Source organism: Nonomuraea solani (assembly GCF_900108335.1).
GTDB lineage: Bacteria > Actinomycetota > Actinomycetes > Streptosporangiales > Streptosporangiaceae > Nonomuraea > Nonomuraea solani.
The window spans coordinates 55143-111195 of the sequence record NZ_FNVT01000018.1 but is presented as its reverse complement, the minus strand read 5'-3'; the positions used below and the strand labels follow the sequence as shown (position 1 = coordinate 111195).

53 protein-coding genes and 2 pseudogenes (1 of these 55 running past the window's edge) are annotated in these 56053 nt (G+C 68.8%); 24 read left to right on the top strand and 31 right to left on the bottom strand.

The window, feature by feature from the left end:
- Positions 1–175: 175 nt before the first annotated feature.
- Positions 176–1483 carry a retropepsin-like aspartic protease gene (locus tag C4V41_RS44330; protein WP_103962050.1) on the top strand — a complete coding sequence of 436 codons (1308 nt, stop codon included), beginning with the start codon at positions 176–178 and terminating at the stop codon, positions 1481–1483.
- A 261-nt stretch (positions 1484–1744) separates the two neighbouring features.
- Here the strand turns inward: C4V41_RS44330 and C4V41_RS44325 are convergent, their stop codons facing one another.
- Together C4V41_RS44325 and C4V41_RS62320 are read right to left on the bottom strand one after the other, a co-directional pair.
- Positions 1745–1969, bottom strand: a complete 225-nt coding sequence (locus C4V41_RS44325) for a hypothetical protein (protein WP_103962049.1) — start codon at positions 1967–1969, stop codon at positions 1745–1747.
- 194 nt (positions 1970–2163) lie between these two features.
- Complete coding sequence (locus tag C4V41_RS62320) at positions 2164–2322, bottom strand: hypothetical protein (protein ID WP_160150597.1); 159 nt, start codon at positions 2320–2322, stop codon at positions 2164–2166.
- On the opposite strand from C4V41_RS62320, the gene C4V41_RS44320 reads away from it, so the two are divergent.
- Positions 2321–2668 carry a hypothetical protein gene (locus C4V41_RS44320; protein ID WP_146104015.1) on the top strand — a complete coding sequence of 116 codons (348 nt, stop codon included), beginning with the start codon at positions 2321–2323 and terminating at the stop codon, positions 2666–2668. The two genes, C4V41_RS62320 and C4V41_RS44320, sit on opposite strands and share 2 nt — an antisense overlap.
- Entirely contained in the window at positions 2665–3099 is a 435-nt protein-coding gene (locus C4V41_RS44315) for a VOC family protein (RefSeq protein WP_103962047.1), read from the top strand. The genes C4V41_RS44320 and C4V41_RS44315 overlap by 4 nt, the downstream gene beginning before the upstream one ends.
- Before the next feature lie 493 nt (positions 3100–3592).
- On the opposite strand, the gene C4V41_RS44310 is transcribed toward C4V41_RS44315, so the two are convergent.
- Entirely contained in the window at positions 3593–4714 is a 1122-nt protein-coding gene (locus tag C4V41_RS44310; protein WP_146104014.1) for a helix-turn-helix transcriptional regulator, read from the bottom strand.
- Between the two features lie 133 nt (positions 4715–4847).
- Between C4V41_RS44310 and C4V41_RS44305 the strand changes: the two genes are divergently transcribed.
- From C4V41_RS44305 to C4V41_RS44295, 3 genes are read left to right on the top strand one after another with little or no spacing between them, the layout of a single operon-like run.
- The gene (locus C4V41_RS44305; protein ID WP_103962045.1) at positions 4848–5402 is read left to right on the top strand and encodes a YceI family protein; all 555 of its coding nucleotides are present in this window, start codon (positions 4848–4850) and stop codon (positions 5400–5402) included.
- A 44-nt stretch (positions 5403–5446) separates the two neighbouring features.
- Positions 5447–6049, top strand: a complete 603-nt coding sequence (locus C4V41_RS44300) for a dihydrofolate reductase family protein (RefSeq protein ID WP_103962044.1) — start codon at positions 5447–5449, stop codon at positions 6047–6049.
- 25 nt (positions 6050–6074) lie between these two features.
- Positions 6075–6641: a dihydrofolate reductase family protein gene (locus C4V41_RS44295; protein ID WP_235030766.1), complete on the top strand. Its 567-nt coding sequence runs from the start codon at positions 6075–6077 to the stop codon at positions 6639–6641.
- 185 nt (positions 6642–6826) lie between these two features.
- Here the strand turns inward: C4V41_RS44295 and C4V41_RS44290 are convergent, their stop codons facing one another.
- Positions 6827–7294 carry a hypothetical protein gene (locus C4V41_RS44290; protein WP_103962042.1) on the bottom strand — a complete coding sequence of 156 codons (468 nt, stop codon included), beginning with the start codon at positions 7292–7294 and terminating at the stop codon, positions 6827–6829.
- A 519-nt stretch (positions 7295–7813) separates the two neighbouring features.
- Between C4V41_RS44290 and C4V41_RS66265 the strand changes: the two are divergent.
- Both C4V41_RS66265 and C4V41_RS66260 read left to right on the top strand, forming a co-directional pair.
- A pseudogene (locus C4V41_RS66265) lies at positions 7814–8137 on the top strand (DUF4158 domain-containing protein); the annotation flags it as partial.
- A 540-nt stretch (positions 8138–8677) separates the two neighbouring features.
- A pseudogene (locus C4V41_RS66260) lies at positions 8678–9982 on the top strand (transposase); the annotation flags it as partial.
- A 38-nt stretch (positions 9983–10020) separates the two neighbouring features.
- On the opposite strand, the gene C4V41_RS44280 reads toward C4V41_RS66260, so the two are convergent.
- Together C4V41_RS44280 and C4V41_RS44275 are read right to left on the bottom strand one after the other, a co-directional pair.
- Positions 10021–10806, bottom strand: a complete 786-nt coding sequence (locus tag C4V41_RS44280) for a MerR family transcriptional regulator (protein WP_103962192.1) — start codon at positions 10804–10806, stop codon at positions 10021–10023.
- 131 nt (positions 10807–10937) lie between these two features.
- A complete protein-coding gene (locus tag C4V41_RS44275; protein ID WP_103962041.1) occupies positions 10938–12110 on the bottom strand; it encodes a serine hydrolase domain-containing protein in 1173 nt (390 codons plus the stop codon).
- Between the two features lie 546 nt (positions 12111–12656).
- Here C4V41_RS44275 and C4V41_RS63420 point away from each other — a divergent pair.
- Both C4V41_RS63420 and C4V41_RS44265 read left to right on the top strand, forming a co-directional pair.
- Positions 12657–13049 (top strand): recombinase family protein, encoded by a 393-nt coding sequence (locus C4V41_RS63420; protein WP_200824643.1) that lies wholly within the window; start codon positions 12657–12659, stop codon positions 13047–13049.
- A gap of 38 nt (positions 13050–13087) precedes the next feature.
- A complete protein-coding gene (locus tag C4V41_RS44265; RefSeq protein WP_103962040.1) occupies positions 13088–13405 on the top strand; it encodes a hypothetical protein in 318 nt (105 codons plus the stop codon).
- Between the two features lie 195 nt (positions 13406–13600).
- Here the strand turns inward: C4V41_RS44265 and C4V41_RS44260 are convergent, their stop codons facing one another.
- The 6 genes from C4V41_RS44260 to C4V41_RS44235 all read right to left on the bottom strand — a co-directional run bounded on the left by C4V41_RS44260 (position 13601) and on the right by C4V41_RS44235 (position 19262).
- Positions 13601–15025: an ankyrin repeat domain-containing protein gene (locus C4V41_RS44260; protein WP_103962039.1), complete on the bottom strand. Its 1425-nt coding sequence runs from the start codon at positions 15023–15025 to the stop codon at positions 13601–13603.
- A gap of 223 nt (positions 15026–15248) precedes the next feature.
- Positions 15249–15557: an ABC transporter permease family protein gene (locus tag C4V41_RS44255; RefSeq protein ID WP_146104013.1), complete on the bottom strand. Its 309-nt coding sequence runs from the start codon at positions 15555–15557 to the stop codon at positions 15249–15251.
- Between the two features lie 259 nt (positions 15558–15816).
- On the bottom strand, positions 15817–16698 hold the full coding sequence (locus tag C4V41_RS44250; protein WP_103962037.1) for an alpha/beta hydrolase: 882 nt from the start codon (positions 16696–16698) through the stop codon (positions 15817–15819).
- Positions 16699–16716: 18 nt separating this feature from the next.
- Positions 16717–18000, bottom strand: a complete 1284-nt coding sequence (locus tag C4V41_RS44245; RefSeq protein WP_103962036.1) for an MBL fold metallo-hydrolase — start codon at positions 17998–18000, stop codon at positions 16717–16719.
- 141 nt (positions 18001–18141) lie between these two features.
- Positions 18142–18822 carry an SDR family oxidoreductase gene (locus C4V41_RS44240; RefSeq protein ID WP_103962035.1) on the bottom strand — a complete coding sequence of 227 codons (681 nt, stop codon included), beginning with the start codon at positions 18820–18822 and terminating at the stop codon, positions 18142–18144.
- Positions 18819–19262 (bottom strand): nuclear transport factor 2 family protein, encoded by a 444-nt coding sequence (locus C4V41_RS44235; RefSeq protein WP_103962034.1) that lies wholly within the window; start codon positions 19260–19262, stop codon positions 18819–18821. Before C4V41_RS44235 ends, C4V41_RS44240 begins: the two co-directional genes overlap by 4 nt.
- An 82-nt stretch (positions 19263–19344) precedes the next feature.
- Here C4V41_RS44235 and C4V41_RS44230 point away from each other — a divergent pair, with 82 nt between their 5' ends.
- Positions 19345–20217 carry a LysR family transcriptional regulator gene (locus C4V41_RS44230; RefSeq protein WP_200824641.1) on the top strand — a complete coding sequence of 291 codons (873 nt, stop codon included), beginning with the start codon at positions 19345–19347 and terminating at the stop codon, positions 20215–20217.
- A 9-nt stretch (positions 20218–20226) separates the two neighbouring features.
- Here the strand turns inward: C4V41_RS44230 and C4V41_RS44225 are convergent, their stop codons facing one another.
- Together C4V41_RS44225 and C4V41_RS44220 are read right to left on the bottom strand one after the other, a co-directional pair.
- Positions 20227–20781, bottom strand: a complete 555-nt coding sequence (locus tag C4V41_RS44225) for a DoxX family protein (RefSeq protein WP_103962032.1) — start codon at positions 20779–20781, stop codon at positions 20227–20229.
- A gap of 36 nt (positions 20782–20817) precedes the next feature.
- Positions 20818–21153, bottom strand: coding sequence for a VOC family protein (locus tag C4V41_RS44220; RefSeq protein ID WP_103962031.1), 336 nt, complete (start codon positions 21151–21153; stop codon positions 20818–20820).
- Positions 21154–21303: 150 nt separating this feature from the next.
- Here C4V41_RS44220 and C4V41_RS44215 point away from each other — a divergent pair, with 150 nt between their 5' ends.
- The 3 genes from C4V41_RS44215 to C4V41_RS44205 all read left to right on the top strand — a co-directional run bounded on the left by C4V41_RS44215 (position 21304) and on the right by C4V41_RS44205 (position 26279).
- Positions 21304–24066, top strand: coding sequence for a LuxR C-terminal-related transcriptional regulator (locus tag C4V41_RS44215; protein ID WP_103962030.1), 2763 nt, complete (start codon positions 21304–21306; stop codon positions 24064–24066).
- A gap of 33 nt (positions 24067–24099) precedes the next feature.
- Positions 24100–24804: a DUF4267 domain-containing protein gene (locus tag C4V41_RS63415; RefSeq protein ID WP_200824640.1), complete on the top strand. Its 705-nt coding sequence runs from the start codon at positions 24100–24102 to the stop codon at positions 24802–24804.
- A 164-nt stretch (positions 24805–24968) separates the two neighbouring features.
- Positions 24969–26279 (top strand): FAD-binding oxidoreductase, encoded by a 1311-nt coding sequence (locus tag C4V41_RS44205; RefSeq protein WP_103962028.1) that lies wholly within the window; start codon positions 24969–24971, stop codon positions 26277–26279.
- A gap of 78 nt (positions 26280–26357) precedes the next feature.
- Here C4V41_RS44205 and C4V41_RS44200 read toward each other — a convergent pair whose 3' ends face one another.
- The gene (locus C4V41_RS44200; RefSeq protein ID WP_103962027.1) at positions 26358–27269 is read right to left on the bottom strand and encodes a LysR family transcriptional regulator; all 912 of its coding nucleotides are present in this window, start codon (positions 27267–27269) and stop codon (positions 26358–26360) included.
- Between the two features lie 159 nt (positions 27270–27428).
- On the opposite strand from C4V41_RS44200, the gene C4V41_RS44195 reads away from it, so the two are divergent.
- The 3 genes from C4V41_RS44195 to C4V41_RS44185 all read left to right on the top strand — a co-directional run bounded on the left by C4V41_RS44195 (position 27429) and on the right by C4V41_RS44185 (position 30051).
- Entirely contained in the window at positions 27429–28640 is a 1212-nt protein-coding gene (locus C4V41_RS44195; RefSeq protein ID WP_103962026.1) for an MFS transporter, read from the top strand.
- A gap of 59 nt (positions 28641–28699) precedes the next feature.
- Positions 28700–28945 carry a hypothetical protein gene (locus C4V41_RS44190; RefSeq protein ID WP_235030765.1) on the top strand — a complete coding sequence of 82 codons (246 nt, stop codon included), beginning with the start codon at positions 28700–28702 and terminating at the stop codon, positions 28943–28945.
- Positions 28946–29094: 149 nt separating this feature from the next.
- The gene (locus tag C4V41_RS44185) at positions 29095–30051 is read left to right on the top strand and encodes a cyclase family protein (RefSeq protein ID WP_235030764.1); all 957 of its coding nucleotides are present in this window, start codon (positions 29095–29097) and stop codon (positions 30049–30051) included.
- Between the two features lie 71 nt (positions 30052–30122).
- Here C4V41_RS44185 and C4V41_RS44180 read toward each other — a convergent pair whose 3' ends face one another.
- Positions 30123–31367 (bottom strand): tetratricopeptide repeat protein, encoded by a 1245-nt coding sequence (locus C4V41_RS44180; protein ID WP_103962024.1) that lies wholly within the window; start codon positions 31365–31367, stop codon positions 30123–30125.
- A gap of 237 nt (positions 31368–31604) precedes the next feature.
- Here C4V41_RS44180 and C4V41_RS44175 point away from each other — a divergent pair, with 237 nt between their 5' ends.
- Positions 31605–32261 carry a CAP domain-containing protein gene (locus C4V41_RS44175; RefSeq protein WP_160150596.1) on the top strand — a complete coding sequence of 219 codons (657 nt, stop codon included), beginning with the start codon at positions 31605–31607 and terminating at the stop codon, positions 32259–32261.
- A 119-nt stretch (positions 32262–32380) separates the two neighbouring features.
- Here C4V41_RS44175 and C4V41_RS44170 read toward each other — a convergent pair whose 3' ends face one another.
- From C4V41_RS44170 to C4V41_RS44140, 7 genes are all read right to left on the bottom strand, one after another.
- Entirely contained in the window at positions 32381–32761 is a 381-nt protein-coding gene (locus tag C4V41_RS44170; RefSeq protein ID WP_103962022.1) for a hypothetical protein, read from the bottom strand.
- A 130-nt stretch (positions 32762–32891) separates the two neighbouring features.
- On the bottom strand, positions 32892–33740 hold the full coding sequence (locus C4V41_RS44165) for a 3-keto-disaccharide hydrolase (protein WP_103962021.1): 849 nt from the start codon (positions 33738–33740) through the stop codon (positions 32892–32894).
- A 33-nt stretch (positions 33741–33773) separates the two neighbouring features.
- On the bottom strand, positions 33774–34763 hold the full coding sequence (locus C4V41_RS44160; protein WP_103962020.1) for a Gfo/Idh/MocA family protein: 990 nt from the start codon (positions 34761–34763) through the stop codon (positions 33774–33776).
- The gene (locus C4V41_RS44155) at positions 34760–35668 is read right to left on the bottom strand and encodes a sugar phosphate isomerase/epimerase family protein (protein WP_200824639.1); all 909 of its coding nucleotides are present in this window, start codon (positions 35666–35668) and stop codon (positions 34760–34762) included. Before C4V41_RS44155 ends, C4V41_RS44160 begins: the two co-directional genes overlap by 4 nt.
- Positions 35669–35685: 17 nt before the next feature.
- Entirely contained in the window at positions 35686–36594 is a 909-nt protein-coding gene (locus C4V41_RS44150) for a TolB family protein (protein WP_103962019.1), read from the bottom strand.
- Positions 36591–37061 carry a heme-degrading domain-containing protein gene (locus C4V41_RS44145; RefSeq protein ID WP_103962018.1) on the bottom strand — a complete coding sequence of 157 codons (471 nt, stop codon included), beginning with the start codon at positions 37059–37061 and terminating at the stop codon, positions 36591–36593. The genes C4V41_RS44150 and C4V41_RS44145 overlap by 4 nt, the downstream gene beginning before the upstream one ends.
- 33 nt (positions 37062–37094) lie before the next feature.
- A complete protein-coding gene (locus tag C4V41_RS44140; RefSeq protein ID WP_103962017.1) occupies positions 37095–38132 on the bottom strand; it encodes a Gfo/Idh/MocA family protein in 1038 nt (345 codons plus the stop codon).
- Positions 38133–38272: 140 nt separating this feature from the next.
- Between C4V41_RS44140 and C4V41_RS44135 the strand changes: the two genes are divergently transcribed.
- On the top strand, positions 38273–39535 hold the full coding sequence (locus C4V41_RS44135; RefSeq protein WP_103962016.1) for an MFS transporter: 1263 nt from the start codon (positions 38273–38275) through the stop codon (positions 39533–39535).
- Positions 39536–39568: 33 nt separating this feature from the next.
- Here the strand turns inward: C4V41_RS44135 and C4V41_RS44130 are convergent, their stop codons facing one another.
- Both C4V41_RS44130 and C4V41_RS44125 read right to left on the bottom strand, forming a co-directional pair.
- Entirely contained in the window at positions 39569–40555 is a 987-nt protein-coding gene (locus C4V41_RS44130; protein ID WP_103962015.1) for a LacI family DNA-binding transcriptional regulator, read from the bottom strand.
- A gap of 230 nt (positions 40556–40785) precedes the next feature.
- On the bottom strand, positions 40786–42255 hold the full coding sequence (locus C4V41_RS44125; protein WP_103962014.1) for an alpha/beta hydrolase: 1470 nt from the start codon (positions 42253–42255) through the stop codon (positions 40786–40788).
- 174 nt (positions 42256–42429) lie between these two features.
- Between C4V41_RS44125 and C4V41_RS44120 the strand changes: the two genes are divergently transcribed.
- Entirely contained in the window at positions 42430–43248 is an 819-nt protein-coding gene (locus C4V41_RS44120; protein WP_103962190.1) for a class I SAM-dependent methyltransferase, read from the top strand.
- Positions 43249–43349: 101 nt separating this feature from the next.
- Here C4V41_RS44120 and C4V41_RS44115 read toward each other — a convergent pair whose 3' ends face one another.
- Positions 43350–44228 carry a glycoside hydrolase family protein gene (locus tag C4V41_RS44115; protein WP_160150595.1) on the bottom strand — a complete coding sequence of 293 codons (879 nt, stop codon included), beginning with the start codon at positions 44226–44228 and terminating at the stop codon, positions 43350–43352.
- 153 nt (positions 44229–44381) lie between these two features.
- Positions 44382–45470 carry a helix-turn-helix transcriptional regulator gene (locus tag C4V41_RS44110; protein ID WP_146104012.1) on the bottom strand — a complete coding sequence of 363 codons (1089 nt, stop codon included), beginning with the start codon at positions 45468–45470 and terminating at the stop codon, positions 44382–44384.
- Positions 45471–45609: 139 nt separating this feature from the next.
- On the opposite strand from C4V41_RS44110, the gene C4V41_RS44105 reads away from it, so the two are divergent.
- Together C4V41_RS44105 and C4V41_RS44100 are read left to right on the top strand one after the other, a co-directional pair.
- Positions 45610–45951, top strand: a complete 342-nt coding sequence (locus C4V41_RS44105; protein WP_146104011.1) for a hypothetical protein — start codon at positions 45610–45612, stop codon at positions 45949–45951.
- 199 nt (positions 45952–46150) lie between these two features.
- Entirely contained in the window at positions 46151–48271 is a 2121-nt protein-coding gene (locus C4V41_RS44100) for an NACHT domain-containing protein (RefSeq protein ID WP_103962010.1), read from the top strand.
- Positions 48272–48419: 148 nt separating this feature from the next.
- On the opposite strand, the gene C4V41_RS44095 is transcribed toward C4V41_RS44100, so the two are convergent.
- A complete protein-coding gene (locus tag C4V41_RS44095; RefSeq protein WP_103962009.1) occupies positions 48420–50465 on the bottom strand; it encodes a DNA/RNA non-specific endonuclease in 2046 nt (681 codons plus the stop codon).
- A 1120-nt stretch (positions 50466–51585) separates the two neighbouring features.
- On the bottom strand, positions 51586–52293 hold the full coding sequence (locus tag C4V41_RS44085) for a hypothetical protein (protein ID WP_146104010.1): 708 nt from the start codon (positions 52291–52293) through the stop codon (positions 51586–51588).
- 107 nt (positions 52294–52400) lie between these two features.
- Between C4V41_RS44085 and C4V41_RS44080 the strand changes: the two genes are divergently transcribed.
- Positions 52401–52946, top strand: coding sequence for a DUF6924 domain-containing protein (locus tag C4V41_RS44080; RefSeq protein ID WP_146104009.1), 546 nt, complete (start codon positions 52401–52403; stop codon positions 52944–52946).
- 187 nt (positions 52947–53133) lie between these two features.
- Here the strand turns inward: C4V41_RS44080 and C4V41_RS44075 are convergent, their stop codons facing one another.
- Both C4V41_RS44075 and C4V41_RS44065 read right to left on the bottom strand, forming a co-directional pair.
- The gene (locus tag C4V41_RS44075; RefSeq protein WP_200824638.1) at positions 53134–54141 is read right to left on the bottom strand and encodes a D-alanyl-D-alanine carboxypeptidase family protein; all 1008 of its coding nucleotides are present in this window, start codon (positions 54139–54141) and stop codon (positions 53134–53136) included.
- A gap of 1099 nt (positions 54142–55240) precedes the next feature.
- Positions 55241–55828: a TetR/AcrR family transcriptional regulator gene (locus tag C4V41_RS44065; RefSeq protein ID WP_103962004.1), complete on the bottom strand. Its 588-nt coding sequence runs from the start codon at positions 55826–55828 to the stop codon at positions 55241–55243.
- Between the two features lie 89 nt (positions 55829–55917).
- Here C4V41_RS44065 and C4V41_RS44060 point away from each other — a divergent pair, with 89 nt between their 5' ends.
- Positions 55918–56053: the 5' end (the start) of an NAD(P)-dependent alcohol dehydrogenase gene (locus tag C4V41_RS44060; RefSeq protein WP_103962003.1), read on the top strand. It continues 818 nt past the right edge of the window; only the first 136 of its 954 coding nucleotides appear in the window; its start codon is at positions 55918–55920; its stop codon lies off the right edge, out of view.

The window sequence follows — 56053 nt, the reverse complement described above, 5'->3', positions numbered from 1 at the left end:
GCGGCCGTCACACGGCTGTGACACGGCGCGGACGAGGCGGGGACACGACCGGCCGACAGTGGATGGGTCAGCGGGCGAACTGCGGGCGAGGTGCCGAGCGGGCCGCTGAACCCGGCTGTGACCGGTCCGCTGGACAGAGAGTTCCGGCGCAGGTGATCACGAAGAGGAGAAGGCTTTGGTCAATGACGGGAAATGGGACCGGCGTTCGCTGTTGCGGGGCGCCGCGGTGGTGGCCGGTGCGGCCGCGACGGCGCCGCTGCTGGGCGGGGCGGCCGCGGCGCTGGCCGGCAGCGGGGACGCGGACGCGTTGTTCAAGGCCGGCAAGTTCGAGCAGGCCGGGCGCGCGTACGAGGAGATCCTGAAAACAGACCCCAAGAACGCGCACGCGGCCCGCCGTCGTGGCTTTGTCGGGCTGCTGTCCAACCGGTTCTCCGAGGCCGAGAGATATCTCAAGATGGCCATCGAACTGGCGCCTGATGACAAGGACGCCCACCGGTTCCTGGCCGACTGTTACATCCGGCAGGACAAATTCGCCCTCTCTGCACCCCACTGGCGTGCGGCCGGTCAGGAAGGCGCCGCCACATTGTTCGCGGCATTCCGCGGCGAGCCGTATCAGATCCACGGCGACATCGCGCAGGTGCGCTGGCTGCAGACGGACCCCCAGCCGCTGGTGGAGGCCTCGGTCAACGGCGGACCGCTGAAGCGCTTCGCGTTCTACACGGGTACGCCATCGCTGAGCGTGTCCGCGACGGTGGCCAAGGAGGCGGGGTTGAGCGCCGTCGCCAGTTCGAAGATGGATTATTTGAACGGCAAAGTGTGGCAGCACGGGGGCGTGCTGGAGTCGTTCAAGCTGGGTGGCATCGAAGTGCGCAACCTGCCCGTGTCGTGGATGGAGTGGGAGTCGGGCGGGGATGTCACCACGGAGAATGACGGCATGATCGGCACGTGGGTCTTCTACCACTTCCTGACCACCTTCGACTACGCGGGCCGGCAACTGATCCTGCGGCGCAGGACTCCTGAAGCGGCCGGCAAGGTACGAGCGGCCGCTCAACGATCGGGCGCCGAGCCCCTGCCGCTGTGGCTGGCCCGTGAGCACATGGTCCACAGCAGGGGCAGCATCGCCGGCGTCGCCCGCTCCGGCCCACGGGTGGTGGCCATGCCCATCGGCGGAGGCAGCGAGCTGGCCGCGGCCGCGCACGGGGAAACGGCCGAGCAGTTGCAGATCCGCACCGACCACGACCGCCCGATCCAGACCTTCGCCCACAGCCGTCCAGTCGTCACCTACCCCTGCTACCCGACGGAGATCCGCCTCGGCAACGCCGTCGCCAAGGACATCTACTGCAACACGAACCCGAACTCGAAGCTCGCCCCTCTCGGGTTCGATGTGCCGGCCACCTTCTTCCACAGCTTCTACAAGCCCTACAACATCACCCTCGACTTCACGGGCATGAACGTCTACATCGCCCGCGGCGCGGCCACCTGACCACCGCGACGTCACGGGAGTCATCCGGAGCCGGTCCCACACACGTCACCCCGAGTGGCAGGGCTCGTTCCCAGGGTGCCGATGCTCAGCAGGGCGTGCAGGCCGACAGGGTGCACAGGGCGGCCCACTCGGGCTCGGCCTGACGTAGACCAGGGCGGCCTGCAGGATGCGCCGGGCACAGCGCGGTCATCACCACCTCCTCGCGCCGGTCGGTGGAGATCTCGCCACCCTTGCCGCGGCAGATCACCGCGTTGGCCCGGTCTATGCCTCGACCACATTCAGGCGCGCCTCGATCTCACGCTGCAGGTCCCGTCGCGCGGGTAACGGGCGACGAACAGGGTGCGCTGCGCGGTCGATCTTTAGCATCGCCTGGTAGGCCCAGCCGTCCTGGGTGCACTTGTGCACCGGTGGGGTCTCCCCGGGCGGATAGGAGGTGGCGTTGCCCGCCTTGGCGTACCGCTTGGTCAGCTCCAGCGCCAGGATCACCGGCTGGTGGGTGGTGCTGCCTGATCGGAACTCCAAACAGTTGGGGCAGGCCGCGCCGGTAGCGCGGCGCAGGTGCCAGGGCTACTCCACTGTGCCGCGGAACCGCCAGTCGGCCAGCACCTTCGGGGCCACGTGGGCGAACAGCCCCGAAGGCAGCTCGATCGCGTGGATCGCGGTCAGCATCGAGTCCAGGCTCACGTTGCCGGCACCGCCTTGATCAGCGACAGGACCGAGTCCTCATCCTGGTCGCCGACGCCTACCAAGACCGGCACGCGGCTGGTCGTCTCCGCGTCCAGCCGAGCCGCGATCTTGAAGAACCAGGTATCCTCTGCGCCGTGCATGGCCGACCGCATGATCCGGATGATCCGGCCCGATTCGTTCGGCCCGGCACTGCTTGAGCAGTTCCTCGTGGACCTGGTCGGGCTGCCGCTCGGAGCAGGGGAGACTCGATCGCCTGTCAGGGACGGCCGGGCCGATGACTCCATACCGCTTACCGGCTGCTCGGCCGTTCCCCAACGCCTGGCCAAGGCGCGGCAGCGGCGGGCGATCTCTGTGGAACACGACACGATTGAGGCATATGCGCGCTACCAGCCCGAGGTCGGCGGGGTAGTGCTGCTGGTGGGCATACTCGATCGCCGCTGGGACTTGAGGGCACGGCCCGGCAGATTGTCAGGGGCGCGCAATACGGTTTGGCTATGACAGCCAGGATCGATCTGACCCTTGATTGCATGGACGCGCAACTCCTCGCCGCGTTCTGGAAGACGGCGCTGGGGTATATCGACGAGCCGCCGCCCGCGCCTTTCGAAACCCGCGCGGAGTGGCTCGCGCAGTTCGACCTGCCGGAGGACGACTCCGCGGACGACGCGGCGTGGCTCTGCGATCCGGGTGGCGTGGGTCCTCGGCTCTCCATACTCACGGTCCCCGAGCCGAAGGCGGCGAAGAACCGGCTTCACATCGACATCCGGGTGCCGGGGCACGGGAGCCCCGATGAGCGGTGGAAACGGATCAGGGCGGAGTCGGAGCGGCTGGTGAATGCGGGTGGAAGTGTCCTGGAGGAGTTCGCCGGCCACCACATCGTGATGGCCGACCCCGAGGGCAACGAGTTCTGCGTCGCCGCGGCTTCGGCCTGAGGAGAGAAACCTTTCCGCTGTCGTCGGGCGTCAGAGCGCCCGGGTTATTGTTCAGGCGAAGGGGCACGCTTGGGTGCCTGGCCGTCGACTGGCGGCACGATGTCTCGGTCGGTCGCCATCGCGACGATCACCTGGCCGGTCGCAGCGACGCACATCGGAATGATGGGTGCATGCCAGCCGGAAGGGACGGTGTGCGGCAGCCCGAAGATCACCGGTCTTGCGGCGGCCAGCAGGTGACCGATCGACTGCCATCGGTTGCCTCCCAGGCGCGCAGGATGAGGAAGGCCAAGGTGAGCACCAGCCCGAGGACCCGGCAACGCCCATCCCGGCGCCGCCAGAAGGCCGAGGTGCTCGGCGGGTACAACCGCCGAGCGTATTGTCGCCGCGGGTGGCAGGCACTGTCAGGCCGGCCGACACCGCGACCGCATGGAACACGAACAGCAGCCATCCCGTTGCGGTCGCACTTGTCCCACAGCCCTGGGAAACCTGGCCTTCACGCGTGTGCCGCGACCCCCGACGTCAAGGAGACGGCATGGTGATCGAGGAACAGCCGGGCGATCAGGTCGCCGCGTGAACCGGTGCCCGACTTGGCGAAGATCGACTTCAGGTGGTCCTGCACGGTGTACGTTGACACGTGCAGCCGACCGGCGATCTGCTTGGTGGACAAGCCCTTGGCCACCAGCTCCGTGACCCGGCGCTCGCTGTCGGTGAAGCCGTAGGCATCGACCATCAGGGGCGCCATCTCGGCCGGGCGAGCGACTTCCAGCATCACCGCGACCTGCGGTTCCGGGCCGTCATTCAGCAGCGAGCCTCGGACGATCAGCCACTGACCGGCCCGGGTGCGCGCTCGGGCCCTGGCCGGCCGGAGATCGGTCGGCGCGGGTGCCGCACTCGTCGCAGGGCCGCAGAGGGAACGAGCCTGGCGGGCGACAACGGAGATCACCAGCGGCAGCCGAGCGCCCGCTCTGTCACCGGTGCCCAGCTCGTCCAGCCAACGATCCGCTGCCTTGTTGGACATGCGCACGCCGTCATCGGCGTCGAGGACCAGCAGACCGACGTCGTCATCACCTGCCTGTGCGTCACCGAGCAACAGGCCGCGCCGTAGTCCATCGGTGATCAGCGGGGCGATCGACGATACGAACTCCACCTCGGCCAAGGAGAAGTGCGGGCGCTTCGCCTCCCGGAACACGGTCAGCTGCCCCCATGTCCCCGTGCTGCCGGCGAGCACCACCCGCAACTCATCGGAGAATCCCCCGGGGCGACGGATCTCGCGCTGGCGCAGGCTACGGTCGAGGTCGCCGGCGGTGGCTTCGCTCAGGCTGCCGGCCGGGCGGCCGGCATGGGAGAGCTGTACCCACGTATTGAAATCCGGCTCACGCACCTCGATCTCCACGAGCCGGAGCAGCTCTGCCGCGGGCAGGCCGTTCTCCACGAACTCGGCGGTCGGGAGCATGGTCGCCGGGTCGGTCGTCATCAGGCAGGTGCCTTCGGCGGGCACGGCCCGGCCCAAGGCATCGCCGACGGCCCGCGAGAACTCCGGCACGGACAACCCTCGGTGAGCCAGCCTGACGATTTCTTCGCGGACGCGCGCACGCGCCGCCGTCGCGTTGACCACGATCGGGATCTTATGACGATCGGCGGCATGATCCCAGAAATCTGGGATTCAACCCGATTGGACGATCTCCCATGCTGGACGCATCTCAGTATTCGCCCGGGCAGGCCGGGCCGCACAAAGGGAGCCCTACGTCATGATCACCGTTGACAGCACCCTCGCCGCCGGGACCTGGGTCGGCGATCCCGTTCATTCCGACATCTCGTTCAAGGTCCGCCACATGGGCGTCGGCAAGGTCAGGGGGAAGTTCGCACTCGCCTCGGCGGTGCTGATCGTCGGCGAGGGCGGCGGCCGGGTGACCGCCCTCATCGACCCCACCTCGGTGCACACCGGCAACGAACAGCGCGACCAGCACATCCGGTCGGCCGATTTCCTGGACGTGGAGACGTACCCGCAGATCGAGTTCACCTCGACCGAGGTCCGCGGGTACGACGGCGAGACCTTCATCCTGGTGGGCGAGCTGACCCTGCACGGTGTCACCAGGACCGTCGAGATGGAGGCCGAGTTCCTCGGCGTGGTCGACGACCCGTCCGGCGTGGAGCGGACCGGATTCTCGGCGACCACCACCATCAGCCGCGCCGCGTTCGGCGTCGACATCCAGCTCGGCTTCGGCGCCGGCAACGTCGTGGTCGCCGACACCATCGAGATCGCCATCGAGATCGAGTTCACGACCACCGGACCGGACTCGTGATGACTCTCTCGGGACCTCGTTGACGTACTGAAAGGACCTGAAACGTGAGTAAGACCGTGCTGTACATGTCGATGTCGGTGGACGGGTTCATCGCCGGGCCGAACGCGGCGCCGGGCAACGGGCTCGGTGACAAAGGGCATCGGCTGCATGAGTGGTTTCTGCCGGACGCCGACGCCGATCACAGGAGAGACCTCGACCACTTGGCGGGCGTGAACCGTGAGGTCATGGATGAGGTCATGGCCACCGGGGCGGTCGTCGTCGGTCGGCGGACGTTCGAGCTCGCCGGCGGCTGGGGCGGCGACCACCACGATGGCGTGCCGATCTTCGTCCTGAGCCGCCATCAGCCCGATCCCGCGCTGCGATGGCCCAGGGTCACCTATGTGAGCGACGTAACGGCCGCGATGAACATGGCCAAGGACGTGGCCGGCGACAAGGACGTACTCGTCCACGGAGCCCGCACCGCTCAACTGGCACTTGCCGCTGGCGTCCTCGACGAGCTGCAGATTCATCTGGTCCCGGTCCTGATCGGACAGGGTGAACCGCTCTTCGAGGACATGCCGCCCGACCACATCGAGCTCGAACTGCTCCGTGCCGCGGACGGGCCGGGCGTGGCGCACCTGCGCTACCGCGTGAGGACGGAGGGCTGAGGCGATGGCGCTCATCCGGCTGTACATGACCATATCCCTGGACGGTTACGTCACCGGGCCGCGGGACGGCCCGGACACCCCGATGGGAATCGGCGGGTTCCGGCTTTTCAACTGGCTCGACCGGCGCAACGCCCCGGGACCCAGCGGACAGGTGTACATCGAGGTGCTGGCCACCCGCGCCGTCATCGCCGGCCGCCGCACCTACGAGCACGCCGACCGCTGGCAGGGCGACCATCACGACGGCGTCCCCGTATTCGTCCTGACCCACGACGTCCCGGACGACCCGCCGCCGGGCAGCGTCCGCTATGTCACCGACGTCCGCGAGTGCGCCGCACGGGCCCGCGCGGCGGCCGGGGACGGCGACGTGATGGTGCACGGTGCCGGGGCGGCGCAGGCGCTGCTGCGGGCAGGGCAGCTCGACGAGCTGGAACTACACGTCGTACCGGTCCTGCTCGGGCAGGGACGCCGGCTGTTCGATGACCTGCCGGCCGAGCACATCGAACTCGACCTGGTCCGCCGGTTGACCACGCCGCAGGTCGAGGACCTCACGCAGCACGTCACGCACCTGCGCTACCGCATTCGCCGCCCGTGAGCCGCTTTTGCCGTGCTTCACGGAGAGTGAAGATGCTTGGAATGCGGCGATCGATCTGGCAATCGGTAGAAGACGCAGTTCGCAGGCGGCGAGCATGCAAACGCGCTGTACGGGCTTCCGAGGAAGATCAGAAGGCCGTCTGATCCCTACCACCCGCTAATCAAACAAGATCGAAATAGACCGGCTCATGGGAAGGCTGTGAAGATCGGCTGCCAGGAGTCGACGCACTCCCGGCCCGGGAGGGCGCCCATTTCCGTCCAGCACACCTTGACCTCGAGCTTGGAGACGTCTCGGTGCTCAAAGGCGAGACGCACCCGGTTCCCTGGGACGCAGCTGCGGAACTGCCGGCGCGTCTGCTTGGGCAGGGCTTGCTCGTAGTCGTAGTAGGTGATGCGGAAGACCACCCAGGTGCAGAGAGCGTCCTGGCGGTCAGCGGCGTCGATGACCTGGCCCCTCAGGGTCAGTTGGCCAGTGGGCTTGTAACGGTCGGGATCCAGGCCGGTGACGCTGAAGACGCCGTGGCCGAGGATGTACGTGCCGTTCTTGGCGGGTTTCTTGGCGAGCCATTGCTGGTCCACCACGTCGGCGTTGGCGGGAGACGCGTGGAGCAGGGTGAGGGCGGCCAGGAGGAGGGCCGCCAGGGCTTTTCTCATGGGGTTTCGTTCGCTCCAAAGGTCACGGGACGCCTGGTCGAGGGCGCGGGCATGGTCATGGCGGCCGTCCAGGTCGGGAGGGCTCTACTAAACGCACCATTCTTGTATTTGTAGTGAGACCATAGAGTGATACTCTAAATTAATGCCTGGCGTCAAGAAGGGTGTTCCGTGCAGACCGGGGCCGCATCGTGTACGGGGTCGAGGAGCCCGGGAGCAGCCGTTATCGATGAGAATGATCTTGTTTCTCTGGCGGGAGCTGGAGGTGATCATTTCTGGTAAGAAACCAGCCGTCTGGTGTCTGTCTGGTGGTCATTGGGTGATAGGTGGCGTGTCTACCGTTGTCGCCCGTGCCTGTGGGGTTTTGTCTGATGACCAGGTCCGGGCGTATACGGCGTTCGAGGAGCTGCCGTCGCTGTCTGATCTGGAGAAGTTCTTCTTCCTGGACGCGTTCGCGAAGTCACGTCAGGACTCGCGCCGGTTGGGGGTAGCGGTCCAGCTCGGGACGGCCGGTAGAAGGCCCTGTTCCTGACCGATCCGCTGGCGGTGCCGTGGCCGGTGGTGGACTACCTGGCTGAGCAGCTGGGGATCTCCGATCCCTCGCAGGTGAAGAAGAAGGCGGTGCGGGCGCAGACGGCCTATGACCACGCCTGGATGATCCGGGATACCTACGGCTACCACGACTTCGACGATCGGGCGTCGTGGGAGGGCCGGGTGCTGTCCAAGCGGTTCTTGACGTTCTTGAATGGGCGGGCGTGGACGCATGCCGAGGGACCGACGGCGTTGTTCGATCAGTCGGTGGCGTGGCTGCGCCGGCATCGGGTGCTGCTGCCCGGAGTGACGGTGCTGGAGCGGTTGCGGCAGGCGCCCAAGCGGCAGTCGGGCACGGAAATGGCCAAGGCGCTGCAGCGGGTGGACGATATCGCCCGATTCGAGCTGGTACGGGTGCGGGTGGACAAGGTGCCGGTGCGGCGGATGAAGACGCTGGCCAAGTACGGGGCGGGCACCAAGGCGCCGCCGCTGCTGGCCCGGCTGGCCGAGCCGCGTCAGACGGCCCACGGTGCTGGGGGTGACCCGGTCGCTGGAGGCCGAGGCGATCGACGACGCCCTCGACCTGTTCACGCTGCTGATGGCCACCCGGTTGATCTCGCCGGCGCGGCGCAAGTCGACGGGCGAGCGGCTGGCGACGTTGCCGAAGCTGGAGAGGGCTTCCAAGCTGCTGTCGCGGGCGGGCGGGCCGGGTCCTGGTGGCGCAGCTGGACCTGGTCGCCGAGGTGGGTGCCGATCTGGACGTGGCCGCGTTGCGGACGGCGGTCGCCGCAGAAGCGGGCGCGAGCAAGGAGCAGGTGCTGGCCGCGCTGGAATCGGTCGAAGAGCTCGTGCCGGAAGACGACGGTGGAAAAGCTCGGCGCGCTCGGTGAGTCTCCGTCGCTGAAATGGCTTCCCGCGGCCTGCCAGGCGATGCTGCCGCGCATCGACCAGCCCGAGCTGCTGCTGGAGGTGCACTCCTGAAGCGGGTTTCTGGACGCCTACGTGCATCTGGCCGATATCTCCACGCGCGTGCACGACCTGCCGAGATCGCTGGCGGCGGTGCTGATCAGCGAGGCCTGCAACGTCGGCCTCACCCCGGTGATCAAGGACGGGGACGGGGCGCTCACTCGGGGCCGCCTGTCTCATGTCGACCAGAACTACGTGCGCGCTGAGACCCACGCCGCTGCCAACGCGATCCCGATCGTGAAGTTGTGGGGCGGCGGGCTGCTGGCCTCGGTCGACGGGCTACGCTTCGTCGTCCCGGTCCAAACGATCAACGCCGCCCCCTCGCCGAAGTACTTCGGCTACAAACGCGGCCTCACACTCCTCAACGCCGTAAACGACCAGGTGATGGGGATCGGGCAGGTGGTCGTGCCGGGCACCCCGCGCGACCCGCTGTACATCCTGGACTGCCTGATCAACCTAGACGCCGGGCCGTAACCCGAGCTGGTCACGACGGACCAGGCCAGCGACAGCGACATGGTGTTCGGGATCTTCTCCATGCTCGGCTACCGGTTCGCGCCCCGGTTCGCCGACCTGGGCGACCAAAGGTTCTGGCGCGCAGACCTGCCCGACGGCACGACACCGAAATACGGGCCGCTGGAAGCGATCGCCCGCAACAAGATCAACCGGCAGAAGATCCACACCCAGTGGGCGGACATGACCCGGGTCGCCGGATCGCTGGTGACCAACCAGGTGCGCGCCTACGACCTGCTGCGCATGTTCGCCCGAGGCGGGCGCCCGACCCCGCTCGGGCAGGCGTTCGCCGAGTACGGCCGCATCGACAAGACCCTGCACCTGCTGTCCATCCTGGACCCGATCGACGACACCTACCGGCGCAGACTGAACAAGCAGCTCACCGTCCAGGAATCCCGGCACCGGCTGGCCCGTAAGATCTGCCACGGCAACGGCGGGAAGATCCGTCAGGCCTACCGCGAAGGACAAGAAGACCAACTGGCGGCTCTGGGTCTTGTCGTCAACGCGGTCGCGCTGTGGAACTCGAAGTACCTGTCGGCCGCCGTCGACCAGCTGCGCGCCCACGGCATCCCGGTCAAAGACGAGGACGCCGCCCGGCTCAGCCCGCTTGGTCACGCCCACCTCAACGTCCTGGGCCGCTACGCCATCGCCTCCTCCGCCCCGGCCGAAGGGCTGCGGCAACTCGGCGAGATACCCGACGTGCCCGACGGCGACCGGCGCGGTCAGTGGGTGTCTGGTCTGGGGATATGGATGCCCGCGGCGCGGAGCTTGGCCTCGACGATCGCGACCCCCTGGGCCGTGGCCGATCCCTGCTGTTCGCCGTGGTGGGCGATCAGGTGGTACCGGGCCGCGGCGTCGGTGCGGGCTTGCAGGCCGGTCACGATCTTCAGGTGTGCGGGGTTGGCGAGGAGGTGTTCGGCAATGGTGGTGGCGAGTTCGGCCAGGCGTGGGTCGTCCGGCTCCCATGCCGTGGCTTCGGTGGCCTGCTTGCTCAACGCGACGAAGCGGGGGTCGTCGAGGGCGTGCTCGACATGGGTGAGGAAGTCGTCGAAGCCCTCGGGAACCAGGGCCCTGGCCAGTACCCAGCCCTCCCTGGTGGCCGCCACCTGCTCCGCGGGAAGGCCGAGGCCGGACATCCGCTCCAGCAGCGCCACGGCGCGGTCGGGCAGCAGGGCCCGGTCTCCGTCGGCGAGCCGGTGCAGCATGTCACGGCGCGCGATCAGCTCCTCGATCCGTTCGGTGAGCTGCCGCCCGACGTCGGCGAGCGCGGTGGCGAACTGGGCGGCGTCGGTCTCGAGCAGGGGCCCGACTTCGGCCAGCGGCACCCCGGCGGCGGCCAGCGTCCGGATCTGCACCAGCCGCAACAGCTCGGCCGATCCGTACCTGCGGTAGCCGGAGCTGTCGCGTTCCGGCTCCTTCACCAGGCCGAGCTTGTGGTAGTGCCGCACCGTCTTCACCGTGACGCCGACGAATGCCGCCGCCTGCCCGATCGTGACTCCGTTCCTCATCCGCTCATCCTGCCTTGTGCTCGAGCTCGGCGACCGGGCGGACCGCAGCCGTGCATGTGGCCCCGGTTCACGTTCTCCCTGATGCATGACCCGGAAGGGGCCGCCTCTGGAGGTGTGCGGGTCACAGGTGTTCAGTGCGCCGGCCGGGCCGGATCGGCCTGCTTGCCGCAGAACACCTTGTTGACGAGCTTTTGCTGAGCATTCGGGAACGCTGTCGCTATGGACATGGCGGCGTCGTCCACCCAGTTCAGTACGGCGGTCAGGGTCTTGATGCCGTCGGGCGTGCTGTACATCAGCGTCGCGGAGCCGACGTTGCCGCCGTTGTGGGTGATGACAGTGCCGCCGCAGTCGGTTTTCTGGACGAACACCCCCAGCCCGTAGTCCATGTTCGGGATGCCCGTGGCGTGCGGGGTGAACATCTCGGCCAGCAGTGCGGCCGGCAGGAGCTTGCCATTTACCAGCGCGGAGATGAACGTGTGCAGGTCCTGGGTGGTCGAGATCATGTCACCGCCGGTGGAGACCCAGGAGGGGTTGTAGCGGGTGATGTCGATCGTCTTGTGCTGGCCGTCTTCCTCGAAGCGGTAGTAGATGTGGGCGTGCGGCGCAGGAATCTCCGGCGAGGCGTTCGGCACCACGGTGCCCGACAGCCCGAGCGGCCCCAGGATCAGCCGCTGCATCTCTTCGGCCAGCGAGCGGCCGGTGACCTTCTCAATCAGCAGCCGGGCCAGCACGTAGTTGGTGTTGGCATAGCTCCAGCCCGTGCCCGGCTCGAACCGGGCCGGCTTGGACAGCGCCAGACGTACCAGTTCCTCGGGCCGGTAGGTGTGGAACCGGTTGTCCACCCACTCCTTGCCCGTGGTGCTGTAGGGGACGGGGATCCCGTGCACGATCGTCCCATCGTCGTACACCTCGCCGGTGAAGTTGAACAGCCCGCTGGTGTGCTGCAACAGCATCCGCACCGTGATCCGCCGGTCCAGCCCGAACTCGGGCAGGTAGTCGGCCGCCAAGGTGTCCAGCTCGATCTTGCCCTCGGCCACCAGCTGCAGCACCAGGGTCGCGGTGAAGGTCTTGGTGTTGCTGCCGATCCGGGCATGCCCGTTGACCGGCGGCTTGGCAGTCCCGCCCAGCTCGGCCACCCCGGCGCTGCCGACCCACTCGCCCCGCTCATCGTGTACGCGCAGCGACACCCCGAGGAAACCGGACTCGACGATCTCCTCGATCGCCTTGTGCAGCTCCGGGCGATCCTGCCCGGCCGCAGCTGCCGGCAGGGTGCTCTTGTCCTGATCGGAACGGGTGATCGTCATGGTGGTCTGCCCTTCGAAGTTGTTACGTCCGGGTCGGCGTCTCGCCGCTGCGCCGAGCTTCCACCCTGACCCGAGGTCAACCTCAAGCGTGATCTGGCTCACAGCTGCATTGGGGTTCGAGACAGCTTCGGGAGCAGGACGCCGTCCCCCGCTGGGTGACAGTCGCATCTCGCACGGGAGGTCCGGCGGGTGTTCCGTAAGGCGATCCTCCACCGGAACACCAGCCGCCCGGGCAACCGCCCCAGGTCGGGGTGTTCCGTATAGGCGTTCCGGTCAAGGCCCCCTATCCGAAACACTTGAGGGCGTGAACGGAGCACGTGTCGGCTACGCCCGCTGCAGCCGAGGCGGCCTCGACCAGGCCTTGGCCGCCGTCTGGGACGGCAGCGTCTTCACGGTGACGAAGTTCGACCGGTTCGCCCGCAACATGGCCGAAGCCAACGACATCCTTCACCGGACTGTCCGGCCGCGGTGTCCTGTTCGGCCTGGGCGCGTCCGTCTACGACTGGAACGACCCGTTCGGGGCGGCTGTTCCTGCAGACCCTGGCCATGGTCGCCGAGTTCGAGGCCAACCTCGGGCACCTGCGCACCCGCGAAGGCATGGCCCTGGCCAAGAAGAACGGCAAGCTCAAGGGCAAGCAACCCAAACTGCCCGAACCCGCCCGACGCTCCATCCGCCGCCGCTACGCCGGGGGCGAGGTCTCCCTGGCGGACCTGGCCACCGAGTACAGCGTCGGCCGCTCCACCATCCACCGCATCATCCACGGCCCAGACGCAAGGACCGCGTTTCGTCACTCCACAGCGACGGTCTGCTTGGTGCGATGCCGTCACCGGCCCACCTCTGGAAAGCCGCTGGCACAGCACAAAGCAGCTTCGATCAGAAGACCATACGGCCGAAATATGGAAAATGGGGGGCTTCTCACCCTCGGCGATCAGTGCTGATCTGAAGGTGTCCTCCCACCCGACCGTGAGGAGCCCCCGTGAAGGTTCGCAAGTTATCCGCCGCAGCCCTGCTCACGACGGCTTTGGGCGCCACCATCCTGGCCGGCGCCGCACCGGCCTCCGCCTCCGCCAGCGACCAGGCCGGTGCCACGTCCGCCCCGGCCGAAAGGTACGCCCTCTCTCCGCTGCCGCCAGACTGGTATTGGTCCCTTCGCTACGAGACCATGGACGCCTGCAGGGTGGGCTTCCAGGACGCCGCTGAAAACGGCCAGTACACCGGACTCGCCACCTGCCGTTGGTACGAGGGCGACCGGCACCGCCAGGCGGGCTACTACTTCCTCATCTACATCCCCTGAACCCGGTGGGCGTGGCGTCCAAGGCCAGGCTTTGGACGCCTTCCGCGGTCGCCGATCAGCTCCAGGATGTCCCGCCCGGGCCGGCCATTGTGGAGCTGGCCCCGACCATGGTCGGGGCCGGAACCGCACTGGCCACTGCCGACGGCGGACGCGGCCCCGACTTGGCGCTGCTCGCGCTCGTGAGTGAGCCGGCCGCTAGCTCAAGAACTCCGCCACCTCGGCCTGGCCCGCGAACTGTGCCCACTCCAGCGGGGTGGCGTCGTAATCGAACTCCCGTAGCGACCGGTCAGCACCCAGCTCCACCAGCACTCGTACCATCGCCAGGTCTCCTGCCCGTGCCGCCTTGTGCAACGCCGTCGACGGGAGGCGTGCGTTTACGTCGAAGCCCAGCGCGCAGGCCAGCCGTACGGCCGGCACGTGGCCGTACTCGGCGGCCTTGATGAGCAGGTCCCGTCGTTTTGTCAGCAGGCGCCGGACCAGTGCGCGGTCGCCGCTCACCAGGTGTTCGAGCTCCTGGCGATCCCCTCGCATGACCGCCGCTTCCACGGCGTCCAGCCCGCGTAACGTGCCGGAGGCCCCCGCGTCGGACAGGAGCCGCGCGACCTGCGTATGCCCGCCGAGCAGTGCCAGCTCCAGCGGCGTGTGCCCGCCGAAGAACGGATGCCCGTCGGCGGGGGCGCCGTGCGCCAGCAGGCACCGCATCCGCCGTGCCTGGCCGCGCAACGCGGCTGTCAGCACCGTGTTCGCCAGCATGCGGGCCGGCGAGTCCTGTACGCGCCCCAGCCTGGCCTTCCACGGCCCGCCGTCCCCGCGGCCGAGGCCGAACTCCAGCAGCAACTCCAGGTAGCCGGTGTCGTCACCCCCGACTCCGCGGTTGTACAGGGCCCGGCCGTCATTGGCGTCCGTCCCTGCCTCCAGGAGCACGCGGGCCAGCTCCAGTTCCCGCGGGTGCGGTGGTTGCCTCAGCTCTCCTCCGCCCAGGGCCCCGGTCAGAGCGGTGTACGGCGGCCCCTGCCCCTCAGGCAGGTAGCCGGCGTTCGAATCGGCTCCCGCGCCCAGCAGCACCCGCGCCGCCCCCACCGCGTCGGCCTGCGTCACCCGGGAAAAGGCCAGATACAGCAGCGGCTCCCAGCCGAATGGGCCACCGGATGCCCGGGCCGACGCGGGGTCGGCCGCGACCAGGCGGGCCATCCCCGCCGCGTCGCCCACCGCCGCCATCGTCCACACCGACGCGCCTGCCGTCTCGGGATGGGCGGCCAGCAGCCGCGCCGCGGCCTCGGTGCTCGCGGGTCCGCCGTAGGTCAGGCAGGCCAGCCGCAGAAACTCGATTGCGGCGTCGGCCGAAGGGCCCGCGTCATGTGGCCGGCGCGCGAACGTGGCCACCATCTTCAGGTGGGCCCGCAGCTGGGACCAGCTCGTGAAACCGTACTTGCGGGCCACCGCCAGTTGCGCGTCGGCCAGCCGCAGGTCCGACGGCGATTGCGGCAGTGGTATCGGACGCAGCCACCCCCCGGCCGTCGCGAGCGCTTTGGCCTCGCCCGCACGGACGCCGCGCAGGAGCTGCTTGGCCTCGTTCCTGAGGTGGTCGAGGCTGGGGTTTTCGGGCAGACGGTTCGCCACGAAGATCTCCCTTTCGGATACTGCCCGACGTCCGCATCTCCGGGCCGAAAAGGAGGAATAGCTCAATGACCAGCTTGCTGATGCTCGGGTGGGCTGAGCCCTTTCCGCGGACCGGTTGCGTCCCGAGACGCTGATCCGGATCGTACCTTCTGCTGGTCGCGGTGCACCACACCGAAACGGCGTTGCGGAGCGAGGAACAGCGCCGGCGGCGGCGAAACCATGATCAGGCCGGCCGCGCTGACGAGCGCCCAGTCGGGGGAGAAACCCTGCTGGAAGGAGTAGCAGCGACAGCGGTACCGGCAGGCTCCAGGAACAGCTGGATGGGCAGGGAGCTGACGGCCAGCAGGTAGAGGATGAACAGGCCGGGTCTGGGCAGGTCGAGCCGGGCGAGCGTGTAGGCGGCGCAGCCGGAGATGACGCAGACCCCCGCCGCGGTCGACAAGGCGATGATCGCGCTGTTGAGCAGGCCCGCGCCCATGTTCAGCCCGGCCGTGTACAGCCATGGGGGAGTGGCCGGCGAGACCTTGCCCACGGTCTTCGTCCTGGCCGAACTGGCCGGCGACCTCGCCACGGCCCTCGGCTCGGCCGCGCTGGTCGCCCGACAGCAGGCCCGCCACGCTGTGCGGAGCCGCCGTGCCTGACACGTGGCGCCCGGCATGTCGATGGGGTCGCGGGCGTCCTGATCCCCGACTTGACCTCGCAGGTCACTTGCTGGATGCGCGTGACGCGATCTTAGACGTACATAGAAATCTACAATGTAAAGGCGGGCGGATGGTGAAAATCCAAAATTGCTACCCAACCACAAGCGTGCTGGCGAAGTGAGCCGCTGCGGCGTTCACTGCCGTCGTGACCTGCGGTTCCTGGTCATAGAAGGCGAACTGGTCGCCCTCGGTCCAGACGAACTCCTTGGGTCCGGCCAGTGCGGCGTGGAAGCGCCGCGCTCCGTCCGGTATGGCGGCGTCTTCGCTGTGGACGAGGAGGACGGGCTGGGTGAGGCGGGAGGCGAGGGAGATCGAGTCGTAGCCGAGCCAGCCCGGCCATGCCATCACCGCGAAGCGGTTGGGCCACTGGGGGAGGCCGCCGCGGTCGGGGTTGAGATAGAAGTCGATGTCGAACGGCATGGCGGCGCGAGGGTCGGAGCCGCTGACGACCGGTACGTATTCGACGTCGCCGGTCGCCTCGTACGTCGCGCGTGCCCGTGCGGCCTCGGCGAGCTTGCCTGCGATGCTGTACACCTCCTGGCAGATCGCGGGGTCGTGCAGCCAGGGTGCGACGAGGGCCAGCGATCGGATGCGGGGGTCGTCGGCGGCGTTCCCGCTCATGTACATCGCGGCCGCGCAGACGCCGAGGGCGCCGAGACGGGAGGCGTCGATCGCGGGATGTTGGGCGAGGAAGGTGACCGCGTGGTTGATGTCGCGGACTTTCCGTTGCGGCACTTCGTGGTCGCGGGGCTCGCCCTCGGATTCGCCGTAGCCGGTGAAGTCGAAGGACAGGGCGGCGAAGCCGCGGTCGGCGAGTCGTTCGGCGTATCGGTCGGCCATCTGCTCCTTGATGCTCGTCCAGGTGCCCGCCACGACGATGCCGGGCGCCGGGTCGGCGTCGGCGGGCAGAAACAGGTTTCCGGTCAGTGTCGCGTCTCCGGCGGGGAATTTCACTTTCTGTACGGTGGTCATGGATGTTCGTTCCTCTGGTCAGTTCGCGTAGGTCAGTTCGGCTTTGGTGATGAACGTGCCGTCGATGGTGAAGGCGTAGTAGGCGTCGAAGCCTCCCTGGCCGCCGGGGGCGAAGCGGACTCGGAGGCGTTGGTGATCGGGCCGGTTCTCGGCGACTCCGATGACGGTGAGGCTGCCGCCGATGACCTCGGCCCGGGCCCAGTCGCGGATCGCGGTGCGACCTTTGAAGCGTCGTCCGACGTCGATGAGCTCTGCGTTGTCGGCGAATGCTCCGGCCAGCGCGTCGAGGTTTCGGGTGTTGACCGCGGTGACGTAGGTGCGTACCGGTGCGAGCAGATGGGGGGTGTCCGCGCAGGCGGCGGGCGTCTTGGCGGGGTCTTCGGCGGACAGCTCTCGCGCGACGGCCTTGATGTTCTCCTGCGCGATGGTCGGAAGGTCCGCGACCGGTGGATGGCCGGGGTAGGCGCGGTCGAGTTCGGTGGTGATCGATTTCTGTTCGCCGGGGGAGACCGTTCTGCCTTCGGGGGAGTCCGGGGTGACGGCCGGCCGTACCAGAGCGCGGAATGCCTGGAGGTAGCGGCGCTGTTCGTCGATCAGTGTGCGGGCGGGGCCTGCGGCACCGTGTCCCGGGTACATCGTCCTGGCCCCGGGGAAGCGTTCGCCGAGCTGGTCGAGGATCTGTAGCCAGCCGCAGCTGGTTCCCTCGATCAGTGCGGGTGTGACCTTGCCGGTCGCCAGGTCGCCGGAGAAGAGGTCGCCGGTGTCGGGACGGTAGTAGACGTTCGCGGTGTCGGATTCGCCGTGGACGAACGTGGCGGTTTCGAAGCGGAGGCCGCCGGCCTGCAGGGGTGTGCCGTCCTCGAAGGTGCGGTCGGCGTAGGTGAGGGTGGCGGGGAAGTCCGCGTTCGCCGAGCGGGCGAGCGGGTAGAAGCCCCGGCTGTCTTCCCGCATCGTCTTGTCGGTCGCCTTGGACGCGTAGATGGGGGCGTTGGGGAACGCTTGGTGGAAGGCGCCCGCTCCGCCCACGTGGTCGGGGTGGGAGTGGGTGAGCAGGATGGCGGCGACCGGCTTGCCGGTTTTCTTGATCTCCGCCACGGCTTTGCGGGCGTCGGTCGGCGTGCGGAGGGTGTCGATGAGGATCAGGCCCTCGGGTGCCTGGATCCAGTAGGTGTTGACCGATCCCGGGTTGGGTGAGGCGAAGCGTCCCGGCTCCGCCGTTTGCTTCGAACAGGCCGCCACCGACGCGATCGCGCATGCGGTGGCGGAGCTTGCGGCGAGAAGGCGCCGCAGTCTCTGGTTCATCTGGAGCCTTCGTGAAGGTGGGGGTTCAGCGGATTTCGCCCTGGTATTCGCCGGACAGCAGCGCGTTCACGGCGGCCCGGACTCCCGTACGGCGGACTCGGATGCGGCCATGTAGCGGGTCATGTCGCCGTCCATCGTGCTTCACCAGGGGAGGGGGCGGCCGTCGCGGAAGAATCCGCCGGTCGGGCCGTCGTCGGGCAGGGTGGCCGCCCAGACGATGCCGGCCGCGCCCTCGGAGATGGGACGGCCGCCCGGGCCTCCCATGTCCGTGGCGACCCAGCCTGGGCAGATCGCGTTGACGAGGACGCCGTCGCCGCGAAGCTCTGCCGCCAGCATGCGGGTCAGGGCGTTGAGGGCCACCTTGGTGGTGCTGTACGCGGGGGTGCCGCCGCCCATGTTGGTCAGCGAGGCCGCTTCGCTGGAGACGTTGACGATCCGGGGGTGCGCGCTCTCGCGCAGGAGTGGCAGCAGTTCCTGGATCAGTCGCCAGGGGCCGTACAGGTTGGTCTCGGCGGCCTCGCGGACGACGTCCAGGTCGGCGGACGCGCCGCGCTGCCAGGTGTCGTAGGTGATGGCGGCGTTGTTGACCAGAACGTCCAGCCGTCCGTACCGCTCGGTGACAGTGGCCGCCGTTCCCGTGATGTCCTCCTCGGAGGTGACGTCGAGCCGTAGTGGGACGATGTCGCCTCCGAGTTCCTTGGCCGCGGTTTCGGCCGCGTCCGGTGATCGGGCGGTGAGGAGGACGGTGTGGCCGAGTGCCGCCAGCCGGTGGCAGACCTCCCGGCCGATTCCCCGGTTGCCGCCGGTGACCAGGGCGATCATCCGTTTCCCGCCAGATCCTTGTTGCCGTCGGCCCAGGTGATGGTCATGACCACGGCGCGGATCTTCCACGTGCCGTCCGTCCGGGTCAGGTCGAAGCGGTAGGTGCCGCCCAGCGTCCACAGTGGTGAGCCGAACGGATTGGTGCGGCGGTGGGTGGCCTGGAACGACGCGGTGCAGAGCGCGGTGGCGCCGTCGACGGTCACCAGGTGGTTGGTGATGAGGTGCTGCGTGGCGTCGAACGCGCTGAACAGGCTCGACCATGCCTTGACGATCTGCGGGGGCGTCAGCACGGCGGGTTCGCCGCCGTTCAGGCTGGTGTAGTCGAGGGTCACCGAGTCCGCGAACACTTCACCCAGGCGGTTCCACTCGCGTTGGTCGGCGTGCCATGCCATGCGGGTGCAGGTCTCGATGATCGCCAGGCGATCCTCCGTGGTGCTCATGCCGCAATCGTGGTGCCGGCCTTTCTCGCGCGTCCAATATCTGCTGTAATAGCCGACGGTTATGGATGCTCATCTGCGTGACATGAGGTATTTCGTGGCCGTGGCGGAGGAGCTCAGCTTCACCCGCGCGGCTGAGCGCCTGTTCATCTCGCAGCCGGCGCTCAGCAAGCAGATACGCCAGCTCGAAGAGCTGATGCGGGTGAGGCTGTTCGACCGCGACCGGCGTACGGTGCGGCTCACCGCGCCGGGGGAGGCGCTGTTGCCGGCCGCCCGCGAGTTGCTCCGGCAGTGGGACGAGGCCCAGCGGGCCGTCGGTGATGCCGCCACCGCCTCATGGCTGACCGTGGGCTTGTCGACCAGTGTCGGACGTGGCCTCTTGAGGACGTTGCGGGAACGGTTCGCCGAACGCCGGCCGGGCTGTGAGCTGCGGTTTCGCCAGGTCAACTGGACCGATCCGACGGCGGGTCTGGCCGAGGGCGAGGTCGATGTGGCCTTTGTCTGGGTGCCGTTCCCGGGTCAGGACGATCTCAACGTCCGGGTCGTGGCCCGAGAGCCGCGCTGGGTCGCGTTCCGGCACGATCACTGGCTGGCCGGACGGGACGAGGTCGGCTTCGCCGAACTGCTGGACGAGAGGTTCGTGGCGCTCCCCGAAAGTGCCGGCCTGCTCCGCGATCACTGGCTCGCGACCGATGAGCGCGGCGGGCGGCCACCGGTGGTCTGCACGACCGTGACGAACGCCGAGGAGACCTTCGCGGCGATCGAGAGCGCGGGCACGATCGTCCTGCTCGCCGCTGGGAACGCCGAGATATACCGGCGGCCGGGGATCATGACGATCCCGGTGACGGGGCTGTCCCCGAGCGTGCTCGCTCTCGCGTGGCGGCCCGGCGATCATCGCAGCATCATCCGCGACCTGGTCGAGGCTCTATCGCCGGAGCCGCAGCGCCTTGGGACGTGATCCCGGGGATCAGAATTGCACGTTGGTCATCGTGTACCAGGTCGGAACGAACGCCAGCAGGGCCAGTGCGGCGAGGACGGCGATCGATTTGAGGACGGGTGACGTGGTGACGATCGCGGGGGTGATGGGCCGCCATGTCCATCGTCCGATCGCGATGAACGCCGCGACGCCTCCCAGCAGGAGGTTCGCCGGCACCAACGCGTATTCGCCGCGCATGATGTGAAAACCGGCCGCGAGGATCATCGTCAGCGTCAGGCCGACGGCGGCGAGTGGGGTCAGCTTCGGTTGGACTTTGGTCATGGCCGGCAGGATCAGGCCGATGCCGCCGAGTACCTCACAGACTCCGATGAAGACGATCAGGGGCTGCGGCACCGCGGCGTACCAGGCCACGGCCTGGGGCGCTGCCGCGTACAGGCTCCCGTCGTACAGCAGCACCTTGCCGAATCCGCTGCCGGCGAAGAAGAAGCCGAACAACGCTTGCAGGGACCAGAGTGCGCCGTTGAGCGTGATCCTCATTTCGCGTTTCTTGGGCTGCTGATCAATGTCCTTGACGTGCTGGTTCATGTCCTGTCACTACCTTTCAAAGAATCGGGGTGTTCTTCATCGGTCCTGAATCAGGCCGAGGACATGGCCGTCGGTGTCGGTGAAGGTGGCCACCAGGCGGCCGCCGCCGACGTCGTGCGCCGCCTCCTGGACCGTGGCCCCTGCGGCGGTCAGCTCGCCGAGCTTCGCCTCGATGTCGGGTACGTGCCAGTAGGCCACCGGGGCGGTCATGCCCTGCGGTCCACCGTTCGGCACCAGCCCGATGTGCTGCCCGTCGGCCTCGAAGCCGACGTAGTAGGGAGTGTCGTTCTCCGGCTGGACGCCGAGCAGAGCCGCGTAGATCTCCTTGGCCTTGGCCAGGTCGGACACGGGGTGCAGCACGGTCTTGATCATGATGACTCCTGTAGGTGCGATCTGTTGTGCTCCTAGCTTTCATCCCGGCCCGGTCGGTGGTCATCCGTGGTGACCACGGAGTCCACCACGGAGCCGACCACGGATCGCCGGCCCGGATGGAGCACGGAGCAGATGCGACAGAATGTGACTATGGCGGCAGAAGGTGACATCTCTCCAAGGGAGGCCGAGGTGCTGGAGCTGCTCGGCTCGCACCTCAGCAACGCCGAGATCGCAGCGAAGTTGTTCATCTCGGTACGTACCGTCGAGAGCCATGTGTCCTCCATGCTGCGCAAGCTGGGGGTGCCGGATCGGCGGGCGCTCGCCCTGCGCGCGGCCGTCGATCGTCCTCGGCAGGAACCGGTCCCGCTGCCGGCCCCGCTGACCTCGTTCGTCGGCCGGGCCAGGGAGCGGGTGGAGCTGTCCGAGATGATCACGACGCACCGCCAGGTGACCGCGATCGGTCCCGGCGGCGTGGGCAAGACCCGGCTCGCGTTGACGGTGGCGGCGGAGGTGGCCGGCCAGTACGCCGACGGAGTGTGGTTCGCAGACCTGATCCCGGTCACCGATTCCGGCATGATCGCGACCGCTGTCGCGGGTGCGCTGGGACTCGGCGAGCAGCCCGGCCGCGACCTGACCGAGTCGGTGCTCGCCGCGCTGGCCGACCGTCAGGCGCTACTGGTGGTCGACAACTGCGAGCACGTCGTGGACGGGATGGCGCGGTTTCTCGAGCGGCTGCTCGCGGCCTGCCCTCGGGTGAGCGTGCTGGCGACCAGCCAGGCCCGGCTGATGGTGCCGTTCGAGCGGGTGTATCAGGTCCCGCCGTTGTCGCTTGCCGGCGAGTCGGACGCGGTCGCGTTGTTCATGGAGCGGGCGGCGGCGGCCGGTGGGCCGCTGGATCCGCCACAGCACGACCAGATCACCGCGATCTGTGCCCGGCTGGACGGCATGGCGCTGGCGATTGAGCTGGCCGCGGCCCGCTATCCCACGCTCGGGCTGGACGGGATCACCTCCGCTCTGTCCCACCCGCTGCGGATGCTCACCGGCGGTTCCCGCGCCGACCAGCGGCACCGCTCCGTGCGGGCCGTGCTGGACTGGAGCCACGCCCTGCTGGAGCCGGCCGATCAGGAGCTCCTGCACCTGGTGTCGATCTTCGTAGCGCCTTTCACCGCATCGGCGGCGGCCGAGGTCGCCGGATCCGAGATGGGCGTGGTCGCCGACGGACTGGCCCGGCTCGCCGAGCAGAGCCTGCTGGCGGTGACGGCATCCCCGAAGGGCACCTCCTACCGGGCATTGGAGACCATCCGCCAGTACGGGACGGAACGGCTCAGCGAGGCCGGTGAGCTGGCCGGCGCGCGGGCCCGGCACCTGCGCTGGTGCCTCACCCAGGCCGTCGGCCTAGCGGCGGACCGGCCGGACTGGCGGGCCCGGTTCGACGCGGTCGCCGATGACCTCCGCGCGGCGCTGATGTGGGCGGCGGGCGAGCCGGAGCAGCGCGCGGACGCCTGCCGCCTGGCCCGGCACCTGGCCGAGCTGACGTTCACCCGCCACCTGGTCGGCGAAGCGCAGCAACGATACGAGCAGGCGTCCGCGCTCGCCGACGACCCCGCCGCCGCCGCGTCCATGCTCAGGCGGGCGGCCGCCGTGGCCGGCTGCCGGATGCGCGGCGATGACATGTACCGCCTCTACCGCGCCGCCGCGCGCCTCGCAGGTGGTACGGCCGCCGCCGCCGACCTGGCGACCGCCGCGATCGCCACGTATCGGTTCGACACCCAGTTCGAGCAGGTCCCGGAGCCTGCGGAGGTGGTCGCACTGATCACCGAGGCGCGTGAGCTGGCCGGCGACGATCCGTCGGCCCGGGCCATGGTGGCGCTGGCCGAGGCCGGGAGAGCGCTCACGGAGGCGTTCGGTTCCCCCGGCGGCACCGCGCGGGAAACCGTCGCGCTCGTCGAGTCGGCGGTCGCACTCGCCCGCCATGCCGGTGATCCGCTGGGCGAGTCGGCCGCGCTCGACACCCTCACCGTGGCCCAGAGCTGGGCCGGTGACACGTTCGCCAGTGCCGCCACGGCGCGCCGCCGGATCACGCTCCTGTCGTCCGTACCGGACAGTCCGGCCAAGACCCACGAGCTGATCGACGCGCTCGCCGCCTCGATGGAGTCCAGCCTGGGCGCCGGCGACCTGCCGAATGCCCGCCGGTGGGCGCGGCAGCTCGCGGATCATCCGTTGCTGGCCGAGGTCGGCCATCGTGCCACGGCCTGGCTGCTGGTGGCCGACGCGCTGGCGGGCGACGCCGGCGACGTACTCGCCGCCAGTACCCGGTTCCTCGACGCGTGGCGACGCGCGGGCAGTCCCGCACGGGCGGGCCTGGGTCCGCCGGCGGCCGCTGTGGCCATGATTCACGGTCTCCGCGACGACCACGCCGCCCGAGGCGAGTGGAGCGCGATCCTCCGTCGGCTCGACACCTCGCCGTGGCAGACGCACGGGTACGGGGCGGTGTTCGACGCCATCCTCCTGCTTCATCGCGGGCAGGCGGAGGAGGCGATGGAACGGATGGCGCCCGAGCCGGGTGAGGCGCGGATCCCCTGGATCTGGCTCCACTGGTATGCGGCACTTCGTTGTGAAGCCGCCGTGCTCGCCGGGCTTCCCGATGCCCGCGATCGCCTGGCCGGGACCCGGGCCGTCGTGGCCGGCAACCCGCTCGCCGAAGCCATCGTGGAGCGGGCGGAATCCTTCCTCGGCCAGGACCAGAAGCGCCTGCTCGCCACCGCGGACGTGTTCGAGGCCGCCGGCTGCCGCTACCAGGTGGCGCGGACGATGGTGCTCGCCGGCGGCGAGCAGGCCGAGCGTGGCGCGGCGGCGCTCGCCGACCTCGGCCTCGCCCCGATGGCCCCTGCCCCGATGACCTCCGAGCGATAGTCGCGCCTCAAGGTCCTCGCACCGTCCAGCGCGATGGACGAGACCGGCTGCGCCTCGGTGCGCTGCTCCGGCGTGGCCATCGGCTACGCGCTCGGCGCCATTCTGGGCGGCGCCGCTGATGGTGCCGGTGGCGAACTGGCCGCCACCATCGCGCTGGTTGTCCGAGCGGAGGCAGCTCACGAACTCGTCGAAGCGGCGCGGGACGGCGGAATCGACCGGTTCGCGGGCGGCCGTGATGATCAGCCGTTCGCGGCGTTCGGCGATGGCGGACATGGCAACATCATAGCAACGCTAGACAAAATATCCGCGATAGGAATACAGTCGCTACGACATCTAGCGCTGCTATCGAAGGGATATCTCATGCTCGGCACCATCGCCACTGTGCTCGCCGGACTGGTCGGCGCGGGAGTCATCTTCATGGGCACCAGCTTCTTCTGGGCGCCCCAGGCCGCGGTCGGCTTCGGGATCCCCGACACGCCGGCCGAGGGCCGCAGCTTCCATGCCTGGCTGACCGTCAAGGGCTTGCGCGACATCGTCTCCGGGCTGTTCATCCTCATCGTGCTGGTCGGCGGGACGACTCATCAGCTGGGCTGGTTCATGCTGGCCGCCAGCGCCATACCCGTCGGCGACATGGTGATCGTGCTGCGCAGCGACGGGCCCAAGGCGACCGCCTACGGCGTCCACGGCGCCACCGCGGCGGTGATGCTGGCGATCGGCGCGCTGCTGCTCATCGCGTGAACCATGTGGTCCGGCGGCCACGCCGGTCCTCGGATCGGCGAGAACCTGCCGAAGCGGCAGCGTGTTGACGCGCACCGCCGCACGTGCGGGGCCGGAATCGAGGTTTGGGGCGCGGCCCCTCCCATGGTGCGGCACTTCTGAGAACTCTGAAAAGGGAGACGACGATGACGATCAACGATTTGCGCGGTGTCCTCAAGGGGCGCGTGCTCCTGCCCGATGACGACGGCTTTGAACAGGCGGCCACCGCGTGGAATCTGACCGTCAGACAGCCGGTGGCGGCCGTGGCGGAGGCCGCGGATGCCGATGACGTGGCGGCGCTCGTACGTTACGCGCGGCGGGCGGGCATGACGGTGACCGCGCAACCGAGCGGGCATGGCGCCTCGGGTGATGTGGAAGGCCTGATCCTGTTACGTACCGGCCTGCTGGACGAGGTGGAGGTACGCGCGCAGGAGCGCGTGGTCCGGGTGGGCGCGGGCGTGAAGTGGGGGCAGGTGCTGGCGGCGGCCGGTCCGCTGGGGCTGACAGGCCTGGCCGGCAGCGCGCCGGGGGTCAGCGTGACCGGCTACACCCTGGGCGGTGGGGTCGGCTGGTTCAGCCGCAAGTACGGCTTCGCCTCCGACAGCGTACGGGCCATCGACATCGTGGACGCCGACGGCGAGCCGGGCCGGGTGAGCGCCGAGTCCGATCCCGAGCTGTTCTGGGCGTTGCGCGGCGGTGGCGGGGACTTCGCGATGGTGACCGCCCTCGAACTCGAGCTGTATCCCGCGCCGGTCCTGTACGGCGGGCGCGTGATCTGGCCGGAGCACCGGACCAGGGAGGTGTACGACGCGTTCCTGGAGATCACCGCCGAGGCGCCACGTGAACTCAGCGTCTGGATCAACCGGCTCCAGCCACCCGGCGCGCCGCCGATGGTGACGCTGGATCTGGCCTACCTGGGTGAGGCGGCTCAGGGGGAGGACCTGCTGGCGCGCATCGACAAGATCGAGGGCGCGCTCTTCGACAGCCGCGGCGTCGTCCCGGTCGCCGACCTGGGTGGCATCGCCGCCGAGCCCACCGATCCGGCCCCCTCCATCGCTCGTGCGGAGCTGCTCACCGGCCTGGACGCGGACGCGGTGGAGCTCCTGCTGGCCAAGCCGGTCGAACCGCTCATCAACGTGCAGATCAGGCACCTGGGCGGGGCGCTCGCCGAGCCGGGCGGCGGGGCTGGTGCGAGCGGCGCGGTGGCCGAGCCGTACCTGCTCGGCCTGGTGGGTCTCGGCCTGCCGCACGCGGCCGATGCGACGCGCGCCAAGCAGGCCGAGGTTGTGGCCGACCTGGGGGCCTACATCAGTGGCCGCAAGCCGTACACGCTGCTGGCTCCCGGCGACGCGGCGGCGACGTCCTTCTCCGGCGGCGCGCTGGCGCGGCTGCGGGAGATCAAGCGGGCCCGTGACCCGCACAACGTGTTCCGCGCGAATTACCCGGTGCTCGGATAGATCGGTGCCCAGCAGGTCACGGCCCCTCCGCCCACGGGTGCGGCGGGGCCGCACCGAACCCGTGTGACAGAGGCCTCGTCACCCCGATTGACCCGACTTGGGAGAGGGCGTCTCCTCCAGCCGGAGGGCGTCGGTGGTGGTGCGCAGGGCGGCGATGAAGGCGGTGGTGGCGGGCGGGTCGGGTGGTTCGCCGAACGCGGCGAGATAGATGCGGCGCCGGAACTCGGCGGGCAGTTCGCTGGCGACGACCCCGTCCGCGTGGTGAGAGTGCAGTGCGAGGCCGGGCATGGTGGTGACCCCGAGCCCGGCGGCGATGAATGCCTGCTCGACGACGATGTCCTCGCTGGTGTAGGTGATGCGCGGGCTGAATCCGGCGGCTTCGCAGAACCGGAGCAGGTCACCGCGGCAGTTCTCGCAGCCCGCGATCCACGCCGAGTCCCGGTGGTCGGCGAGCGTCTGGCCAGGGCGCCGGCTGAGCAGGTACATCGGGTCGTCGAGGAGATAGGAGTAGCGGATGCCGTCCTCCGGCACGGCGTCGTCGTAGCGGTGCACGATGGCCAGGTCGGCCGAGCCGTCGCGCAGCCGCTGCTGGGCCACCGTGGGATGGGCGTCGGCCAGGTGCAGTTCAATGTTCGGGTACGACTGGGCCAGCGCCATGGCCGCGGGCGGGACCAGCACGCTCAAGGCCGAGCTGAAGGCCGTGAGGCGGACCCGGCCCGTCTGCAGCCCGAGCTGGGCGGCCAGTTCGGCGCCGGCCGCGTCGACCCGGCCGACGATCTCCGCAGCGCGGCGGGCGAGCAGCTCGCCCTCGGGCGTGAGCCGGATGCCACGCCCGACGCGCTGGATCAGCTTGGCTCCGGTCGCCGCCTCCAGCCGGGCCAGATGGTGGCTGATCGAGGGCTGGGAGTAGTGCAACGTCTTGGCCGCCTCGGTGACCGAGCCGTGGGCGGCGACCGCCGCCAGGACGCGAAGCCGGACGATGTCGAGCATTCATCAAGCTTATCGATGAATTCTTGCTAAAGGTGGCATTAGACGCATAAGCCCTCTGGGGTGCAGGCTCGTCGTGAGCCGAGACCGGGTCGACCGCGACGGCCGAGCCGGTTGCGGTCGATGTTCCGGCGGCGGACGAGAGTGAGGGAATCCCCAGCGATGCGTACGTACCAGGAACTGTTTCGAACGCCCGAGTTCACCCCCCTGTTCGCGGCTTCGTGCGCGCAGGTCGCCTCGACCACGCTGAACGGGCTGGCGCTCGCCACACTGGTGTACGCCCATACGGATTCCCCGTTGCTGGCCGCGTTGAGCATGTTCGGGCCGTCGTTCGCCGAACTGGTCGGCGCCACCACGCTGCTGTCGGTGGCCGACCGGGTGCGACCGCGTACGGCGCTGACGCTGACCGCGCTGGCCGGCGGCGTGGCCGGCGTGGCGCTGGCCATGCCGGGCATGCCGCTGTGGGCGATGTTCGCGGTGATCTTGGTTCTGGGCCTGGTCGGCTCGGTCGGCGGCGGTGTCCGGTACGGCCTGCTCAACGAGATCGTGCCGCCGGGCGGGTACGTGCTCGGCCGTTCGGCGCTCAACATCTCGGTCGGCGCGATGCAGATCGCCGGCTTCGCGCTCGGCGGCATTCTGCTGGCGGTGGTGTCGCCGCGTGCGACGCTGACCATCAGCGCGGCGCTGGCCTTCGTCGCGGCCCTGGTGCTGCGGTGGGGACTCAGCGCCCGGCCGGCGCGGGCGTCCGGCCGCCCGTCCGTCGCGGCCACCTGGCAGGTCAACCGGCACCTGCTGTCCACGCCGGCCCGCCGGGCCGTCTATCTGGCGACGTGGGTGCCCAACGGCCTGGTGGTGGGCTGCGAGGCGCTGTTCGTGCCGTACGCGCCGCGGTCCGCCGCCGCGCTGTTCGTCGCGGCGGCGCTGGGCATGCTGTTCGGCGATCTGGCCGCCGGGCGGTTCATGTCGCCGCGGGGGAGACGGCGGTACGTCACTCCGCTGCGATTCTTGCTCGCGCTGCCGTACCTGCTGTTCGCGCTGCCGCTCGGCACGCCGGTCGCGGCCGGCGTCGTCGCGGTGGCGTCGATGGGCTTCGCGTCCACGCTGCTGCTGCAGGAACGGCTGATCGCGCTGATCGGCGAAGACGTCCGCGGTCAGGCGCTGGGCCTGCACGTCACCGGCATGAAGGCGATGCAGGCGGCCGGCGCCACGCTGGCCGGGCTGGTCGCGCAGTATCTGCCCGCGGGTGCGGCGATGGCCGTGATGGCGGTGGCGTCGCTCGCTGCCACCGCGATGCTCACCCCGGCCCTGCGCCTGCCGAACGGGACCCCGCAGTCCGCACCACAACCGGCCCCTGCGCAGGCAGTGGCCGACTGAGAAACGACAATGAATCGTACGAGGCCGCCGAGGTTCTGAACCGGCCGCTCAGCCGGGAGATGCTCATCCGCGGCCGGGCCGAACTGGACTTCGTCGACGGCATCCCGGACGAATACCTCCAGACGACCAGCACCTACCAGATGACGCCCGAGCAACGAATCGAGTGGGAGGCGGAAATATGTTCCCTCTACCGCGACGGCATGGTCCGGATCGTCGTGACCCCGACCTGGGCCAAGCTGATCGACTTCGAGACGACCCTGCCGGAGGAACTGATCCGGCAACGGAAGGAACGTCAGCCCGCCTGAGCGCCCGCAGCCGCGCCACGCCCGTGGACGCGACCAGCCCGCTGATCTTGTATTATGCCGGCTCAGCGAGCCTTGACATGTCAAAGGAGAGGGCGGGACACCGAGCCTTCGGTGCCTCGAACCGCGTGACAGAAGGAGCCGATGCTGGGATGACGGCAGAGCGACCGATGCCCACACAGGACGACGTGCTCGGGTACTTCAACACGCTGTCGAACTGGGGACGGTGGGGCGACGACGACGAGCTCGGCACGCTCAACCACATCACCGACGACGTCCGGCTGGCGGCGGCGCGGGCCGTACGCCATGGCAGGAGCGTGTCGTGCGCCTGGGAGGTCGCCGTACCGGAGGACATGGAGCGGTCGACGACGACGTGCCCGTGCGCCGCCGACATGCCGGGTGCCGAGAACATGCCGGTGCCCGGATTCCACGCCGACCGGCGCTGGGGCTTTTCGTCTGAGCGACTCGGCATCACCTTCCACGGCAACACCCTCACCCACATCGACTCGCCGTGCCACATCTTCTGGGACGGCACGATGTACAACGGGCGGCCGCACTCGTTGGTCGACGCCGCGACGGGATCGGCGTGGGCGGCCGTCACGGCGGCGGCGAACGGGATCGTCACGCGTGGTGTCCTGCTGGACATCGCGAAGGTTCGCGACGTGCCGTGGCTGGAACCGGGGCAGGGTGTGTTCCCCGACGATCTCGAAGAGGCCGAGCGTCGCCAGGGTGTGCGGGTGCGCCCCGGCGACGCGGTGCTCCTGCGGACCGGCTACGGCCGCGTCCGGCACGAGGCCGGTGAGGCCAGTGGGTTCACGCAGGCCGGCTGGCACGCCTCCTGCCTGCCGTGGCTGCACGAACGGGAGGTCGCGCTGATCGGCGCTGACACCCCTCAGGACGTTCAGCCGTCGGGGTACGAAGACGTGTTGATGCCGGTTCACGCCGTGAGCCTCGTCGCGATGGGTCTGTGGATGCTCGACAACTGCGACCTGGAGGCGTGCGCGACGACGGCCGCCGAGCTCGGCCAGTGGGACTTCCACCTCGCGGTCGCGCCGGTCCGTTTCGCCGGTACGTCCGGCAGCCCGGTCAACCCGATCGCCACCTTCTGACCGCGGTTCACGAGGGGGCGCGACGCCATGGAGGACCCGGCCCGCACCTGGAGCGGCGCGTCCAACTTTGATCAGGTGGCCGGGCCGCGGGCGATGTAGAGGTTCATGCCGGTGAAATCGAGGGTGACGTTGTAGGGCTTGAAGAAGCTGTGCGGGAAATGGGCCGGCGAGTCGAACCCGTTGGGGTCGAGCGGCCGGCTCGGGTTCGTGTAGCCGTAGATGTCCTTGGCGACGGCGTTGCCGAGGCGGATCTCCTTCGGGTAGCAGGGGTAGGTGACGACCGGGCGGCTGTGGCCGAAGGTCTCGACGGGGCGGTCGTAGTCGATGCGGATCCCCAACTGCTTGGCCGTTCCCTCGTGCACGCCCGCGGCGACCTCGCCGGTTCCGCCGAAGCCCACGCCCACCACCCCGCTGCCGGAGCCGGCGACGCCGGCGATGCTGCCCCTGCTGTGGAGCGCGGTCTCGCGGGCCAGCCACAACGGCAGAGGCTCGGCGGCCGCGCGTGCCTTACCGGCCGTTTCGGGGGTGCGGCGGCGCAGGATCAGTTGCCGGCCCGCGTAGTCGAAGGTGGTCAGGAAGTGGTAGAAGACCCACGTGCCGATCATGCCGTCATTCTCCGTGGTGACATCCCCGCCCGACTCCCACTCCATCCACGACACGGGCAGGTTGCGCACTTCGATGCCACCCAGCTTGAACGACTCCAGCACACCCCCGTGCCGCCACACCTTGCCGTTCAAATAATCCATCTTCGAACTGGCGACGGCGCTCAACCCCGCCTCCTTGGCCACCGTCGCCGACACCTCAAGCGACGCCGCACCGGTGTAGAACGTGAAGCGCTTCGACGGTCCGCCGTTGATCGAAACCCCCTCTAGCAGTGGCTGAGGGTCCGTTTGCAGCCAGCGCACCTGCGCGATATCACCATGGATCTGATACGGCTCGCCGCGAAACGCCGCGAACAATGTGGCCGAGCCCTCCTGACCGGCCGCACGCCAGTGCGGTACGGAGAGGGCCAATTTGTCCTGCCGGATATAGCAGTCGGCCAGGAACCGGTGGGCGTCCTTGTCATCAGGCGCCAGCTCGATGGCCATCTTGAGGTACTTCTCAGCGTCCGGGAATTGATTGGCCAGCAGCCCGGCATAGCCACGTCGGCGGGCCGCGTGCACGTTTTCGGGATCTGTTTTCAGGATCTCCTCATATGCGCGCCCGGCCTGCTCGAACTCCCCGGCTTTGAACAACGCATCCGCGTCCCCGCCGCCGGCCACCACGGCGGCGCCCCGCAACAGCGAACGCCGGTCCCATTTCCCGTCATTGACCAAAGCCTTCTCCTCTTCGTGATCACCCGCGCCGGAACACCCTGTCCAGCGAACCGGTCACAGCCGGGTTCAGCGGCCCGCTCGGCACCTCGCCCGCAGCTCGCCCGCTGACCCATCCACTGTCGACCGGCCATGTCCGCGCCTCATCCGCACCCGGTCATGATCGTGTCACGGTCACGCCGCCGAGAAACCGTCACATACGGCCGACCACACACGCACGTCCGCCATAGATCGTGGTTCATGCCGCAGGATGCGAATGCTGAAGTTGCGGAACAGGCAAGGGCGATGGAGAGACGTCGATTCCGGCACTGTTCGGTCGGCGGTATCGCCGATGTCTGGTCTGTGCCAGAATTCGGTGCCGTCCAGCGTCTACCGCAACTGGAGGAATTTCCTATGCGCCGACCCTTTGGGTTATTCGCCGCAGCCGCTGCCCTGATCACGATCGCCGCGCCCGTGAGTGCGGCGCAGGCTGTCACGGCACCCCCGGCTTCCGGCACCGCCAAAGTGGGAACGGCGCGGGAGAACATGGTCGTGCGGCTGGTCAATGCCCGGCGGGCGAAGAAGGGATGCCGCGCGCTCAAGCACCACCCCCAACTCCACCGGGCCGCCCGAGGGCACTCGGCCGACATGGCGGAGGGCGACTACTTCTCGAGCACCTCCCGCGACGGCCGATCCTTCACCGACCGCATCAAGGAGGCCGGTTTCACCGGCGGCACCAACCTGGCGGAGAACATCGCCAAGGGCCAGCGCACCCCGGCCGCGGTCGTGCAGTCCTGGATGGACCACTCCGTAACCAAGGCCACCATCATGAACTGCAAGTTCACCTTCATCGGAGTCGGCGCGGTCGAGGACTCCGAAGGCGCGATCTACTGGACCCAGAACTTCGCCGCCAAGTGACCTGCTTCATGGTGAGGCGCCGGAAAGTACTTCGACTTGGCAGGAACTCAGCACGCGGTTCCGGGCCGTCGGCGACCACCAGGTCACCGCGCTGGCCGTACTCACCGAAGAAACCGGCATCAAAGCCAGCCGATGGGGGAGCACATCACCGAAACCTCGACGGTGATCGTCTTGCTTTTGGGGTTGAGGAAGAACAGGCCCCAGGCGTCGGCCACGCTCCCCGGCTTGTCGCTGGTGATCTCGGGCGCGTTCACTTCGACGGTCACAGGATTCTTCAGGCTGTGTTCTCCGTGGAAGGCGTAGCCGCCGCCGATGGCCTGCTGCCCCTTCGGGCACATCACGTTCGTGGACAGATAACCCTTGGAGACCTGCCTGCTCTCCTTCACGATGGTGATCGCGGGCCCTGAGAGCCGGGCCGCCACCGCGGCCCCGCCCCAGGTGAGCGTGGCGCCCACCAGCGCGCCTGCGATGACGAGCCCGAAGCACGAAAGCCTGCCCATGACCACTTCCCCTCTCGATCGATATGGGAGGAGGGTAGGCCGGTCGTGTTGAGGATCTGTTGAGGATCTGTCAGGCCGCTGACCAGACAACGGTGACTCAGGCCATCGGCTCAGTGCGGCGAGAAGGCGGCTAGCCAAGTTCTTTGATTCGAATGTTTCGCCATCTGCACGCTGCCCCGTGTCCCCAGCGGGCCTCGCCGAACACCGCGTCATTGTCGTGCACCTCGAACGCGATATGGCCTCTGCTGCCGAGCGTGGCGAGCACCGCTTCGGGGTCGTAGCCGGGCGACTCGAGGGTGGCGGTGTTCAGCTCGGCGATCTTGAGCCCGTTGACCCAGGTGGTGATCACGGGCAGGGCGCCCACGGCACGGATACGCAGCTCGTTCCAATCGTTCCATCGCCACACGCTCAGGAAGTCCTCGACGTCGGCCGCGTGGCCGAGCCTGCCGATCTTGGCGGGTGTGACGGGCTCCGTGCTGGTGGCGGGATCGTCCGCCTGGAGCCCGATGACGTCTCCGTTCGCGTCGCGCCGGGAGCGGATGGCGAAGGGGACGGCGGAGAAGCCGGCCAGACCGTTGCCGAAGAACCCGCCGATGCCGCCGGACTCCCGGTGGTCGAGCAGCACCTGGAAGCCTTCCCAGGTGTCCGGCCGGCGCCGGATCATGATGCCCGTGTCGGCGGGCCAGTCGGGTTTGGCTTCGAGGGAGAGCTCGAAGTCGCCGAAGGCGCGATCACTGACGAGGTAGCCGCCATAGCCGCTGCCGGGTTCGTCCTGCCGTCCGACGATGGCGCCGTCCTCGATCGTCCATACGGCAGGGTGCTTCTCCGGCTCGTGCGGAGGCGTGACACCGCGCTCGGCCAAGACGTCGTGCACGTGCGGTCCGCCCGGGTAGAGGCTCCCGTACACCCGCGGGGCCGCATGCCAGCCTCGCAGCGTACTGCCGTCGAAGAGCGGGACGAAGCCGTCGTCGTCGAACATCTCAATCTCCCTTCACCTTCACCGGCTCCTCCGTCATGGCGCTCCTCCAGCAGGCGTGTGCGTGCCGATCGCCGTCCAAGCGGTGGATGCGGTGCTGCGCAGCAGCGCGTCGATGATCTCGACGGATCGAAGCCCGTCTTCGACCGTGGGCAGTCCTTCAACGGATTCGGGCTGTTCCTGGTCGAACACGGCGGACTGCCGGGAGCCGTCGACCTCCAGCCAGAGGCGGTTCTTCCGTCCCGCGGACACCTGGGAGATGACGGTGTTGGCGAGCACGCCCCGTTCGGTACGGAACGTCGCGACGGCGATGTCCTCGGTCTCCACGGCGGTCCGTTCCCCGCCTGTGTCGCCGCCGAAGGATGGCCCGGAGGATGGCCCGGAGGCGACCGGGCGGGTCGGGTAGGCGATGGAGGTGGTCGCGGTCAGGGCGGCGAAGCGTTCACCGGAGACGAACTCGGCCAGGTCGGCCCAGTGCGATCCGATGTCGGCGTAGGCCCGTGAGGCGCCGCCGGTCGCCGGATCGACGCGCCAGGTGGACGCGTCCGGCGAGAGGAGCCAGTCCTGCAGGTACGAGCCGTGGACGAGGAGGACGTCGCCGAGGTCGCCGGCGATACGGCGGGCGCGGATCTCCCGCACGAGGGGGTGGTACCGGTACACGTACGGCACGGTGGCGATCGTCCCGGCGGCACGGACGGCGGCGGCGAGGTCGCGCGCGTCAGGGAGGGTCGTGGCGATGGGCTTCTCGACCACTATGTGCAACCCGGCCGCTGTGACGGCGTGGGCGTAGCCGGCATGCGTGTCGTTCGGGGTGCAGATGTGCACGACCTCCGGCCGGGCGTCCAGCAGTTCGCCGAGCGAGGCGTACCCGGCGGGCACGCCCCACCGTCGCGCGGCGTCGAGGGACCGTTCCGGGCTGGACCCGAGTATGCCGATCACGGTGGCGCCGGCATCGCGGGCGGCCCGCAGGTGGGCGGTCGCGATCATCCCGGTCCCGATGATCGCGACCGGCGTGCCGGCCGTCATACGGCACCGCCGGTGGCCGTGGCGAAGTAGGGGTGCCGGCGCAGGAACGACAGCGACGCGGCGCTGCTCTCGGCGGGGCTCGGGAGGTGGGGAACGTCCACTTCGATGACGAACCAGCCGTCGAAGCCGTCGGGAAGCGCGGTGAGGACGGCGTCGAAGTCGACGACGCCGCGGCCCGGTTCGATCCACACCTTGGACCGGCCGGTGGCGGTCATGTAGTCCTCGCCGCGCTGCCGGGCTCCGGCGGCGGCGGTCGCGTCGACGTCCTTGAGGTGGACGTTCAGGACCCGGTCGGCATAGTCGGCGATGACCTTCTCCGGGGTGGCGCCGGCCCAGCGCAGATGGCCGGTGTCAGGACCGAACCACAGCGCGCCGCCCTCGGTGGCGTCCAGCACGGCCCGTACCTCTTCCTCGACCTCCACGGTGGAACCGACGTGCGGGTGCAGCCCGTACCGGACACCTTCGGCGGCGGCGGCCGTCGCGGCCGCCGCGAGCCCCTCGGCGATCACGAGCGTGCGGTCGGCGTCCGGGGCGTGCCCGACGGCGGGGTGCGCGATGCGGTCGGGGATCAGGTCGGTGGCGATGAAGGCGCTGTCGACACCGAGCTCCAGGTGGGCGTGCGCGTGCCGCTTGATGTCCTCGACGGCCTGGGCATGCCGTTGCCGGTCATGGAACGGCGCGGAGAAGTATCCCGGCGCCGCGGCGAGCGAATGGTCCGACAGCAGCGCACCGTACTCCGCCAGGGTGATGTCCGGAGGCGGTTCGATGGTGAGATGGGTGAATCCGACCTGCGACAGGGCGGTCATCGCCTCCTGAAGGATGCCGCGGTCGAGGCGGTAGCCGCCGTCACCGAGGATCCACGGCAGCGGGTTGATCGCGGTTCGATGCTTCAGGGGAGTGCTCACGGGGTTCTCCTTGCCGGTCACTGCGCCGCCAGGTCGGTGGGGTAGTCCACGTACGCGAACGCCGACCCGTCGGGCGCCCAGCTCGGGACGTTGATCGTGCCCTGCCCGCCGTGCGGCGCCACCAGCGTCGCCGGTTCCTGCCAGGCGTCGACCGACACGAGCCGCAGCTCGACGGGGAGGTCGGCGGGGTGCCCGGTCGTGCCGGGCGGGTAGCTGAGGTACACGGCGACATCGCCGGTGGGCGCGACGTGCGGAAACCAGTTCACGCGCTCGTCGAAGGTGAGCTGCTCCAGCCCGGTCCCGTCCGGCCGTACCCGGGCCAGTTGCGCGTGCCCCGGGGCGGTGGAGAACTGTTCGGTATTGAACACGATCCACTCGCCGTCGGGCGTCCACTCGCACCCGTCCGCCGGGCCCGGGTCGGTGGTGACCGCGACGTCGTCCTGCCCGTCCAGCCCGATGGTGTGGATGGTGGCCGACGCCCACCAGTTGTCGCCTTCCGGTTCCAGGCGCACGTAGCCGAGGCGCTGCCCGTCGGGGCTGACGCCGTGCAGGAAGTGCAGCGCTCCGTCCTCGGCGGTCACTCGGCGAGCCGCCCCACCGGCGAGGGGGACCTGCCAGATGTGCCAGTCGTTCGCGGAGGCGAACACGGTGGCGCCGTCGGGGGCGAGCACGTGGTCGTTGTTGACGTCGGGCAGGCCCGTCGCCAGGATCTGACGTGGCGGGGCGGAGCCGTCGGCGGGCAAGAGCCAGAGCCCGCCGTCACCGTTGACGAGCAACTGCCCGTCCGTCGTCCAGTTCGGCGCCTCGTAGAGCCGGTCGCGAGACTCGAACACGGTGCGTACGGTGTGGGTCGCGCGGTCCCAGACGCGGACGCGCGCGCACTGACCAGGCCGCAGCACCCGCCGCGGGATCTCCTCGTCGCTCACCTGCCGGCCTCCTCTGCGAGGTGGGCCCGGATCCCGGCGACGATGAGGTCGTGGTCCTCCATCGATGACAGGCCGGACGCGGTCGCGGCGGCGACGACACCGACACCACGGACACGGATGGGGAACGATCCGCCGGTGACCGCGTAGTCCGCGCCCAGCCATCCGACCGCCGCCGGGTCCACACCGGCTGCGGACAGGCGCGCGTCGACGAGGGCGCTGCTGTTCTCCATGCGCAGCACCACCGCGGCCTTGCGGGCGATCCACACGTCCTGATCAGGGGTGATGCCCGGCAGTGCGGCGCGGAACAGGATCAGACCGGGCCGGCGGATGTCGATGCCGACCTTGTGCCCGGCTTCCTGGGCGATCGCGGTGATGCGGCAGCCGAGCCGCCAGGCGTCGGCGTGGTCGAACGCGTCGAAGGCCAGCTCCTGTTCCTGCTGCTCCAGCGCGGTGATCAGATTCGTCATGGGCAGGCTCTCCCTCGGGGGTCGCGGATGGTTTCATGACCCGGCGAGCTGGGCGCGGGCCTGGTCGATGGTGGCGATGATCGAGACGGTCTCCTCCAGCGTGTGCACGGGCGACTCGGTACGGCCCTCGCCGGCGAATCGGGCCAGGGCGGTCGCCTCCCACGACAGTCCGTCGAAGCCGCGCAGCCCGGTCGGGTCGCTCCACCGCAGCGTCGGCGAGAAGTGGCCGGCACCGGACAGGGTGAACGAGGTCGGCGTGTAGAAGGCGCCGTCGATGCTGACCGTCGCCTCGGTCCCGGCGATCACTCCGGTCATCGGAGTACGCGCCTGGATGGACGAGTACAGCGTCGACACCGCACCCTCCTGCTCGTGAGTGAGCACGAGCGTCGAGTACGCGTCCACCCCGGTGTCCGTCATCCCGCCGACCGCGAGAACGTGGGTTGGGGCGCCGAGGACCATCGAGGAGAACTGCACCGGGTAGACGCCCAGGTCCAGCAACGCCCCGCCACCTTGCTCGGGACGGTAGAGCCGGTGCCGCGGATCCGCGGTGATCGCCTGCCCGTGGTCGGCCAGCACCGCCCGCACGTCCCCGAGCACTCCGTCGGCGAGGAGCTTGCGGATCACCGACGTCTGCGGCAGGTACCGGCTCCACATCGCCTCCATCACCAGCACGCCGGCAGCCCGCGCCGCCTCCGCGAGGGTGCGCGCCTCCGCCGCGGTGACGGTGATCGGCTTCTCGATGAGCACGTGTTTGCCCGCCGCGATGGCCGCCAGCCCGACCGCGAGATGCGCGCTCTGCGGGGTCGCCACGTAGACGACATCCACCTGCGGGTGGCGTACGAGCTGCTCGGTGGAACCCGGCACGTACTCGATTCCGTGCTCGGACGCGAACGCCCGCGCCCGCTCGGCCGAGCGCGACGACACCGCCACCAGACGCTGCGCCGTGTGAGCGCGCAGAGCCTTCGCGAACTCGCCCGCGATCCAACCCGATCCGACGATGCCCCAGCGCAGCGACGGCTCACCGCTGCCGGGAAGGTAGAGGTCCGGGTCGGGCAGATGGGAAGGCAGCATGCCCACGCTCCAATTCGACGACACTCTGGAAAAAGGATTTAGCACGAGCTAACGTAAGGGCACCTTCAGGTTAGCACGAGCTAAATCGGTCATGACTGACCGCGTCGCTGAGGGTTTCAGTCCTTCTCAAGGAGGCGTCGGTGGCTACAGATCTGCCGGCTCACCCGTCCACGATCCCGCTCCCCGCAAAGCCGGTGGGCAACTGGTATCTCGGCGCTCTCGGGCTCGCACAGTTCGGGATCTTCGTGGCGATCCTCTCACCCGTGTTCATCAGCATGCAGCTCAAAGCACAGGAGATGAACCCGGGCGACCCCGCGTCGGTGGTCGGCGCGGTCCTGCCCATCGGCGCGCTCGGTGCTCTCATCGGCAATCCGGTCTTCGGAGCCCTCAGCGATGCGACGAAGACCCGATGGGGACGGCGCAAGCCGTGGCTCGCCGGCGGCATCATCGCACTTCTCGGCGGCCTGGCGTGGGTATCGGCCAGCACGAGCGTGCTGATGCTGACCCTCGCCTGGCTGCTGTGCCAGCTCGCCTCCAATGCCGCCTCGGCGGCCCTGATCGCGAGCTTCGCCGACAACGTCCCCGAAGCGCAACGAGGCCGCGCATCAAGCGTCTTCGCCCTGGCTCAGAACGTGTCGATCCTCGTGGGTAGTTACGGCGCCGTCCTGCTCGTCCGCAACCTTCCGGTCCTGTTCATCGTCCCCGGCATCATCGGTGTCGTCTGCGTCGCCGTCTACGTCCTCGTCTCGCCGGATCGCATCCCTGAAACGCCGCCCCGCCCGTTCTCGTTCGCGCGGATCATCGGCATGTTCTGGACGAATCCGATCAAGCACCCCGACTTCGGGCTCGCATGGTGGTCGAGGTTCCTGATCGTCTTCGCCTCGATGCTGTTCGCCACCTACCGGCTCCTCTACATGCAGGGCTACCTCGGCCTCAACGCGGAGGAGGCCGTCTCCGCGGTCGCGAACGGCGTGCTCTTCTACACGATCGCGCTCATGATCGGCACCGCCGTCTCGGGGTGGCTCTCGGACAGGCTGCGCCATCGGAAGATCTTCGTCGCCGGCTCCACCCTTGTGTTCGGCGTCGGCTTGGTCATGCTCGCCTTCGTGGACAGCGTCGGCGGGTTCTACATGGCCGAGGTGGTCATGGGCCTCGCGTTCGGCATCTATGCCGCCGTCGACACCGCCCTCATCGTCGACGTCCTTCCCGACGCCGACAATCCAGGCAAGGATCTCGGCGTCATCAACATCGCCAACTCTCTGCCGCAATCCCTCGCGCCCGCCTGCGGGCTCCTCCTGCTCGGCATCGGCGGCGGCGACAACTACCCGGCGCTCCTGTGGGGCGCTGGGATCGTGTCGCTGGTCGGCGCGCTCGTCGTCATCCCCATCCGAGGCGTGCGCTGACCTCTGTGCCCTGGGCCGTGAACGCGCGGGCGTTCACGGCCCGGTCCGGGCTCTGCCCGTCGACTCCCGGACCACCAAGCTCGTCGGCGTCGCGCTGGCACGGCGCGGCCGGTCATGACCCTCCAGCCGATCCAGTACCGACGACAATGTCGCCTCGACCGTCGCCTCGACATCCTGATGTACGGACGTCAGCCGGTGATACGACAGCGACGCCACATAGCTGTCGTCGAAACCGACCACAGAGATCTCGCCCGGCACATCGACCCTCGCCCGCGCGAACACCGCCAGCACACCCGCCGCACACTGGTCACCGCAGCACACCACGGCCGTCGGCCGGCGACTCCGTCCCACGATATGCCGCGCGGCGCTGGCGCCGCCTTCCTCGGAGAAGTCGCTCTCGAGCACCTCGGCGCGCTCCGCGAGCCCGGCCGCGGCCATCGCACTCCGGTACGCCGCGGCACGAACGCGGCCCACAGTTCCGCCTCGGCCGCCGACATAGATGATGTCGCGGTGCCCGAGCTCCATAAGATGCTCGACCGCCAGGCGGAGCCCCTCGACCTCATCGACATGGACGTTGTCGACATCGGGCTCGTCCACCCATTCCCCGAGCCACACCACGGGCACGAGCTCGCGCGCATCCGCGAAGGCGCGCGAGGCCGGATCGGGATTGAACGCGACCAGCGCCTCGACCCGCTCCTCCATCAGCTCCGCGACCACCACGTCGGTCGGCCGATCCGACGTCGTGGGGCCCAGCACCAGACTGAAACCTCGTTCCGCGGCACGAACGAACAAGCGCTCGATGACGCGCACCTGGAACGGATTGCCCATCCAGAAGAGCGCGCCGATCAGACGCGTACGGTTCTGGCGCAGCAGCCGCGCCGACGCGTTCGGCCGGTAGCCGAGCTCATCAGCCGCGGTCAGGATCCGTTGTCTCGACTCTTCACTCGGCCCCGGAACGCCCCTGATCACGAGCGACACCAACTGACGCGAGACCCCTAGATGGTCCGCGACATCTTTCATGGTCGGGAGCCGGTCTGTGCCTCTGCCTGTTCGACGTTTCTGCGCGCCACCCACACCGGTCGCCATGGATCTAGTCTCGCACGTGCCAACCGGCCGAGTTGGCACGTGCCGGCCTTCTCCGGCGACGACGACGGCAAGCCTGGATCAGGCACATATTTCGTGATCGGAAGGCACGTCGATGTGGCGGGCCGCTGACCGATGCCGGGGTCGGCTGGTTGTGGCCGGCTTGGTCAGGACGGGTCGGCGCGGCAGGTGAGATCGTCGGCGGGCAGGGTGCCGCTGGCGAAGTAGGTGTTCACGGCGGTCTCCACGCAGGTGTTGGGCAGGCGGCCGAAGACGCCGTGCATGCGTACGTCCCGGAGGGTGACCAGGCGTGCGGCGGGCATGGCGCGGCGCAGGTTCACGCCCTCCTGGTAGACCGTGCGGGTGTCGCCGGTGGCCTGGACGATCAGTGCGGGGACGTCGTTGCCGACCTTGGTCGCGGGCTCGCGGGGGGTGGGCCAGAAGGCGCAGGCGGTGATGTTGTTCGCATATGGCCCGAACACCGGCTGGGTGGCCCGGCTGCGCTGGATGTCGCGCCAGTATCGCGCGGGGTCGCGTGGCACTGCGGCGTCGCCGCAGATGACGGCGGCCTGGCTCGCGTAGCCCTGCGGCTTGCCGTACAGCGTGAACTGCAGTTCCTGCTCCAGGTCCGCGCTCGGGCGCACCGGTTTGCCCGCGGCCGCGTCGGCGAGCAGGCGCACCCGCGCGGCCAGACGGGCGTTCTCTCTGGCGTCGGGCAGCAGGGTGAAGATGAGCATGGGCAGGAAGCGTTCGTCGACGAGATGCTCCCCGATGCGGATCGGGGTCTTGATCAGGCTTTCGACGCGGGCCCGGACCTGGCGTGCCGTCGTGCCGAGGTGGTATTCGGGGTCGCGCTCGGCGGTCCAGGCGGCCCAGTCGTCGAGTGCGGCCTCGTTGGCCGGTCCGCTGTTCCTGATCGATCCGGCCATGTACCGGGCCGGGTCGATCGCGCTGTCCAGCACGAAGCGGTCGCTGCGCTGGGGGAACATCTGGGTGTAGACCGCGCCGAGGTAGGTGCCGTAGGACATGCCGAAGTAGGAGATCTTCGCCTCGCCGAGGGCGGCGCGGATGACGTCCATGTCGCGTGCGGTGTTGCGGGTGGTGATGTGGGCGATCCGGTCGCCCTCCCGCCGCGCGCACCGCTGCGCGAGATCGGCCTGCGCCTGTACGGCCCGGCGGAAGGTCGCCCGGGTCGGCCCGGCCGACCAGAGCATGTGCCCGATCGGCCAGCCGCAGTCGACCGGCGCGCTCCTGCCGACGCCGCGTGGATCCATGCCGATCAGGTCGTAGCGGGAGGTGACTTCGCGGGTCATCCGCTGGCTGATATAGCCCATGAAGTTCAGGCCCGCACCGCCGGGACCACCGGGGTTGGACAGCATGACGCCGCGCCGCTTACCCGGGTCGGTGGCCTTGATGCGGGAGATCGCGATCTTGATCGTCTTGCCCCGCGGTTGGGAATAGTCCAGCGGGACCGTGATCTGGGCGCATCGGGCGCCCACGTGGTCCAGGAGGGGGTCACCGCAGGCCGCCCACTCGACGGGCTGGTCGTAGAAGCGGGTCAGGGGAGTGGCCGGGGTTCCTGGCAGGAGCGTGGCTCCGGTCAGCACTACGCCGAGCAGGGCATGAGGGAGATTCATAGGGGACGTCCTTCATCGGGAATGCGAGCAACCGTAGTTGACTAAATCCACGTTAGTCAACTTGAGTTGCTCATCGATGAAAGACGGCCGGAGAAGGAACGCCGGGCTCTGGACTTTCCCGTCAGATCAAGATCGCCGAGGACGTGAGGGCGCCAGGAGAGTAGCGTCGCTGTGGTGAAGGACGCTGAACTCATCGGAGTGCAGAAGACCCTCAGCCCCGTCCTCAGGGCCAAGGCCCTGGACAACCGGCTGCCGGACCCGATCCTCGGCGACCCATACGCCGAGCAGGCGATGCGCCGCCTCGACCCCGACTACGACAAGCGCCGATTCGGCAGCAGCCAGATGGGCCTGGCCGCCGTGGTGCGTGCCAAGGCCCACGACGACTGGGCCCGACGCTTCCTGGCCGACCACCCCAACGCGGTGGTGTTGCACCTGGGCTGCGGCCTGGACGCCCGGGTGTACCGGATCGACCCGCCGGCCACCGTCGACTGGTACGACCTGGACTATCCATCCGTCATCGACCTGCGGCAACACTTCCTGCCGCCGCGCGAGCACTACACCCTGATCGGCTCCAGCGTCACCGACCTGACCTGGCTGGAACGCATACCCCGCGACCGGCCGGTGCTGATGATCGCCGAGGGGCTGGTGCCCTACCTGACCGAGTCCGCGGTCCGGCAACTGCTGACCAGCGTCGTCGATGCCTTCCTCAGTGGCCAGATACAGATCGACACGGTGCCGGTCTGGGTGTGGCGGACCTCGAAATGGGACCCGACCCTGCGCAGGTACGGCACCCGGTTCCACTGCGGCTTCAACGACCCGGCCGCGCTGGCCGATTGGCACCCGCGGCTCGAATACCTCGACGAGGCGCCGATGTACGACTCACCAGTGCTGATGGCCAAGGCACCCGCGAACATACGCCGCATGCACCGCCTCTTGACCCTGCTGCCGGGTATGAAACACTCCACCCGCATCGTGCGGTTCCGGTTCTCCTAACGCCCGCCGCCGCCGGGTGCGAGCAGCGGACCGGCACGACCCCGGTGGCCGCATCCATGATCGCACGGACACCGGGGAGATTCACGCCGCGCCGGTGACGCTCACACGCACTCCACCCCGACCTTGTCGACCCAGTGCCCGTTGTAGTACACCTCGACGCTGGCCTTACAGGTGTAGTGCTCGGATGGGCCGGGCCCCCAGTCGGGCTGGTACGTGGTGACGCCGTCCGGGTAGGTGGTGCCGCCGTTGTGGCCGCCGCCGCTGGCTCCCGGGTCCAGGCCGGGGATGTCGGGGGAGACCGGGGGCGGCGGGACGGGCAGCGGCTGCGGGCGGCAGGTGAGGCCCTGGCTCATCATCGTGGCGTCCTCGATGGCACGTTTGCCCACCTGCCGGGCCCACACCGAGTTGATCATGGATTGGGCCGCGTCCTCGTAGCCGCCCCGCGCGAGGGCCGCGAGCAGCTGATGGAAATTGGCCAGGCCGGTGGGCCCGAGGTTGAACACCATATCGACGAGCGCCGCCTGGCGGGCCATGGACAGCGATTCGAACTGCGGCACGATCCGCCTGGCCGCGGCGAGAGCGGTCGCCAGATCGCCCTCGAACAGCATGGTGATCTGCATTTGCGTCAGAGTGGCCCGGCCGGCGAGGACGTCGTCGTAGTTGGCTCCGACAGCGGCGAGCTTCTCACGCGCGTCGCCGCGGTCCAGGTTGAATCCGATGCCCACGGTCGGATGCTTCTCCGTGTCCACGTAGACCTTGGGATCACCGGACAATCCGTGGAGGCTCTCGTGCCGGGCGATGAAGTCCTTGATCTCGCCCACCAGCATCTCCCGCCCCATTCCGCCGCCGGCGCAGGGGAAGTCAGAGCCGCCCTGCCCGCCGCCGCCCTGCCCGCCGCCGTCCGGGGGAGGCTCGTCGATCACGGGCAGGTCGGGTATGGGGCCCGCTGCCGCCACACCCGTGCCGGTCAGCGCGATCATCAACCCCAGCGTGATCGCGGCCGGCAAGCGTTGAAGGCCGCGTAAGAACACCTTCACGAAGAACCCCACTTCCATCCGTAGCGCTGCTCGAAGGCTTGACTCGCCCGCCGAACAGCATCGCCCGGAGCCGGGAGACGGCATAAGGTCGTGAAATCACGTATGCGGGCCCGCGGGCCGGCGGCGGCCGGCAGCGCCGAACACCCGTAGCGCGGCCTCCGTACGACTGGCCGCGCCGAGCTTGGCGTAAATGTGCTCCAGGTGCTTCTCCACGGTGCGGGGGCTGATCCGCAACACCTGCGCGGCCTGCGCGCTGGTGTGGCCGTGGGCGACCAGCCAGAGCACGTCGCGTTCCCGGGAGGTGAGGCCGCCGTCCGTGATGGCGGCCGGGGCTGCGGCGTCGGTCTCGGACAGCAGCAGCGCGGCGCTGGAGTGGTGTTCGGACAGGGTCACGGTGAGGTGACGGGAGCCACGGGAGAGCGTGAACGGCCGCGGTGGAGCGGGATCGTCCAGGCTGGGCGCGCGGCGTTGTCCGGTGAGCCACGAGGCCAGTTCGTCGGGTAACGTGCCACCCTCCCCGCCGCACCTGCGGAAGTAGGTGTCGAGGAGCAGCCTGGCCGACCGGTTCATGACCCGGATCTTGCCGAGCTGGCCGAGCAGGATCACGCCGTACGAGGTGTCGTCGATCGCCTCCAGCGCCGCCAGGGCGGCGTCGAACCAGTAGCGCGTCTCCGAGGCCGCGAGCAGGTTGGCCAGGTGCGGACGGGCCAGGAGCAGAAGCTGCCGCTCGGCCTGGGTGAAGTCGGTCGTCCCCCGGCTGAGCACCAAGGTGTTGACCACTCCGAGATCCGAAGTGAGCAGGCAGGCCGTCTGGTGGTGGATGCCGAGCGGCCGGTAGAAGTCCTGGTAGATGCCGAGGCCGCGCAGTGCGCGCCGGCTGACGACGTCGCTCATCCGCACCGCGTCGCCGTCACCGGTGCGCAGGAAGTGACGCAGCAGCGGATGTTCGGGCAGGTGGTCGCGGAAGATCTGCTCGTACTCGGCGGTCGCCCACCCGTCGGGGGAGGCGATCTGCGTGGTGTGGTGCGTCTGCGGGTCGATGACCTGGAAGGCGACGATGTCACTGGGAACGATCTCCGCGGCGACCGCCATGAGCTGTTCGCGAACGTCTCCCGAGGCCGGTCGCGCGATCTCCCGAATCGCGCGGAGCAACTGCTGGACTTGACTTGCGCGCAGTTCGGCCACGGCTTCAGCGTACGACAAGTGGATCTTCCGCGGCGGATACGTAGATCCACGCACTTGGCGGGAGCCCCCGCCGATTGTTGACTGACCCGCAGGTGGCCACCGAAGCAACTCACACCGCAGCAGAACGGGAGACCCCACCGTGCGAACACTTCCGCAGTTCCTGGCTCGCTTGCTGGTCGTCACGGCCCTGTCGGCCTCGGCCGTCGCCTCGATCTCGGCCCCCGCCTCCGCACGCGCTCAGTGCACGGGCTACTTCTCCGACGCCGGACGCGTCTCGGGTAGCGCGATCTGTAGCACCCGGTACGAGTACGAGGTCCATGTCACGTGCAGCGACGGCTTCTCGTTCGTCTCGTTCCCCGAGCCTCTGGGCTACGCCTACTTCACCTGCAGCGGCCATGGCTCGATCAGCAACGCCGTGGCCTGGATCTGGTACAACGCGGTCCGGACCGTACCGAAGCCCATCGAGATCGTCATGTCCTAGAGCCCGTACGGAGGCTTCGGATCCACAGGACGCCGAACGGGTGCCGCAAGCGCTTTTCTCGCCTCCGACCGAGTTTTCCGAATAAATGCCGATCGGTTGGCGATCCCATCAATAGTGCTGCCGGTTTTTCAGGTTTCATCGACTTTGCGTGCGTTATTATCAGTCCCATTCTGCTGGGAAATCTCCTCATACTGGACGTATGAGTGCGCGATATTGGCAGCATCGCAACGCCGGCAACCGGGTCATGACCTGGGGTGTTGTCCTCCTGGTCGTGGCCTGCGGGGGCGCATACGTGGTCTACCAAGGAAAGCTCGGGACAGAGGTGGCAATCGGCGTTTTCGGGGCGTTGATAGGCGGCGCGTGGATGGTGGGCGAGAAGGTGGCGCCGTTGTTGTCCTGGTGGCATAAACGTGGGGCGCCCGTACGCGGGCCGACGCCCACCGACATCGACACCGCCAAAGACATCCTCGCCGGGCTGGTAGCCCAGCAGTGGTACGACGAGATGGCGCTGCGTTCGCTGGGCGATCCCGCCCCGATGCCCTTGCCCTGGCGCTCGACCGAGCGGCGCGAACTGGTCGACCATCCCGAGATCATCGCCGAGGGCAGCGTGGCCTTTCCGGGGTTGGCCGTGCACATCGCGGACCTGGCACGCAATTTCCGTGCCCTGCGCTGCCGCCGCCTCGTCATCCTCGGTGATCCGGGCACCGGCAAGACGACCCTGGCCGTGCAGCTGGTGCTCGAACTGCTGCGCACCCGGCAACCGGACGAACCCGTCCCCGTGCTGCTGTCAGCCGCCCGCTGGGACAATCGTGCCCATCCATGGCTGCGGGACTGGCTGACCGCCAGCCTGACCGCGGACTATCCCGCGCTGCTCGCCGAGGGCCTGGGCTCGGACATCCCGGAGACGCTCGTGGCCCGTGGCGAGGTGCTGCCCGTCCTCGATGGCCTGGACGAGCTGCCCGACCACGCCCGCGCGGCCATGCTGACCGCGCTGAACCGGTCGATGCTGGACAACCATCAGCTCATCCTCACCTGCCGTACAGCGCAGTTCGCCGCCGCGGTGGACGAGATCGGGGATGTGCTCACGGCGGCGGCGGTCATCGAGCCGCAGCCCATGTCGCCTGCCACAGCGGCCGACTACCTGAAAGCGTGCCTTCCCCCAGTGCCCCGTCCCGCCTGGCCCCCGATCCTGGAGGCGTTGCGCACCGGCGCTGCCCCCGCCCTGGCGGAAGTCGCCTCCACATCGTTGGGGCTGTGGCTGGTGCGCGCCACCTACATCGCACCCAGGGCCGACCCATCGCCGCTGCTGGAACTCGGCCGCGGCAGCGCGGCCGAGCTTCACGACCACCTCTGCGACCACCTCATCCCCGCCCTGGTGAGCACGCACCCACCGGCCGACGGCCCGGTCCAGCCCTTCCGCCCGCGGCACGCCTGGCCCCCGGAGCAGGTCGGCCAGTGGCTCACCTACCTGTCCCGCCAGCTCAGCCGCGATCCCGACGACCCGCGTGACATGGCCTGGTGGCACCTGGCCCACTACACGTCCAGCCGATCCATTCGGTTGGGAGGCGGCATCGTGATCGGGATCGTGATCGGGCTGGTCGTCGCACTGCTGACCAAGCTGCCCCAAGCCGGCGCGCCGATCGGCCTGCTGTTCGCGCTCGCGGTCGCCATCCTGATCGGGTCCTGGTTCACCGAACCGCCGGGCCATGCCGACTTCCACGTGCGCGGCAGGCTCCACGAACTGCTCGGCGTCGTCAGGAACGGGCTGGTCGCCGCAGCCATCGCGGCTCTGGTCAGCGCGCCGACGGTCATCCTGATGAAGAAGAATCTGGAGATGGCCTGGGACGCCGCGTGGAAATCCGCTCTGCTGACCGGGTTCGGATACTTCATCGTGCTCGGCCTGGCCCGCTGGGTCGAGCGCCCCACCCTCGACGCGATCGCCAGGTCTCCCCGCTCGACCTGGCAGGCCGACAGGAACCTGACCTTCGTCCGGATCCTCGGCGGGCTCGGGATCGGGCTGCTGTTCGGTGTCATCGGGTGGCTGACACAACTGCCCTGGAGCATGGTGATCGCCGGCGGGCTGGTGCTGGGCCTGCTACTCGGGCTCATGCTCGGCAGGCACCACGCCTGGCTGGCCTACAAGCTGACGATCTTCCGCCTGGCCACCAAGGGCCGGCTGCCTCTTCGCACCATGGACTTCCTCGACGATGCCCACCGCCTCGGCCTGCTGCGCACTGAAGGACCGTACTACCAGTTCCGGCACGCCGAACTGCAGGAGCACCTCGCGCGCGGACCGGAGGCGCCGTCGCGGCAGTCGTGAACGCCCTTTCGTCCGCCGCGACTTTCGTTGGCCGGGCACCCGTGATCAGACGCCTGCCGCGAATCATGCGTGCACGGCGTCGATCTGATCGACAAGCAGGCCGTGATGGGCCCGTGGTCGGCACTGATATGTGGGTGGCGCCCCCCTTTCAGAGGGTGAGTTGGCGCAGGTGAGTGATCTCCCGTGCTGTGGTTGCCGCTTCCATACGGGCCAAAGGGTCGGCGTCGGCGAGGGTCCCGAAGGACAGCCGGGTGAGGTCTTCGATGCGCCGGATCGGGACCTGGTAGGTCTTGTAGGCGCCGTAAGAGAACTCTCCGGGGACGGTTTCCAGCCCGGCGATGAGGTGGTCTTGGCTGAGCAGGTAGCCGGTGGCCGACAGCTCATCGTTCTGTTTGACCATCGCCACGACTTTCCAGTACTGGCGAGGTAGCTGGACGCCACGGTAGGGGTCGTCGTCGGCCGCCAGAACCGGGCCGGTGAAGACGGTGACCTTCAGGTCGCGGGTGTCGGCGTTGTCCAGAATGTAGTCCTCCAGGCCGGCCCAAGTGGTCTGGTTCTGGTTGAAGTCCTTGTGCTGCGGGGTGCAGTTGGTGAAATGGAAGGTGTCGTCGTTGCCGAACTTGGCCACCGCATGGCCGGTTCCCCACGCCGGGTCCAGACGGCGGACCAGGTGGCCGCGGTCCAGGGGATTGTCGCGGTAAACCTCCTCCCCGGTCTGCTGGCTTTCGGGCAGGCGGGGGTCGAAGATCCAGCGGTCGGGGTCGCGGCGGATGCGCAGGCTGATCGCGCCGTCGATGTTGACCGCCGTGAAGAAGGCCAGCCGCCGTTGCCGGTTCATCACCACGCTGAAGTGGTGGTAGTTCAGCACGTGCGCCGGCTTGTCGCCGGCGTGCCGGTTGAGTGCCGCCAGCGCGAGGAGATCGGGGTGCAAAGTGGGCAACGGCACCCGATGCCCGCCCGGCAGGAAGTCCGGGTCATAGCCGCGGCGGCCGGCATAGTCCGGATCGATCTGGATCGCTTCCGGCGCTGCCGTGTCCGGTCCGGCCGCCGCGATCGGCCCGCGGAGCTGCATGTCGAAGGGGGCCGTCAGGGTCAGCGTGAGCGGCACCTGCCCGGTGGCCCACCGCCCCACCCCCGGCTCCACCTGCTCGGCCGGACGGGGGAGCGAGTGGTCGGCCGAAGCAGTGAGAGCCGCCGGGGCCGGCCGGAGGCTGATGCGTTCGGCGAACAATCGGTCGAGCAGGACCTGCTGGTCCGGCGGGAACGTCCGGCCGTGCAGGAAGGCCAGCAGGTGGCTGACCCGTATCCCTTCGTTGATGACGCCGCCGAACGCGTCGTGATCGGGGGCGGGAACGCCGGCGTGGTGCAAGGCCACGATCTCCCACTGGTCGTTGAAGACCGGGGAGCCGGAGGAGCCGGGTTCGGTGTCGGTCTGGTAGTGCAGGAACGATTCCAGGATGTCGACGATCCGGTTTTCCCGCAGGGCGACCTGTTTCTTGCCTCCGCCCGGATGCTGGATGATCGTGACGAAGTCGCCGATGATGGCTTTGCCCTCGGCCGCCACCAGCCGGTTGAACCCGAACGGGGCCAGCTCACCTGGGGTGGCCTTCACCGCCACCAGCGCGAAGTCCAGCTCTGGGTCGGCGAAGAAGAACCGGCCCGGATCCAGACCGAACCCGCGCAGCGGGAGCGGCCCTCCGTCGATGCCGTCCTGGTAGTCGAACTCGACGCTACTGCCACCGGCCGTGCCGGCACTACCGAGCACGTGGTGGTTGGTGAGCAGCAGGTCCGGGGAGACCAGCGATCCGGTGCCGTAGCCGGCCAGCCGCCCGCGCCTGTCACGGACGACCACCCGCCCGACCGCCCGCGCCGCCGCCGCTCCGCCTTCCAGATAGCCGACAGGGAGCAGGTCATTGGTCTGGATGATCCGCTCCAGCACCGCCACCGCCGCTGTCACGGCCGCCGGGTCCGCTGCGGCTATCGCGGCGGGATCGATCGGGTGGATGTCCCGATAATGGTGGCCGAGCCGATCGATGCGGGTGGCCACCCGTACCGGCTCATCGGCCCGGGCGATCCCGCCCGGCTCGGCGAGCAGGGCGATCCGCCGTCGGCGCTGCTCACTCCTGGCGGCCACCCGCGCCGCCACATCTTCCCGCACCCCGGCGGGCGGTCCTTCCACTGCAACTGCGATCATGCCTGCCCCGTTCCCCCGATGCCCGGCGAGCCCGTCGCCGCCCTGGCAGGGGGCGTTATTCCCCAGACCGGAACCAAGTAAGTCTCCGCAAGCTTCTGACCTGCAGATTCGTTGGAATGTACGCCGGTCCGAGACTCCCGGGAGAGCGCCAGGGCGGCCCGCGTGCGGGAGGGTGCGCCGGGCCAGTGCCCTGCTCGTTGACGAGCCCCGTCCTACCGAGACCCCCGTACGGCGGCCGCTCTCGGCGGTCCCGTCCCCCGCCGGGACGAGCCCAGGGCGATCATCTTCAGCGCCCCTTTGGTCACCATGAGCATCTCTCCTGCTCCAAGGTCCACCAGTTCGGCCGCCCTCCCGGCGAATGACGGGGACCGCTCCAAGATCCGCCCGTCGGAGCCCAGGCGCAACAGCACGCCACTCAGACCGGCCACCACGAACATCCCACCGTCGCGAACCACCCCACGGACGAGTGGCTGGCCAACGTCCACCTTCCATAACGCCGATCCGGTATCGGCATGTACGGCGACATGGCCGTGGCGTCGCTCCCGCAGCCACACCACGCCACCGGCGAACTCGGCGGCCGAGGACAAGAGATCAGCATCGTGGCCGAAGAACCGATCCACGCGTCCGGACGACAGCCGAAGGCCCCAAATCGATCGCGGACCGCACCGCACCAGGCAACGCCCTGAGTCGATCATGGTGAACGCCGGCTCGTGGTCCGCGGACGTCACGGGCTCCGGCAGCCGCCATCTGAGCAGTTCCCGGCCGTCACGAGGGTCGATCAGCCATGTCTCTGTACCGCTTCCCAGGAGCAGGCTGTCACCCCAAGACAAGGGAAGGACCGTGTCCATGCGCTGCGGTGTCCGCCACAGAGGCCGTCCGTCCTCCAGATCGAAGGCGGCCAGCGGCGTGTACCCGCGCCAGCCACCGACGTGGTGGGTCGCCGTCATCGTGGCCGGGCTCGATCCCGTGCACTCCCACGCCTTCGACAGTGGCCACCACCGCACCGCGGTTGTCATCCAACTTCATGCTCGAAAGCTGCGACCGGTTCGCCCGCAGAGTGACGGAGCCGGGCCCACCGGAAATCGCCGTCTTGGGGACCGCTGGACACGCCTCTGCCCCTCTACGCGGGGTCCGCCCTGAGCAGCCGCAGGAACGCCTTCAACCCCGTGATCACCTCCTGGTTGTCGCTCAACCCATCCACGGTCTCGTCGAAACGGCGGGCCATCAGTGTCACGCGGCGGCCCAGATCGTGATCGGCCAGCTCCAGCCCTCTGCCGGCGGCGGTCAACTCGTCGATGCCCCTGCGCAGGTCCTGTGTGACCGTCTCCAGCTCCGACACCCGCTCGCCCAAGGCGATCACGTCCGCTCGCGGGTACCGTACCTCCTGCCCGAGGGTCCTGACCCGCTCGCGCAGATGCGCGGTGTAGGCCGCGATCGGCCGGAAACCGGTCGCCAGCAGGTAGAAGCCGGCGAAGTAGTAGCCGATCTGGGCCCCGGAGAAGAAGGTGACGACCGCGATCACCAGGGCGGACACGACGTGACCGGAGATCGCGAGCACGAGCATGCGCCGGGCGATGCGCCGCGCCTCGTCCTCACGGTGCCGGGCCACCTCGATACCGGCCTCCCTGGACACCCGGACCTCGTGCAGGACATGGCGGGCGGCGAAGCACAGGTTCCACGGGACCGTCAGGACGACGACCAGCCAGAGCAGGCAGACCGCCCCCGCCCCCAATGACAGGAGCGTGGACAGCGCCACCCCCGCGTAAAGGATCAGCCATACGGTGAGCAACGTGACGATCAGGGACGCGAGAAGCAACCACCATTTCATGGGCTTCAGGATGCGGTGATGTCGTGTGCGGGCACGAGCGCTCGGATACTCAAATCCGGCCTGAGCATCCCTCGTGTTGTCGGTGCCCGGCGCTATGGTCCGGCAGCATGAACCGCGATCAACGACCGATACGCCTGCCCCGCATGGATGCCGTTCCCATCCTCCGGACCGACTTCACCGACTCCGCCGGCTGGGACCGCCTGTTGCAAGCCCTGGAGATGCCCGTCACCCAGGAAGAGGGCTCGCAGGACTTCTGTGACTACGACCGGGCCATCTCGTACGTTACCCCGGTTGATCAGGAGGAATACCGAGGGCTGCTGCCTGAGATGGCTCTCGCCGCGGCCCCGTACACCGGCCACGATCTGCCTTACGACCATCTCTATCTGGCCGACGCCGAGACCTTCGCCTCCGATGATCTTCCGCTGCTCGGCATCGACCTTCACGACGACGTTGAGTCTTGGCCGCGTGAAGAACCGTTCCGTGTCCCGGCCCTGCAGGTGGCCGGCGTCGAGATCAACGACAGCATCGCCAACTTGCTCTTTCACGAGTTCCGCGACTTCGACTGGACGGAATCCGAGGTGTACGTGGCGGGGCCTGGGACGACCGTGCACGAGGAGTTCCGTCGGATGGACCAGGACGAGGACGAGGACTGACCGGGGTGAGGCTGCGGACCGTCCTGCCGCGATCACCTATGAATGTCGATCGAGCAGCGCGCACAAGCTGTGGCGCGTCGGCCTTAGCGTGCGGTGATCGCTGAGACATGAAAGGGCAAATCGATGGGTCGCGCCAGAATGCGGGGCCGGAAGGCTTGCGGCTGGATGGGCCAGGGAACCGCGAACCTCAACACGGGCCTCCTCTCGGCTGTGGGAATCCCCTGCCTTCAAGGATGTCAAGAAGCTGGTGTTTTTGCAGGTTCGGGTATCGCTGGACCGCTACGATCAACCTCCTGCTTGCGGCGAGCGCGGCCTGCTTCTTCTCCGCGAGCGTGTCGCCGGTGTCGCCTTGGCGCAGGACCACGCCGAGGATGAGCCGGTCGCGGTCGCCGGAGGTGGGACGGGCGGCCCACAGCAGCGCTCCGCCCGCCGCGGTGCTGGTGCCGGTCTTGAGACCGATTACCCCGGGCAGCCGGAGCAGCTTGTTGCCGTTGACGATCGTGCCCGCGATGCCCGGGATGGTGATCTTGGCGGTGGCGACGATGTCCCGCAGCACTGGGTTCTTCATGGCCTGCTTGGCCAGCTTGAGCTGATCCACCGCCGTGCTGACCGTGGTGGGTTCGTATCCGCTCGCCCCGGTGTAGGTGGTGTTCTTCATGCCGAGTTTGGCGGCGGCCTCGTTCATCTTGCGGGCGAAGGCCTGCTCCGAGCCGGCGTCCCAGCGGGCCAGCAGACGTGCGGCGTTGTTCCCCGAGGGGATCAGCATCAGTTCGAGCAGCTGCCGCTCGGTGAAGCTCTGGCCCGCGGTGATCGGCACCGTGGACTCGTCCCGGTTGCCTGACTCGATCTCCGCCTGCCGGTCGACCTGGATGGACGGCCCTGTGGCGTTCCTGCCGAGCGGGTGGTCGCGAAGAATCACCAGCGCGGTCATCACCTTGGTGACGCTCGCGATCGGCACGGGCCGCTGCTTGCCGTACACGCTGAGACCGTCTGTTTGCCCGGTGATCTCGACCGCCGCCTGCCCCGTCGACGGCCAGGGCAGAGCCGGCAGCCTGGGCGTAATTGGTACCGGCCTGGGGTTCGGCAACGACGAGGGCTGGGCCTGTCCGCCGCTGTAGACCAGGCAACCTCCGGCGAGGATGGCGGGCACGGCGACACCGAGTGCCCGCGTGGCGGGAGAAAGACGAGGCAGCAAGCTTCTTCACCTCCGGGAGAGCGGGGCGCGCTTCTCGCACCCACGTGGATCGTGATTGGGGCCGGCTTAGGGTTCGTTGTGGTCGATCTGGCGCAGCCTGTACTCGGGCAGCCTGCGGCGGTCATTCAACGGGGCGGTTTCCTCTTCGGATCCGTGCTCGGAACCGCCTCGCGAAGAAGCTGATTCTGGTGCTCTGGGGAACGTCCAGATCTCACGCGATCGATGGCCTGACATCGAGGGGGTGGGTCGGTATTCGGGGATGTTCAGCTGGAACGGACGGCCGTTGAAGGCGCCGGTGATCGCCGCGATGAGGAGCCCGGGAATCCGACGGGTTGTGTTCATGCCTTCAGCCGTGGCAGCGCTTTGTTGCCGGTGGGAGCACGAGCATGCGTGGCGAGGCCGCAGAGCCGGAGCGGCGCACCTCTTCGTCGAACATCCGTTACCGGGAGGGGAAACCAAGGAGCCGGCCGCAGCGCCAGAGCGCCCCGGTGCGCACCGTGGTGAACGCCGCCCTGGCGCCGGCGTGACCGCTGCGTACGACCGGTTATGGGGTTGAGGTGCGATGGCGCGCGATTCGTCCATGACAGACCACGATCGGCGCCGAATGTGCGCGCGTTGTCCGCCGCATGTCACCGTTTCTCGACGGCGGTCACCGTCGGCGTGACTGTGACACCACCATGACACGGCGCGGACAGGGCCGGGACACGACCGGCCGCCAACGGATGGGGGCGGCCGGCGGGCCAGCTATGGGGCGTGTGTGGAACTCGGCGGCGTACCGGTCGACTGGCCGAAGCCAGAATGCGAGATCCGGCTCGCTCGCCCGGCAGCGGGCAAATTGCACGCTCTGCGCCTTGATATTCCCAGCGCTGGGATTAAATGTTGCCGCCAGCTGATGCGCTCGGAGCAACTCCGGGATGATGGCAGGGCTCCGATCTGGTCGTGGGGCGGGTTGGTGTCGGCGGGGCGCAGCCGCTCGACGGCGGCTTCGAGGGCGCCCGGAACGCCTCGCCCAGGTACCCCGAAGCCGGACACCTGCGCAGTGTGCCCGCCGATGTCCGGTACGACTCCCAGGAGCTTGATCTCCAGGCCCGCAGCGAGGTCAAGGCTCTTGACGAAGCCGGATGCCCTCGATCGCGATGTCCAGCAGCCGGCCGGCCTGCTCGTCGTCATGGTGGTGCGTGGCGGCCAGCGAGATGGCGGCGACGAGCGCGAGGAGGTCCTCGGCGAGGATGCCGGGGCGCACGGCAGCCGTCCGTTGTGCCTGCCGGAGGAGTTCGCGCGCGGCCTGGATGATCATCGCCTGGCAGCCGTGGTCCTCCTCCAGCAGGTCGGCGTCGCGGCCGTCGTGCAGCACTGAGGCGGCCAGGCCGCGACTGCTCACCGCGTAGTCGTTGAGGTCACGCAGCCAGGTGAAGAGCGCGGGGCCGGGCTCGTTCTGCCTGGCGCGTTCGGCCGCCTTGGCGCACAACTCCTCGACGTGGTCGTGTGAGACGGCTTCGATCAGGGATCGGCGGGAGGGGAAGTGCCGGTGCAGGGTCGCCGATCCCACTCCGGCGCGACGGGCGATCTCCTCCAGCGAGGCGCCGACGCCCTGGTGCGCGAAGACCTCCCTGGCCGCGCCGACGACCAGGTCGTAGTTGCGGCGGGCGTCCGCACGCAGGGGCCGTCGCCCGGGGGTGGGCCCCATCGCGACCTCCTTTGACAACTGGGGTGGTTCTCCGGTTACTGTATCGAACGCAAAACGGAAGGCCACCCCACTTATCGTCGGAGACGAGCATGCGCGCCGTTCAGTACCACCGTTTCGGCCCACCCGACGTGCTGCGCGTCGACGAGGTGCCCACCCCTCAGCCTGGACCGGGGGAGGTGCTCATCGAAGTCCACGCCGCGAGCGTGGACGCCGGGGAACTCGCCA

Coding starts and splice junctions, on each gene's coding strand:
- C4V41_RS44100 (WP_103962010.1), top strand. CDS start 46,151: ATGAGTGCGCGATATTGGCAGCATCGCAACGCCGGCAACCGGGTCATG.
- C4V41_RS44280 (WP_103962192.1), bottom strand. CDS start 10,806: ATGAGGAACGGAGTCACGATCGGGCAGGCGGCGGCATTCGTCGGCGTC.
- C4V41_RS44235 (WP_103962034.1), bottom strand. CDS start 19,262: ATGAGCACCACGGAGGATCGCCTGGCGATCATCGAGACCTGCACCCGC.
- C4V41_RS44200 (WP_103962027.1), bottom strand. CDS start 27,269: ATGCTCGACATCGTCCGGCTTCGCGTCCTGGCGGCGGTCGCCGCCCAC.
- C4V41_RS44205 (WP_103962028.1), top strand. CDS start 24,969: ATGACGATCAACGATTTGCGCGGTGTCCTCAAGGGGCGCGTGCTCCTG.
- C4V41_RS44225 (WP_103962032.1), bottom strand. CDS start 20,781: ATGAACCAGCACGTCAAGGACATTGATCAGCAGCCCAAGAAACGCGAA.
- C4V41_RS44290 (WP_103962042.1), bottom strand. CDS start 7,294: ATGAGAAAAGCCCTGGCGGCCCTCCTCCTGGCCGCCCTCACCCTGCTC.
- C4V41_RS44215 (WP_103962030.1), top strand. CDS start 21,304: ATGGCGGCAGAAGGTGACATCTCTCCAAGGGAGGCCGAGGTGCTGGAG.
- C4V41_RS44250 (WP_103962037.1), bottom strand. CDS start 16,698: ATGACCACCGTACAGAAAGTGAAATTCCCCGCCGGAGACGCGACACTG.
- C4V41_RS44305 (WP_103962045.1), top strand. CDS start 4,848: ATGATCACCGTTGACAGCACCCTCGCCGCCGGGACCTGGGTCGGCGAT.
- C4V41_RS44240 (WP_103962035.1), bottom strand. CDS start 18,822: ATGATCGCCCTGGTCACCGGCGGCAACCGGGGAATCGGCCGGGAGGTC.
- C4V41_RS44190 (WP_235030765.1), top strand. CDS start 28,700: ATGCTCATCCGCGGCCGGGCCGAACTGGACTTCGTCGACGGCATCCCG.
- C4V41_RS63415 (WP_200824640.1), top strand. CDS start 24,100: ATGGACGAGACCGGCTGCGCCTCGGTGCGCTGCTCCGGCGTGGCCATC.
- C4V41_RS44315 (WP_103962047.1), top strand. CDS start 2,665: ATGACAGCCAGGATCGATCTGACCCTTGATTGCATGGACGCGCAACTC.
- C4V41_RS44095 (WP_103962009.1), bottom strand. CDS start 50,465: ATGATCGCAGTTGCAGTGGAAGGACCGCCCGCCGGGGTGCGGGAAGAT.
- C4V41_RS44080 (WP_146104009.1), top strand. CDS start 52,401: ATGAACCGCGATCAACGACCGATACGCCTGCCCCGCATGGATGCCGTT.
- C4V41_RS44115 (WP_160150595.1), bottom strand. CDS start 44,228: ATGATCGCGCTGACCGGCACGGGTGTGGCGGCAGCGGGCCCCATACCC.
- C4V41_RS44320 (WP_146104015.1), top strand. CDS start 2,321: ATGATCCGGATGATCCGGCCCGATTCGTTCGGCCCGGCACTGCTTGAG.
- C4V41_RS44275 (WP_103962041.1), bottom strand. CDS start 12,110: ATGACGATCACCCGTTCCGATCAGGACAAGAGCACCCTGCCGGCAGCT.
- C4V41_RS44295 (WP_235030766.1), top strand. CDS start 6,075: ATGACCATATCCCTGGACGGTTACGTCACCGGGCCGCGGGACGGCCCG.
- C4V41_RS44125 (WP_103962014.1), bottom strand. CDS start 42,255: ATGAATCTCCCTCATGCCCTGCTCGGCGTAGTGCTGACCGGAGCCACG.
- C4V41_RS44195 (WP_103962026.1), top strand. CDS start 27,429: ATGCGTACGTACCAGGAACTGTTTCGAACGCCCGAGTTCACCCCCCTG.
- C4V41_RS44085 (WP_146104010.1), bottom strand. CDS start 52,293: ATGAAATGGTGGTTGCTTCTCGCGTCCCTGATCGTCACGTTGCTCACC.
- C4V41_RS63420 (WP_200824643.1), top strand. CDS start 12,657: ATGGTCGCCGAGTTCGAGGCCAACCTCGGGCACCTGCGCACCCGCGAA.
- C4V41_RS44140 (WP_103962017.1), bottom strand. CDS start 38,132: ATGCTGCCTTCCCATCTGCCCGACCCGGACCTCTACCTTCCCGGCAGC.
- C4V41_RS44170 (WP_103962022.1), bottom strand. CDS start 32,761: ATGGGCAGGCTTTCGTGCTTCGGGCTCGTCATCGCAGGCGCGCTGGTG.
- C4V41_RS44160 (WP_103962020.1), bottom strand. CDS start 34,763: ATGACGGCCGGCACGCCGGTCGCGATCATCGGGACCGGGATGATCGCG.
- C4V41_RS44245 (WP_103962036.1), bottom strand. CDS start 18,000: ATGAACCAGAGACTGCGGCGCCTTCTCGCCGCAAGCTCCGCCACCGCA.
- C4V41_RS44175 (WP_160150596.1), top strand. CDS start 31,605: ATGCCGCAGGATGCGAATGCTGAAGTTGCGGAACAGGCAAGGGCGATG.
- C4V41_RS44065 (WP_103962004.1), bottom strand. CDS start 55,828: ATGGGGCCCACCCCCGGGCGACGGCCCCTGCGTGCGGACGCCCGCCGC.
- C4V41_RS44145 (WP_103962018.1), bottom strand. CDS start 37,061: ATGACGAATCTGATCACCGCGCTGGAGCAGCAGGAACAGGAGCTGGCC.
- C4V41_RS44165 (WP_103962021.1), bottom strand. CDS start 33,740: ATGTTCGACGACGACGGCTTCGTCCCGCTCTTCGACGGCAGTACGCTG.
- C4V41_RS44230 (WP_200824641.1), top strand. CDS start 19,345: ATGAGGTATTTCGTGGCCGTGGCGGAGGAGCTCAGCTTCACCCGCGCG.
- C4V41_RS44220 (WP_103962031.1), bottom strand. CDS start 21,153: ATGATCAAGACCGTGCTGCACCCCGTGTCCGACCTGGCCAAGGCCAAG.
- C4V41_RS62320 (WP_160150597.1), bottom strand. CDS start 2,322: ATGCGGTCGGCCATGCACGGCGCAGAGGATACCTGGTTCTTCAAGATC.
- C4V41_RS44185 (WP_235030764.1), top strand. CDS start 29,095: ATGACGGCAGAGCGACCGATGCCCACACAGGACGACGTGCTCGGGTAC.
- C4V41_RS44130 (WP_103962015.1), bottom strand. CDS start 40,555: ATGAAAGATGTCGCGGACCATCTAGGGGTCTCGCGTCAGTTGGTGTCG.